Genomic DNA, 56,632 nt, shown 5'->3' with positions numbered 1-56,632 from the left:
ATCGGCGGCGCGCGGATGCTGGAGATGTACCCGGTGTCGCCACTGCTGCGCAATCAGGCGTCGAGCATCGGGATCACGTCCTACGACGGACGTGTCTTCTACGGTCTCAACGCCGACCGCGACGCGATGGCCGATATCGGCGTGCTCGCCACTGCGGTGCGCGATTCCATGGAGGAGATGCTCGGTGCCTGCGTCTGATCAGAAGAAGCTGCGGGTCTACATCCCGGCGACGGTGCCGATGCTGCGTGAGCTGGTCGACAGCCGGGAGCTGGCCCCCGTCGGCGGGACCGCGTTCGCGGTGACGCCCGCGCTGCGCGAGGCCTACGCCTCGGGCGACGACGAGGAGCTCGGCGAGGTCGCCATGAACGAAGCCGCCCGCGCCTCGCTGCGGCTGCTCGCCGCCGAACGCGACGCGATCGGGTCCGCGGAGGACTCCGAGGACGAGGCCGCGCCGGTCGCCGGCGGCAGCCCGGTCTACCGCCGCGCGGTGATCGCCGCCGACGTGACCGGCGCCGAGCTGCGCCCCGACCTCGACGACGCGGTGGTACGGCTGGCGGGCCCGATCCGCTACCAGCAGATCGCCTCGGTGCACGTCGATCTGGCCGACGCCGAACCGCAGGTGGCCAAGGCCGTCGACGTGGTGGACGCGGCCGACCTCGGCGATACCGACGCGGAATTCGTCCTCGGGGACGCCGAAGACCATCAATTGGCCTGGTACGCGGCCCAGGAGCTGCCGTTCCTGCTCGAACTGCTCTGACTCGCGGCGGCGAGCGCGGGCTCGCCCACCGCCGTAACCTACGATGCCGTAACCTTGCTGGCGAGGCATCCGATCGGCCAGACGGCGGCCTGCGCATCCGACAACAGGGAGACCAACGGCAGCGATGGGTTCGAAACTTGGGAGCTTCTCCGTGCGAAGCGTCCGCGCATGGCTGGAGGCGCCGGCCGCGAGTGTCGCCGAGCGCGGCGGGAAGCTGAACGTGCTGCGCGGCGCCGTCGCGCGGGTGACCACGCCGTTGCTGCCCGACGATTACCTGCACCTGGCCAACCCGCTGTGGTCGGCTCGCGAGCTGCGCGGGCGCATCGTGGAGGTGCGCAAGGAGACGGCCGACTCCGCGACGCTGGTGATCCAGCCGGGGTGGGGCTTCGACTTCAAATATCAGCCCGGCCAGTACATCGGCATCGGCCTCCTGGTGGACGGGCGCTGGCATTGGCGCTCGTATTCGCTGACCTGTCCGCCGAATTGGTCGGTGCCCGGTCACGGCGGCAAGCGGTTGATCTCTATCGCCGTGAAGGCGATGCCGGAAGGCTTCCTGTCCAGTCATCTGGTCAGTGGCGTGCCGGTCGGCACCATCGTGCGGCTCGCCGCGCCGCAGGGCGGATTCGTCCTGCCGTATCCGCCGCCGGAGAAGGTGCTGTTCGTCACCGCGGGCAGCGGCATCACGCCGGTGATGTCCATGCTGCGTGCGATGGACCGGCGCGAGCTGTTCACCGATGTGGCGCACCTGCACTCGGCCCGCACCGCCGACGACGTGATGTTCGGCGCGGAACTGCAGGCGTTGAGCGAACGCACTCCGAGCTTCGACACCCGCCTGCATCTCACCGCCGAGCGCGGCAAGTTCGCGCTCGCCGATCTCGACACCCAGTTCCCGGACTGGCGCGAACGCCACACGTGGGCGTGCGGCCCGGCCGGGATGCTCGACGAGATCGAGCACCACTGGCGTGACGCGGGCCTGTCGGACCGGCTGCACGTGGAGCGCTTCGAGATCGAGCGCTCCGCGGTCGGCGCGGGCGGCACGGTCACCTTCGGCAAGACCGGTCGCACCGTCGCGGCGGACGGCGCGACCAGCCTGCTCGAGGCCGGTGAGTCCGCAGGCGTGCAGATGCCGTTCGGCTGCCGGATGGGTATCTGCCAGACCTGCGTGGTCACCTTGAGTTCCGGCCACGCGCGCGACCTGCGCAACGGTGAGGAGCGTCGCGAAGGCGACAAGGTACAGACCTGCATCTCGGCCGCGGCGGGCGACTGCACCCTGGACGTGTAGTCCGGGAGGTACCCTCGTTGGGGATCGAGTAGGGAAAGGACCCCGGTGGCCATCACCGACATCAAGACATTCGCCCACCTCACCGCGGCCGATATCGAGACACTGGGGCAGGAGCTCGATTCCATCCGGCGTTCGGTGGAGCTGTCGCGTGGTGAGCGCGACGCGAAGTACATCCGGCGCGCGATCGCGGCGCAACGCGGTCTCGAGGTAGCGGCCCGAGCCGTGCTGTTCGGCAGCCGCAATCGCTGGGCATGGCTGGCCGGCACCGCGTTGCTCTCGGTGGCCAAGATCATCGAGAACATGGAGCTCGGGCACAACGTCAGCCACGGGCAATGGGACTGGATGAACGATCCGGAGATCCACTCCAGCTCGTGGGAGTGGGACATGACGGGTCCCTCGGCGCAGTGGCGGCGGGCGCACAACTACTCGCACCACACCTACACCAACGTCCTGGGCAAGGACGAGGACCTCGGGTTCGGCATCCTCCGGATGACGCGCGACGAGCAGTGGCGGCCGATCCACCTGCTGCAGCCGCTGGCGAATCTGCTGCTCGCCGCGACTTTCGAGTGGGGCATCGCCCTGCACGACTGGAGCATCGAGAAGGAGCTGTTGGACACGCCGCGCTGGCAAGTCGCCTCGGGGCCCAACAAGGAGTTCGCGCGCAAGATCTGCCGCCAGGTGGCCAAGGACTATCTCATCCACCCCGCGCTCACCGGCCCGGCGTTCAAGCACACGCTGAAGGCCAACGCGACCGCGAACCTGGTGCGCAACCTGTGGGCCTACGCGGTGATCTTCTGCGGCCACTTCCCCGACGGCGCGGAGAAGTTCACCATCGAGCAGCTGGAGGACGAGACCAGCGGCGAGTGGTACCTGCGCCAGATGCTCGGCAGCGCGAACTTCAAGGCCGGGCCCGCCATGGCGTTCATGAGCGGCAACCTCTGCTACCAGATCGAGCACCACCTGTTCCCCGACCTGCCGAGCAACCGCTACCCGGAGATCGCGGTGCGGGTGCGCGAGCTGTGCGACAAGTACGACCTGCCCTACACCACCGGGTCGCTGGGCAAGCAGTATCTGCTCGCCTTCCGCACGATCCACAAGCTGGCGCTGCCGGACCGGTTCCTCAAGGCCACCGCCGACAATGCCCCGGAGACCTCCTCGGAACGCAAGTTCGCCGGTATCACGCTGCCGTCGCTCGGCACGGAGTCCACGCACTGGTTGCGCATCGATCCGGAGACCGGCAAGAGGCGCGGTCTGCGCTCGGCGCTGCACGAGGCGAAGATCGTGCTGCGGGAGAAGGCGCGGCAGGAGAAGGAGATGCTCCGCGAGGCCAAGACAGCCCTGAAGGAGAAGGCCGAGCACGAGCGCCAAGTGCTGCGCGAAGCCAAGCTCGCGCTACAGGAGCGGGCTCGCCACGAACAAGCGGCGTTGCGCGAAAAAGCCATGCGGGACAGGCGTTTCCGCTTCCAGCGAAGGGTGCGCTAATCTACCATTCGATCACCGATATCGCAATAGGGTATTTGACACACCACTGAGCCACACCTCAGAACCTACGCTGTCGTAACTTACGGTAAAGTAACCCGTATGGCGATCTCGGATGTCAAGGAATACGCGCACCTCACCGAGGCCGACGTGGAAGCACTCGGCGCGGAATTCGACGCGATCCGGCGGGAAATCGAAGCCTCGCGCGGCGCGCGCGACGCGAAGTACATCCGCAACGTCATCCGGTTGCAGCGCGCGCTCGAGATCAGCGGCCGCGCGGTGCTCTTCGCGAGCCCGAAGCGCGCCGCATGGCTGGCCGGGGTCGCCCTGCTCGGCACCGCCAAGATCATCGAGAACATGGAGATCGGGCACAACGTCATGCACGGGCAGTGGGACTGGATGAACGATCCGGAGATCCACTCCAGCTCGTGGGAGTGGGATAACACCGGCGCGGCGAAGCACTGGAAGCACACCCACAACTACCTGCACCACAAGTACACCAACGTGCTCGGCATGGACGACGACATCGGCTACGGCCTGCTGCGGGTGACGCGCGACCAGCGCTGGAAGCCGTTCAACCTCGGCAACCCGGTCTACAACCTGGTGCTGCAGCTGTTCTTCGAGTACGGCGTGGCCATCCAGCATCTGGAGCTGGGCAAACTGGTGGCGGGCCGGTACAAGCCGGGCTCTCCCGAGCGGGCCGACTTCGAGCGCAGGCGCGACGAGGCGCTCACCAAGATGGGCAAGCAGATCGTCAAGGATTACGTGATCTTCCCCGCGCTCACCGGTCCCGCGTTCTTCTCGACGCTGACGGCCAACCTGGCCGCCAACGCCATTCGCAACGTCTGGTCCAACGCGGTCATCTTCTGCGGGCACTTCCCCGACGGCGCGGAGAAGTTCACCAAGGCCGACATCGACGGCGAGACGCATGGCGAGTGGTACCTGCGCCAGATGCTCGGCAGCGCCAACATCTCCGGCGGTCCGCTCATGCATTTCATGACCGGCAATCTGAGCCACCAGATCGAACACCACCTCTTCCCCGACCTGCCGAGCAACCGCTACGCCGACATCGCCGTGCGGGTGCGCGAACTGGCCGACAAGTACGACCTGCCCTACACCACCGGCTCGCTGCCGGTGCAGTACTTCAAGGCGTGGCGCACCATCCTCAAGCTGTCGCTGCCGAACAAGTACCTGCGGGCCACCGCCGACGATGCCCCGGAGACCGCCTCGGAGCGCAAGTTCGGGGGCAGCACCACGGCGGCCATCGATCCGGTGACCGGGCGGCGCCGCGGGCTGCGCACCGCGCTTGCCCAGGGGCGTCGGCGGCTCACCCGGCGCGGCGCGTCCGCCGCACGCTGACTTCCGGCGCCACCGGTCTACGGCTCGGTATCCGACGGGCAACACGACGCGCGAGCCCACGCCCTGCGCGGTGGGCTCACCGCGTTTGATTGACTCGGGCCGTGCATCCTGAGGTTTTGAGCGTCTACGAGGCCATCCGGCGACGCCGCGACGTGCGCGCGGAGTTCACCGGCGAACTCGTGGACGATGCGACATTGTGGCGGCTGCTGGACGCCGCGCACCGGGCGCCGAGCGTGGGGAATTCGCAGCCCTGGGATTTCGTGGTGGTCCGCGCACCGGCGACGCTGCGCGAGTTCGCCGATCATGTGGCGCGCAAGCGCATCGAGTTCCGGGACGCGCTGCCGCCCGAGCGCGCCGCCACCTTCGAGCCGATCAAGATCGAGGGCATCGTCGAGAGCGGTACCGGGGTGGTGGTCTGCTATGACCACGATCGTGGCGGACCACAGGTGCTCGGGCGGGCCACCGTGCCCGAAACCGGTATCTACTCGGCGGTTCTCGCCATTCAGAATCTCTGGCTGGCCGCCACCGCCGAAGGCATCGGGGTCGGGTGGGTGTCGTTCTACGATCCCGGCTTCCTGTCCGGCCTGATCGGCCTTCCGGAGGGCGTCCGTACGGTCGCGTGGCTCTGTGTCGGGCCGGTGGGCGAATTCCAGCGCGTTCCCGATCTCGAGCGCTTCGGCTGGCGCGCCGGAAGACCGCTCACGGAGGCGGTGCACCGCGAGACCTACCGCGGCTGACCTCCGGTGGCGCTCGGGGCATCGTTATACAACTGTGCGGATCGTTCAGGGTTCAATCGGATGCCCACTGGGTACGACAAGGGCAAACTGCCTCTTACGCAGTGCGGTTCATCGTTCGCCGGTTCCAGGAGGTTTGTGCAATGGCCAATGTCGATGCTGTTCGGCTGTCGAGCGAGCTGGGCATCGATCTGGCACAGGCGACGTTGCGCCTGCGCCGGGAAGGCGTCCCCGGCGAAACCAAGCACCAGACCTGTCTGCGCATCCTCGCGGACGAGGGACGCAAGCGGCGGGGTATCACGGGCAAGCACTGACGGCGCCGCCCGGCACGAAGCGATCGCCGACCCAGGCGGGAGTCCCGGTCGGTCGGCGACGGGGTCCACACTCGCGTCAGACGCGTTCGAGCACCGCCGACGCGCCGATGCCGCCCGCGGCGCAGATACCCAGCAGCGCAGTGCTCTTCCCGGTGCGGACCAGTTCGTTGGCCATCGTGGTCACCATGCGCGCGCCGGTCGCGCCGAAGGGGTGGCCGAGCGAGATCGAGCCGCCGTGCACGTTCAGCCGGTCGATGTCCACCTCGCCCACGGCGGTGTCGCGATCCAATCGGGTCTTTGCCCACTCGTCGCTGGCCAGCGCGGTCAGCACCGCCAGGGTCTGGGCGGCGAAAGCCTCGTGGATATCGACGAGATCGGCGTCGTCCAGCGACATTCCGGCCTTCTCCAACGCGCGGGGCATGGAGATGGCGGGACCGATCAGCACCTGATCGGTCGGATCGACGCTCACGTAGCTCCACGACCGGAACGCCGCCAGCGGCCGATACCCGAGGGCGTGCGCTTTCTCCTCGCTCATCAGCAGCACCGCGGCGGCCCCGTCGGTGAGCGGGCTGGCATTGCCCGCGGTCACACTGCCGTCGGCGGCGAAAACGGGCTTCAGAGCGGCCAATTTCGCGATGCTGGTATCGCCGCGCACCAGACCGTCGCGCAGGATCTCCACGTCCTCGGGAGTGCGAACCCGCAGCACTTCGTCGTCGAACCGGCCCGACTCGATGGCGGCCGCGGCGCGGTGGTGCGAACGGGCGGCGAACTCGTCCTGGTCCGCGCGGCTCACGCCGTGGATGCGCGCCATCTTCTCGGCCGACTCGCCCATCACCTCTCCGGTGGTGCGCTCGGCGATCTTCGGCCGGCTCGGTAGCAGATCGGTGAACGGGGCGAGGCGCGCGACCGCGGACAGATAGTCCTTCGGCTTCGGCTTGCCCAACGCCAGCGGAGCCGCCGCGTGCACCATTTTCTGCGGCAGCTTGACCTCGGCGTTGGAGGTGGAATCGCTGCCGCCCGCGATCATGATGTCGTACTCGCCGCGCTCGATCGCGGCCACCGCCGAGGTGACCGCCTGCAAGCCGGAGGCACACGCCCTGGTCACGGTGTAGCCCTCGCAGCCCGGGTCCAATGACAGGTCGAGCGCGATCTCGCGGGCGATGTTCGGCGCCGCGCCGGGCAGGATGACACCACCCCAGACGATCGCCTCCACTTGCGCGCCGGGCAGCCCGGTTCGCTCCAGCAGTCCCCGCACCGAAGCGTCGGCCAATGCGATGGAGTCCATCGTGGTGAATCCGGTGAACGCCCGCAGGAACGGCGTGCGCGCACCGGACACGATCACGGCACGGCGAGTAGCTCTGGTGGCCATGCGATTTCCTTTCGAAAGCCTCGGACCACCAAACTTACTCTAAAGTAAGTTCACCGTCGACCCCCTTCGCCGACGGTGAACCCCGACGTAGCGGCACTCCCCTCCGCCGCCGCTGAACCGGCCCGCCGCGCGCCGTTGAGCGGCAGACCGGAGACGTCCGTCCCGGCGAACGCCCCTGCCCGTTCCGGAACCGCCGTAAGCCCTCCCCCGGGGCCATCCGACGCAAAGTACGGTACCAAACTTTCGACCGATTTTCCAAATAGTTTCTATTGGTTTGCCTAAGACCTCTCAGCGCCTTACCATGAACTCACTATGCATAGCCCTTCGGAGCTGTCGCGGCAGAAGAGATTCGGGCGAATCATCAAAGAACGCCGGGACGAGCTCGGTCTCACCCAGCTACAGATCGGCGACCTCGGGGGACCTTCGGCGCCGACCATCCGGAAGATCGAAGACGGCGAGGCGGCCATCAGCATGCAGACGCTGAACAAGCTCGACGCCCCGCTGCGCTGGCTGCCGGGCAGTGCCGCACGCACCTATGCAGGCGGCGTCCCCGCCGCCGACGAACCCGCGAAAGCCGCGCGCGGTGCGGGCGACTCGGTCGTGGCCGGGCCGGACGCGATCCGCTTCGAAATCTCCGATCTCACCGGACTTCTCGCGGCCTCCGGCAGGCTCAACGACGCCGTGGAGAATGGGCGCACCGCCGACCCGCAGGTGGTCGCGGCGGTCGCGGAACTCAACCGGGTGATCTCCAAGCTGTCCGCGCGGTACGCGACCGCCATGCTCGAACGCAACGGCGGCCCCGGCAGGCAATTGCATCCGCTGGTGGAGATGGCCTTCGCGCACCTGCTCGCGGTTCCCGCGGAGGCCAGCGACCCCGGTGAGCTACAGGAACGCCGGTACCGCCGCTGGCTGGCCGGTCGATCGGAGGACATCGATGCAGCGACCGAAGCCCGATTCCGCGCACGCTGGCTGGCGGCCAACGTGGCGACGACAACGGATCGAAACGGCGAGTGACGAGGCAGCCATGACCGACACAGGACCCGAGGGCGCGGCACTCGCGCTGAGCCACAAGATCAATCGACTGTTCGCCGTCGTGCATCCGCGCAACGCGCCGGAACGCAGCACGGAATCGGTGGCCGTACAGATCAGCGAATTCCTCGGCCGACCGGTGCACCCCACCTACCTGAGACGTCTGCGCGACGGCGAATTCGACGACCGCAGCACAGGCCCCGGAGTCGATGCCGAGATCCTCGCCGCGGTGGCGCGCGGCTTCGGCGTGGCCGCCGACTACCTGCTCACCCGCGGTTCCGCGGCCGAGGCGATCGACCGGGAACTGGAATTGCTCGCCACCATGCGGGACGCGAACGTCGCCAGTATCGCGCTGCGCGGTTCGAACATCGATCGGGCCATGCTCGCCAAGATCATCCAGAGCACCGAAGGGTCGGCGCCGCCGAGTCGGTAACATGCTTACCTACATGGGCCACTGAGCTTTTGTAGGAGACCGATCACATGGCCATCCAGGCCCGGTTCCGGAGCTTGACCCGGGACCTCCCGATACCCCACCCATGGAATCTGCGGACCTACGTGGATGACGTCGCGGCCTACCGGGGCCGCAGCATCAGCCTGTTACCCATCGATACCGCGCTGCTCGCGGGCACCGGATGCGGTACGGGCAGCGGCTTGTGGATCGCGAAGCAGGACAGCGACGTCATCGTCTACGGAGCCGACACCACCGAGTGGCACGCCGAGCACATCATCATGCACGAACTCGGCCACATGCTGCTCGGGCACGGCCCGGAGCAATCCGAAGCCGGTGAGCCGCCCGCGAGCACACCGACCCTGGCCGCGGTCGCCGACCTGCTGCCCTCGATCTCGCCCGAGTCGATCGCCCACGTGCTCGGCCGCACCGACTACGGCACACTGCGTGAGCGCGACGCGGAGACCTTCGCCGACATGGTGATGCTGCACGCCATGCGTCCGCCGCGGCGCGATTCGCTACTGCACCGCACGTTCTTTCGCGACCGGCGTCGGTGACCTCGCCGATCCCGGCGCCCATCGCGATACCGCTGATCGGGTTCGTCGCGGTCGTCGTTCTCGGGCGATGGCTCGTGCTGCACCACGCCACGGTCGACCGTCTGCTCAATCGGGCCATGCTGTGGGGCGTCGCGACGCTGATCCTGCTCGAGCGCGGCATCGCGCCGGGGATCGGCAGTCTGCTGCACCAGCTTTCGATGGCCACGCTGCTGATGGAGGTGGCCGGTCTGTACGGTGCGGCTCGACTGTGGTCCGGCGCCGATCCCATGTTCGCAGCGGCTCGGCAGCGGGTCTACGACGTGGCCGGGCTGATGGGAGGCGCGATCATCCTGGCCGTCGGGACGGAGGCGCGCCAAGGGGGCCGGCTGCTGGGGCAAGCACCGGACTGGCCGACGGCGGTGGTGTGGGCGATCCTGTGGGTGCCGCTGATCGCCGCGGGGCGGCTTGCCTGGCGCGCGGCAGTGCGCGAACTGCGCTCGGACGCGTCCACCACCGCCGAGCGCGTCGTCTACGGCGCCCTGCTCACGACGCTGGTCGTCGGATCCGGCGGCTTGGTCGTCTCCGCGGTGCAGTTCGCCGGGCCGGGCGCGACCGCGGACCCGGCCATGGTCCGCTGGGCCGCACCGACTTTCGCGGCCTCGGCACTCGGCGCGGCGCTGCTGGCCGTGCCGCTGATCGCGTGGCTGCGGGCCCGCGCGGGCTGGGACCGGGCCGGACTGGACTGCCGCCGCCTGCGGCCGCTGTGGCGCGATCTCACCGCCGCGGTACCCGAGGTCGTGCTCGCGCCGGACCATCCCGTGACCGAATCCGACGCGCGACTGATCCGTATGACGGTCGAGATCCGCGACGCCCTGATGCACTTGCGGCACTATCTGCCGGGCGAAGCGCGCGATGCCGACCAGGTGGAACAGATCCGGCAGGCCATCGCCGCCAGATCGCGCGGGGCCGCCGTGCGGCCGCGGCGGTCGCACGATCCGGCGGCGCTGCCCGTCGGCGATATCGACTCGGATCTGCGGCTACTGCTCGGGCTGGCGCGCCGGTGGCCCGCGAGCAGCGTCACGACGAAAATCTCCGGGCATCCGGCCGATGAGCCGAATGCCCGGAGAAGTGGGGACGGGTGGTTTCCGTTTCGTCAGGCCAGGCGGATCAAGCCGTAGTCGAAGGCGTGACGGCGGTAGACCACCGAAGGCCGGTCGGTCTCCTTGTCGTGGAACAGGAAGAAGTCATGGCCGACGAGTTCCATCTGGTACAGGGCGTCGTCCACGGACATCGGCGTCGCCGCGTGCACCTTCGTGCGCACGATGTGACCGGGACCCGCCTCGTAGTCCTGCTCCCGCCCTTCCTGCTCGTGTGCATGCGCGGCGCCGGACTCGCCGAGCCGCTCGAACAGCGAGTCGTCCACCAGATCGGCAGTGGCCTGGGCGACCGACAGCGGCGTCTTGTCGCCGTAGTGCACCCGGCGCCGATCCTTGGTGCGGCGCAGCCGGCTCTCCAGCTTCGCGGTCACCGACTCGAAGGCGGCGTAGAAGCTGTCCGCGCAGGCCTCGGCCCGCACGACGGGACCCTTTCCGCGCGCGGTGATTTCGACGCGCTGACAGTTCTTGCGCTGACGCCGGTTGCGCTCGTGGAACAGCTCCACGTCGAAGAGGAAGATCGATGGATCGAAGCGTTCTAATCGGGAGAGTTTTTCCGCGACGTAAATACGAAAGTGATCGGGCACCTCGACGTTGCGGCCCTTCACCACGATGTCGCCGCGCGGCGCCCGTGGTCGTTCCGTTGCGGGTTGCTCGAATGTTTCCTGGGTGCCGGCTTCCAGCACCGAAGGAGCGGGATCTTTCACTGAAGGTCGTGAAGAAGTCGTCACGCGTACCTCCCGGATCTGGCCGCACCGACCGATTCCAGTGCGGCGGGATTGAGCCGTGCCGATCGACATTTACTCGGCACATGTGGTCCGAGGCGCCACCTCCAAACTTGCGGTTCGGGTGTGTGTCCGCGACGCTAGTCCGCCGACGCGCTGATCGCCAGTGTTCACGCAAATTTCCCGGAGTCAAGCAGCACACGTAACCAGAACGGCACGTGTCGGCAATCCGGCGCGCTCCAGCGCACGCACCGACTCCCGGGCGGTCGCACCGGTGGTCAGTACGTCGTCGACCAGCACCACCTCGGCATTCGCCGGAATCCCCCAGTCGGCGGCGGCACCGGGGGCCGTGGTCACCCGCCCATTCAGGTTGCGAGCCCGCTCGGCGGGTGTCAAGCCCACCGAATCGCGCGTCCCCCTCCTCAGCCGCAACAGCGTCATCAGTTGGCTGTCCGGCAGCCATCGCATGGCTACCGCCGCCGATCGCGACACCGGATCGCCGCCCCTACGGCGCGCCGCGATGCTCCGGCTGGGTGCGGGCACCAGCACCAGCGGTAGGCGCGGGGAACGCAACTCGGCGAGCGCTCCCGCCAGCGCCGCTCCCAATGGCGTCGCCAGATCTCGCCGCCCCCGTTCCTTGGCGGCGAGCACCGCCCGGCGCGCGGGCCCGGCGTACGGCCCGAGCGCCCAGCACGGAACGCCCGGATCGGTGCGCGGCCATACCCGCACCGGCGGGCCGGACAGCGTGGCGGCGCAGTCGGCGCACCAATCGGCCCCGGGACGTCCGCAGCCCGCGCAAGCGGCGGGCAGCACCAGATCGAGCAGGGTTCGCATCGACCGAGTGTGCGCCCGCCCTCCGACAAGCCGGCTCGATCGCGTCGACGCTGCCGATGGAGGACGGAACGTTATGCCATTGCGGCAGCGACGTTTACGCTGGCCACCTTGTCTGCCGGCCTACGGTCGGCCTCCGAATGCGCCGAGCCCTGGCGACGGGACCGTCTACCTCCAGCACAGGCGAACACCGGCCCCCAGGTCACGAGGGGCGATGCGACACGGAGTCGATCCGGCGCTACCCGGGCAGCACGGGGATGGCGTTCGCGCCCAGACCCGGCACCTCGCGCCAATAGGGCTGCCCCTGGTCCGGAGCGGAGGTCAGCTCCAGCACCGCGCGCGAGTCGGCGACGTACTGATGATCCGGACTCGCGCTCACCGAGCGCACCGGCGCCGTCAGGTTCTGCGACGTCAGCGGCGTCGGTTCCGAGCCGTCGACCGAGACCGTGCTGACCGGGTCCACATTGCCCTCGCGCGCGATGATGATCGTGTCCGCGTCCAGCCAGTCCACCGACACCGCGGCCGTGCTGAGCCCGACGCCCACGGGAAGCGCCGAGGTCAGCGCCAGCTTTCCGTCGGGTTGGCGCACCACAACGGCGACGTACACCCTGCCGTCGGCGATCATCGCCGCGCGCACCCCGGACCGGGAGATGCGCAATTCCGTGATCGGCAGCCGGGGTGCGGTGGCCGAGGACGCCGCCGACAGCCCGGAGATGTCCACGTTCTGTACCGACACGTTCCCCGTCCCCCGGTCGTTGACCGCCCGGATCACCCGGTCACCGTCGACCACCGCCCACGCCGCGCTGCCATCCGCCGTCCAAGAAGGCCGCGTGATGGTGAAGCCCTCGGCCACCGGAAAGGCGTTGCCGCCGTACGTGCCGACCATCAGGGTGCGTGACGGCACGCCCGGCGGTCGTGCGGCTTCCGCCACCGCGGCCACCAGTTGACCGTCCGGAGACAGCGTCGCCGACTGCAGGTTGTTCACCGCGCCGAAGTAGCCGGGCGCGGGAGTGATACCGCCGTTGTCGGCGATCTGCACCAGCCCGCCGCCACGCAGTGCGTGCAACCCCGTCTGGTTGCGGACGGCGGCGACCGGGTTGAACTGCTGCACGTCCGCCACGCTCCACCCGTTGGCCGCGAATCGCTCGTCCAACGGTTTGCCGTCGGCGAGCAGCATGTACGGACCGAGAATGTCGGCGCTCGACAGCGTGAGCACCACCTGTGCGGCCAAGAGTTCGCGCTCGCGCGGATTCAGCGCCGACGCGCCCGCGAAGTCGATCTTGACACCACCGAGCCCGATCCCGACGCCGTCGGGGTCACCGTTGGCCTTGGTGATCGTCCCGCGCAGCGCGACCGGCGGCGCCAGCTGGTTGCGCAGCACCGACGCCAGCGCCGGTTGCGGCCCCTCGAGCAGCGAGCTGAGCAATCGCTGGGCCAGCTGGGCCTTCGGCACCGACATCCAGCGCAGATCCGGAGCGGCCATGTTGCCGGTGGGATCGATGAAGTACAGCACATAGCGGCGGTAGGACTTGAAGAACGCGGCGGAGTCCATGACGACGCCGTCGGGCAGATCGTCGATCCGCCACTGCCCGTTGATCTTCGTCAGCTCGATCTTGTTCTCGACGAAGGGAATGTCGTCGTTGGGGCGGTACCCGCCGTCGGCGGTCAGCTCACCGACCTTGCGCGCGCGGATCAAGTAGTTGGCTTTGTCTCCGGAGCGCGACTCGCGCAGCGTGTCCGGCTTCTCGACGATGACCGTGCCCGCCGCATCGTCCCACTGGGTGGAGGCCGCGGGCGTCATGTACTGGCGGGCAGCCAGGTGCCGGTTGGTGGGATCGGCGGTGGCCTGGAGGAAGTCGCGCAGCAGGAGATCGGGATCGCGGTCGGCGACCGGTGGCGGCGGGCCTTCGGAGGTGGGCTCCCGGTTGATGGTGCCCAGCGCCTCCGGCGCGGAGGACTCCGGCAGGCTCGCGCAGGCGGTGAGCGGCAGCACGACCGCCAGAACCGCCGCCGCCAGCACGGTCAGTCGCCGCATCCGGACAGATCCGACACGCATTGTCATGACTGTACGTCCCCCGATTCGCGCGACCCGCCGCCACCGGTCTGCGCCGACTCCGACGCGGGCGATCCGTTCGCTCCGGATGCGGGCGTCTCTTCGGTCGAGGCGCTGTCTGCGGGCATCGCCGTGCCGTTGGCAGCTGCGTGCGGTCTACCCGCGCCCGGTTCCGAATCGACGCCTCCCGAGCCGGCGCCGTCGGCATCGCCCGGCTCCGAGCTGTCCGTCCCGGCCGCCTGGTCCGGCAACTCGGACCGCACGTCGTCCTGATCAGAGGTATCGAAGCCGTCGAGATGCGCCCCGACCGGTTCGGAAGTACCGGCCTCCGCGTCGACGCGCAGGGCATTCGTCACCTGCGCGGCACCCGGATCGGCCGGGTCGTGCCGCAGTGCACTCGCACCGCTCGGCTCGGCGGCCGGTTGCGCTGTATCGGCCTCGGCGGGCGGTTCGGGCTCCACGACGCGCATCGATTTGCGCGCCGGCTCCAGCGGAAGCGGGCTGGGGCCCAGCTTCTTGCCGCGTACCAGCGGCAGGGTCAGCCGGAAACTGGCGCCGAGCCCGGCCTCACCCCAGGCTTCGAGCTTGCCTTCGTGCAGGTTCGCGTCCTCCACGCTGATCGACAGGCCGAGGCCGGTGCCGCCGGAGCGGCGCATACGAGACGGATCCGAGCGCCAGAACCGGTTGAAGACCAGCTTCTCCTCGCCCGGCCGCAGGCCGACGCCTTGATCGCGGACCACGACGGCGACGGCATTGGCTTCGACGTCGCCCCGCATGCGGATCAGCACCGGCTTTCCCTCGCTGTGGTCGACCGCGTTGGCGAGCAGGTTGCGCAGCACCCGCTCCACCCGGCGCGGATCCACCTCGGCGACCAGCGGCTCCTCCGGCATGTCGCTGATGATCTCGACACCGGCGTCCTTGGCCAGGTGCCGCACGGTCGAGATCGCGGCCCGCGCGCACATCCGCACGTCCAGCGACTCGACCTGCAGTTCGGCGACGCCCGCGTCGTGTCTGCTGATCTCCAGCAGGTCGTTGAGCAGGCCCTCGAACCGGTCCAGCTCGTTGACCAGCAATTCGGCGCTGCGGGCCAGGGCGGGATCGAGGTCGTCGCTGCTGCCGTGGATGAGGTCGGCGGCCATGCGCACGGTGGTGAGCGGAGTGCGCAGCTCATGGCTGACGTCCGAGGTGAACCGGCGCTGTAGATTGCCGAATTCCTCCAGCTGGGTGATCTGGTTGGACAGGCTCTCGGCCATCTCGTTGAACGCCTGGGCCAGCCGCGCCATGTCGTCCTCGCCGCGCACCAGCATGCGCTCCTTGAGCCTGCCGTCGGCGAACCGGCCCGCGATCCGGGCCGCGGAACGGATCGGCAGTACCACCTGCCTGGTCACCAGCGCGGTGATCGCGGCGAGCAACACCAGCAGCACGATGCCGCCGACCAGCATGGTGCCGCGCATCAGCGACAGGCTGCGCTCCTCGTTGGCGAGCGGGAAGATCAGATAGATCTCCAGGGTCGGGATCTCCGCGCTCGGGCTGCCGATGATCAGCGCGCGACCGCGGTAGCCCTCCGCGTCGTCGACGGTGGCGAACTGGTAGCTGACCTGGTTGCGCTGCACGAACCGGCGCAGCTCGTCGGGCACCTCCTGGATCGGGCCGGACGGGATCTGCTGCGGCGGCATCCCGCCGATGACGCTGAGCGCCGAATCGAAAGTACCTGCCGCGCCGGTGGATCGGCCGGTGCCGCCCCGGTTGGACAGCGCGTTGCGCGCCTCCTCCAGCCGCTGCGGCTGAGCGCCGATATCGTGCACACCGGCGAGCTGGCTCTCCACCGTGTTGCGCGCACGGTCCATCTCCTCGACCGCGGCGTTGATCTTGGCGTCCAGCAGCCGGTCGGTGATCTGACTGGTCAGCACCACGCCGAGGATCGTGATGACGATCAGCGACAGCGTCAGCGTGGACACGATGACACGCAACTGCAGCGAACGCCGCCACAGGTGGCCTAAGGCAATGCCGACCGCTTGGAACCAGGCCACCACCGGAGCCAGCGATCGTTGGAGACGCGAGATCACGCCATGGATCACGGCGGTCCGGCCTTGTAACCGACACCGCGGACGGTCAGCACGATCTCCGGGTTCTCGGGATCCTTCTCGACCTTCGCCCGCAACCGCTGCACGTGGACGTTCACCAAGCGGGTGTCGGCGGCATGCCGGTAGCCCCAGACCTGCTCGAGCAGGACCTCACGGGTGAACACCTGGCGCGGCTTGCGAGCCAAGGCGACGAGCAGGTCGAACTCCAGCGGCGTCAGCGAGATCTGCGCGCCGCCGCGGCTCACCTTGTGCGCGGGCACGTCGATCACGATATCGGCGATCGACAGCAGCTCGGCGGGCTCCTCCTCGGTGCGGCGCAGGCGGGCCCGCACCCGGGCGACGAGCTCCTTCGGCTTGAAGGGCTTGACGATGTAATCGTCGGCGCCCGATTCCAGACCCAGCACGACGTCGACCGTGTCGGTCTTGGCCGTGAGCATCACGATCGGAACCCCGGAATCGGCCCGCAGCACGCGGCACACGTCGATGCCGTTCATGCCGGGCAGCATCAGGTCCAGCAGCACCAAATCGGGGCGGATCTCGCGAACCGCCGCCAGGGCCTGTGTGCCGTCGCCGACCACGTGCGGGTCGAACCCTTCCCCGCGCAAGACGATCGTCAGCATCTCAGCGAGTGCCATATCGTCGTCGACGACCAGAATCTTCGGCTTCATAACTACTATGTTGTCATCTCCCAGGCCAGGATCGGGCCGCCACGCCAACACTGGTGCGAACCCGTGGCACAACCAACCTTATCGACCAACGATTTCGGTGATCCGAGCGGCCAGCGCAGCCGGGCCGTCGTCGGATCGGTATGTCCACCAGGGGCCGCCCCACTCGCGTTCGGCCAGCTCACGGTACACCGCGCCGGTGCGGTGCTGCAGACCGCCGTCGCGCTCGTAGACGTCGAGGGCGCGCTCGGCGTCGAGTTCGCCGCGCTTGCGGGCGCGCTCGGCCGCCAATTCGACGGGCACGTCCAGCAACACTTGCAGCGCGGGCGCGGGCAGGGCGAATCTGCCGAACTCCAATTCGCCCACCCAATCCACGATTTCGCCGTCGGCCGACTGGCCGAGCCGGGCGGCCGAATAGGCGGCGTTGGAGGCGACATAGCGATCGAGAAGCACAACATCGTTGTCGGCCAACAGCTTCGACAGCTCGTCCCGCGCGTCCGCACGGTCCAGCGCGAACAGCAGGGCCATGCCGCTGATCGAGGCGGCGAGGTCGCCGTGCGCGCCGCGCAGCGCCTCGGCGGCCAAGTCGGCGTGCACCGAGACGCGGTAGCGCGGGAATGCCATGGTCGAGACACGCAGCCCGCGACCACGCAGATCGCCGACCACCCGCTCGATCAGCGTCCGCTTGCCCGCGCCGTCGAGGCCCTCGACCGCTATCAGCACTCCCATGACCAGGCAGACTACCCCGCCCGCCGACCGGTGCCCGCACCGGCTGACCAGCGTGGATACGGACACCCGGCCCGGCGCCAGTGAGCCGCTGCCCGACGGGCCGGGTGCCCCGCCGCGGATCGCGGAGGACACCCGGCCGGCGCGCTCAGTAGCGGTAGTGGTCCGGCTTGAACGGGCCCTCGACGTCGACGCCGATGTACTCGGCCTGGTCCTTGGTGAGCTTGGTCAGCTCGCCACCGAGTGCCTCGACGTGGATGCGGGCGACCTTCTCGTCGAGGTGCTTGGGCAGCCGGTAGACCTCGTTGTCGTACTCCTCCGGCTTGGTCCACAGCTCGATCTGGGCGATCACCTGGTTGGAGAAGCTGTTCGACATCACGAACGACGGATGGCCGGTCGCGTTGCCGAGGTTGAGCAGACGCCCCTCCGACAGCACCAGGATCGAGCGGCCGCTCTCCTTGAACGTCCACAGATCGACCTGCGGCTTGATCGTCAATTTCGTTGCGCCGGAACGCTCCAGCCCCGCCATGTCGATCTCGTTGTCGAAGTGACCGATGTTGCCGAGGATGGCCTGGTCCTTCATCGCCTTCATGTGCTCGAGGGTGATGATGTCCTTGTTGCCGGTCGCGGTGATGACGATGTCGGCTTCGCCGATCGCCTTCTCGACGGTCACCACGTCGTATCCGTCCATCAGCGCCTGCAACGCGTTGATCGGGTCGATCTCGGTGACCTGCACCCGGGCGCCCTGTCCGGCAAGCGATTCCGCGCAGCCCTTGCCGACATCGCCGTAGCCGCAGATCAATACCTTCTTGCCGCCGATGAGCACATCGGTGCCGCGGTTGATGCCGTCGATGAGCGAGTGGCGGGTGCCGTACTTGTTGTCGAACTTGCTCTTGGTGACCGAGTCGTTGACGTTGATCGCGGGGAACACCAGCTCGCCCGCCGCCGCGAACTGGTAGAGCCGCAGCACGCCGGTGGTGGTCTCCTCGGTCACGCCGCGGACCGACTCCGCGATCTTGCTCCACTTGCCGCGGTCGGTCTCGAAGCGTTCGCGCAGCAGGTTCAGGAAGACCTTGTACTCGGCCGAGTGGTCCTCGTCCTCCGGCGGCACCACGCCCGCCTTCTCGAACTGCGCGCCGCGCAGCACGAGCATGGTGGCGTCGCCGCCGTCATCGAGGATCATGTTGGCCGGCTCGCCCGGCCAGGTGAGCATCTGCTCGGCTGCCCACCAGTACTCCTCCAGCGTCTCGCCCTTCCAGGCGAACACCGGGGTGCCCTCGGGCTCGTCGACGGTGCCGTTCGGGCCGACGACCACGGCGGCCGCCGCGTGGTCCTGGGTGGAGAAGATGTTGCAGGAAGCCCAGCGGACCTCGGCGCCCAGGCTGGTCAGGGTCTCGATCAGCACCGCGGTCTGCACGGTCATGTGCAGCGAGCCGGAGATGCGCGCGCCCTGCAGCGGCCGCACCTCGGCGTACTCACGGCGCAGCGCCATCAGACCGGGCATCTCGTGTTCGGCGAGGCGGATCTCCTTGCGGCCGAAATCGGCCAGCGACAGATCCGCCACCTTGTAGTCGATGCCGTTGCGGACATCGGCGGTCAACGACGTGCGTGCGGGAAGTTCTGAGGTGGTCATCAGCCTCTCCTGGTTCGGCAAGTACCGAGGCAAGGCTAGTCGCTCACGACAGGGTGCGGACTACGCGGCCGCCCTCTGCGCACCGGCCGGGCCGGGACCGGCGACCGGCGCGCCCGTTACGCCGTCACCCCGCGCGCCGCCAGGATGCGGCGCCGCTTGCGCGGCTGAATGTTCGCCAGGGTGATGTCGCCGCCGTAGTGGGCGAGCACCCGGTCGTCCATCATCCACCGCCACAGTGGCGGAATGGCCGCCAGCACGATCATGGCGGCATAACCGGCCGGCAGTTGCGGGGCCTGCTCGGAGGTGCGCAGGGTCTGGTAGCGACGGCCCGGGTTGGCGTGGTGGTCGCTGTGCCGCTGCAGGTGGAACAGGAAGATGTTGGTGACCAGATGGTCGCTGTTCCAGCTGTCGCGCGGCGAGCAACGGGCGTACATGCCGTTGGGGCGGCGGGCTCGCAGCAAGCCGTAGTGCTCGACGTAGTTCACCGTCTCCAGCAGGCCGAAACCGATCACGGCCTGCAACAGCAGCCACGGCAGCACCTGGACGCCGAACGCCGCGATCAGGGCGCCGAACAGCACCAGCGTCATCGACCAGGCTTGCAGGATGTGGTTGTGCACGCTCCACCAGCCTTTGCCCTTGCGCGCGAGCCGTTCACGCTCGAGCGCGAGCGCGGAGCGGAAACTGCCGGACACACTGCGGGGCAGGAACTCCCACAGCGACTCACCCAGCCGGGCGCTGGCCGGATCCTCCGGAGTCGCCACGCGCACATGGTGGCCGCGATTGTGCTCGACGAAGAAGTGCCCGTAAGCGGACTGGGCGAGCGCGATCTTGGCCAGCCAGCGTTCCAGGTGCTCCACCCGGTGCCCGAGTTCGTGGGCGGCGTTGATGCCGATGCCGCTGACGAATCCGAGAGTGGCGGCCAGACCCAGTTTGTCGACCACGCTCAGTTCGTCACCGGCCCACATGTAGCTCGCGATCACCAGGCCGATCAGCTGGACCGGGAGCATCAGATAGGTGCACCACCGGTAGTACCGGTCGTTGGACAGCAGCTCGTAGTCCTCGTCCTTCGGATTACTGCCGTCCACGCCGATCGACCAGTCCAGCAGCGGGATGACAATCAGCACGATGATCGGGCCGATCCACCAGAACACCGCGAGACCGGTGTGCAGCACCAGTTGTGACGGCAGCAAGGCCGACGATGGCGCGAGCAAGCCGAGAACCCACAGATGGCGTTTGGGATCGGGCGATCCCACCGGTTTGCCAACCGTTTGCACTTTTGCCCCACTCAAAGAAGACCCGAACACCGTCGCCTGAGAATACTTGGTGACTTGCCGTCCGTTACATCTATGCCGTCGGTTGAAACGTGATCGCTATTACAAGCCGCGCAGTCTGTTTTCAATGTGCTGCAAATGCGCCAGTCGTGAGCAGGTTGCCCCGCACAGGCTCAGCGCTGCACGCGCGCGGCGAGGATCGCTTCGACGTAAGGACTCAGCAGCGCACTCAATTCCGCGGGCGCGTCCCGGCCCGGAGCGGGCGGAGTGGGGATGTAACTGAGGGCGATGCGCACGAGCGCGTGCGCGATCACGTCCGATTCGGCCGCCGTCGACGCCACCCAGCTGTGCTGGAAGGCGCGCGACAGCCGTTCGGTCGCGTGCCCGAGCAGCGGTCCCGCGTCGAGCGTGATCAGGCGCAGCAGATCCAGCTTCACCTCACCCGCGACGAGTGACTGCACCAGTGGGTCGGACGCCGCGTCGAAGAAGAAGTTGGCCATCCCGTCACGGAACGCGGCGCGGACGTCGCCGACGTTGCCGTTGATCGCGGCGTCGACGTGATCGACCAGGAAGTCGGCCAGGCGCAGCGCGTAGGCCTGGGTGAGACCGCTGCGCGAGCCGAATTCGTTGTACAGCGTCTGCCTGCTCACCCCGGCTCGCGCCGCGACGTCACCGAGCGTGATCTTGGACCAATCCCGCTCGGTGAGCAGCTCGCGCATCGCATCCAGGACCGACGTCCGCAGCAGGTCCCGCGCGGCCTCCTGGTAGGGAATCCTGGTTCCGTTGCGCGGCATACCCGCGACACTGTCACGGGCGCCTGCCGCAGTCAAAATCTCACGACCGTTCGATTTCGACCATGTAGAAATCCGCCTTGGCGGCGCCGCAGTCCGGACAGGTCCAGTCGTCGGGGATGTCGTCCCAGCGGGTCCCCGGCGCGATGCCGTCCTCCGGCCAGCCCTCGGCTTCGTCGTACTCGAAGCCGCACTGGATGCACTGATAGAGCTTGTACTCGTTCATTGTCGTGGTCCTATGTCGCTATCGGCTCGAAGTCGATCTTCTCCCGCACCCCGCAGTCCGGGCAGCACCAGTCGTCCGGCACCGTCTCCCACCGGGTGCCCGCCGGAAAACCCTCGTGCGGCGCGCCTTTCGCCTCGTCGAAGACGTAGTCGCAGATGGGGCAGCGATACGCGCTCACGCTGTCTCCCTTTCGGCATCGGCGCGGCCGTAGCGCGCCAGCACCTTCTCCCGCTTGCCCGGATCGATATTGGCGCGGGTGATGTCGCCGTCGTAGTGCGCGAGCACCCGCTTGTCCATGACGCGGCGCCACAGCGGCGGGAAGTAGGCGAGCAGGATCATGCTCGCGTAGCCGCTCGGCAGGTTGGGCGCACCGTCCCAGCTGCGCAGCGTCTGGTAGCGCCGGGTGGGGTAGGCGTGGTGATCACTGTGCCGCTGCAGGTGGTACAGGAAGATGTTGGTGACGATGTGGTCGCTGTTCCAGCTGTGCACCGGGGCGGGGCGCTCGTATCGGCCGCTGGCCGTGCGCTGGCGCACCAGTCCGTAGTGCTCCAGGTAGTTGACCGCCTCCAGCAGGCTGAAGCCCACCACCGCCTGCAGGATCAGATACGGCAGCAGCTCGAGGCCGAACACCGCGACCAGGGCCGCGAACAGCACCGCCGACATCAGCCAGGCGCTGAGCACTTCGTTGCGCGGGCTCCACGGCTTCTTGCCGAGCCGTTCCAGCCGGGTCTTCTCCAGGCGCCAGGACGACTTCAGGCTGCCCCATACGGTGCGCGGCCAGAAGGCCCAGAACGTCTCGCCGACACGAGAACTCGCCGGATCCTCGGGCGTCGCGACGCGCACGTGGTGGCCGCGATTGTGCTCGATGTAGAAGTGGCCGTAGCAGGATTGGGCCAGGGCGATCCGGGACAGCCAGCGCTCCAGGTCGACCTTCTTGTGGCCGAGTTCGTGCGCGGTGTTGATGCCGATGCCGCCGATCATGCCGACGGTGATCGCCAGGCCGATCTTGTCCACCACGTGCAGCCCGCCGTCGATGCCGAGCCAGCTCACCCGGTCGGCGGTGATCAGGTAGGCCGCCATCAGCAGCGTGGCGTACTGGAACGGCAGGTACAGGTAGGTGAGGTAGCGGTAGTACTTGTCGTTCTCCAGGTACTCCATCACCTCGTCGGGCGGGTTGTCGCCATCCGGGCCGAAGAAGATGTCCGCGATCGGGATCAGCACGTAGACCAGGATCGGCCCGAGCCAGAACGGCACCTGCGCGAGGCGATGCCAGCCCAGCTCGTTCAAACCCCAGATCAGCGGCAGGCCGATGAGGAACAGGCCGGCCGGGGCGAACAAACCCCACAGCCACATGTAGCGCTTGCGATCCCGCCAGGCCGGTACCTCGACCGGCTGAGCGGACGCGTCGGCGTGCGTCGACATCGTCGTCTCCATTTCCGAAGGGCACGCCACATGTGACGTGCATTACCTCACCTATGGACGATATCGGGATGTTTGTCGCATGTCTAGACAAATACGGCAATTTGTAAACTGCCTTGCGCGGCGCAGAGAGGAGCCCCGGCCGGATAGGGCATCCGATCGGGGCTCGTCGCGTTGGAATTCAGCTGGTTCAGCGCAGCAGGACGTCGGCGTCGTCGGGTAGAGAGTCGACCGGCCACCAGCGCAGATCGGTTGATTCGTGGCTGCGGACGGGGATCGCGCCGGCGGGGGCGGTGATGCGGAACAGGAGATCCAGATGTCTGGTGGGCACGCCGAGGGAGCAGGTGATGGGGTGCGCCTGCACGCCGTAGAGCCCCGGCTCGAGTCGCAGGCCCGGGATGCCGGACTCCTCGGTCGCCTCGCGGAGCGCGGCGCCCGCGACCGTCTCGTCCCGCTCCTCGCAGTGGCCGCCGAGCTGGATCCAGCGTCCGACCCGCGGATGGAGGGTGAGCAGCACCTCGCGGGCGTCGTGGGAGAAGACCACCGCGGAAGCGGTGATGTGCCCCGGCGCGTGCTCGCGCAGGCAACCACGCGGGGCCGAGCCGAGGAAGGCCAGCATCGCCTCGCGCAGCGATCGTTCCGGACCGGTCGCCGGACACCAGGTCTCGAGCAGTGCGGTGGCCGAAGCGTGCAGTGACTCCGCGCTCACCGGCACTTCTCCCGCACTGCGGAACCGAGACGCTTCACAGCTCGACCAGCCCGGAGCCCGCACCCGCCGCCTGCCGCGGGGTCAGGTCCTCGAGCGGATGACCGATGGCGATGGCGCCCAGCGGGCTCCAGTCCTCGGCCAGACCCAGAACCGCACGAGTGACCTCCGGCGCGAAGATCGTCGACCCGATCCAGCAACTGCCGATCCCCTCCGTGGCCAACGCGACCAGCAGGCCCTGCACCGCGGCGCCCACCGCGACGGTGAACATGGTGCGCTCGTTCGCGCGCCTGCGCTCGTCCGGATAGTCGTGCGCGCCGTCCGGCACACAGAACGGGATGATCACCTCGGGCGCGTCGAACAGGATGCGCCCGCGCTCGACCCGGCGCTCGACTCGTTCCGGCGGCAAGCCGTCCGCGGCCAGGTCCGCGCGCCACTTCTCCGCCATCGCCTCGAGCAGCCGGATGCGCAGTTCCGGCGTCCGCAGCCAGACGAATCGCACGGGGCGCGTGTGGTGCGGAGCGGGCGCGGTCAGCGCCACCGACACCGCCGAGCGGATGCGCTCGGGATCGACGGGCGCGTCGGAGAACTGGCGGATCGAGCGACGCAGGAGGATCGCCTCCTTGCGTCCGCGTTCGATCGCCTCCGCGGTGCCGAGCCAGAACAGATCGTCGGTGCCGCCGCGGAGCAGATCGGCGGCGCCCGAGCCGTCGTCGACGATCGGCAAGCCGCGCACCACGGCGACCGGGACGCCGCCGAGCTTGCCCTTGACCAAGTCGGCGGCCGCGGCCAGTTCGTCGGCCACGGCCACCTGGGTGACGAACAGCTCGTTGCCCTGCCCGTCGACCGCGCCCGCGTAGTCGTGCAGCACCCGCAGGCCCGCCGCGCCGATGGCCGCGTCGGTCTGCCCGTTGCGCCAGGCACGGCCCATCGTGTCGGTGACGACCACCGCGACCGTCACGCCCAGCCGGTCGGCGAGCGCGGCGCGCAACGCCTTGGCGCTGGCGTCCGGGTCGATGGGCAGCAGCACGAGTTCGCCCTGTTCGACGTTCGAGCCGTCCACACCGGAGGCCGCCTGCACGATCCCCAGCTTGTTCTCGGTGATCAGGGTGCGGCCCTTGCGGGCGAGCACCCGCACCGCCTCCTGGTCGACGAGCTTGCGCCGGGCGGCGTCGCGCTCCTCGGGGTCCAGCGGCGCCTGCACGATGCGCCCCTCGACCTTGGCGATGATCTTGCTGGTCACTACCAGCACGTCACCGTCGGCCAGCCAGGGCGCGCAGCGGGCGATGTGCTCGGCGAGGTCGTCGCCGGGGCGGAATTCGGGCAGCCCGGTGATGGGCAGGATGCGCAGCTCTCCGGCCGCGTGGTCGGTCGGTGTGCTCACAGGGCGACTCCAGCGAGATCCAATGCCTGACGCACCATTTCGGCAGTCGTGGGCGGGTCGGTCATCAACAAGGGCACGCTGCGCACCTCGACCCCGGGCACCTCGGCGGTGTCGGTGCTGTGAATCAGCCAGCCGTCCAGGATCCCGGTCGCCGAGCGGGCGCCGTAGTACCGGCCGATCGCCTCGGCCGTGGTCTCCACCCCGATCACCGAGAGGCATTCGTCGGCCATCCCGCGCAGCGGCTTGCCGTCGATCACACCGGAAACCCCGATCACCTTCGCCGCGGTGGTGCGCAACGCGCCGCGGATTCCGGGCACCGCGAGGATGGCGCCGATGCTCACGACGGGGTTCGACGGCGCGAGAAGGACCACGTCGGCGGATTCTATGATATTGATCACATTTGGGGCCGGTTTGGCTTCATCGGCGCCAATTGTGGCGAATCCATGGGTGTCGACGTTCGCGCGGTAGCGAACCCACCACTCTTGAAAATGGATCGCGCGCCGTTCGCCAGGCTTGTCCGGATCGGACACGACGACATGCGTTTCGCAGCGATCGTCGGTTGCGGGGATCAGTTTCACGCCGGGCTGCCACCTGTTGCACAGCGCCTCGGTGACCGTGGAGAGCCGGTATCCGGCGCGCAACATTTCGGTACGGATCAGATGCGTGGCGATATCGCGGTCACCCAAGCCGAACCAGTCCGGCTGCGCGTGATATTTCGCGAGCTCCTCCTTGGCGTGCCAGGTCTCGCCGACCCGACCCCAGCCACGCTCGGTATCGATACCTCCGCCCAGGGTATACATGCAGGTATCGAGGTCGGGACAGATCCGGAGCCCGTGCATCCAGACGTCGTCGCCGACGTTCACGATCGCGGAGACGTCCGCGTCGGGCAGTAGTTCCCGGACGCCCTGAAGGAAACGCGCGCCACCGACGCCACCGACCAGCACGGCGATGCGGGGTCCGTTCGCGGGCGTGACGTCCGCTTGTTGTCCACTCACATCCGCACAGCCTATGCGCTGGCGTGGCGGCTCCCATTCGGGGCAAATTTGCTGTTCATTTGCTATGACAGATCACAAGATCGTCTCGGAATGCGGCTGCGGATAGTAACGGAATAGCGACGGCGGCTTGACCATCGACGCGTCCGGCGTGTCTAATCACAGTCATGTCATTCCGGGTTCGCGCGAGAGGTCAACGCGCGAACCGCTTTTCGAACAGATGTTCGCATCGGTATGACAAGCTCGGGGACGTCCGCGGGACAACGTCGCGGGGTATGGCCGTCGGTGCGCGTGTTGGTCCGACGGAAAGAATCATTCTGCGCTAACACACAGTGAGGAGGCGGAGCGATGGCCAACGAGATGGTCTCGCCGACCGATTCCACAGCAGGCGCAGCACGTGGCGTCTGCGCAGATAACGGCGGCTGGAAGGACCAAGAGGGGGGTGACGGAGTCACGACGCCCCGGCTCAGCCTTGTCGTGACCGGCTTCGACGAGATGTTCGAATCCATCGAAGAGCAGTGGCAGGAACGCGCCCTGTGCGCGCAGACCGATCCGGAGGCGTTCTTCCCCGAGAAGGGCGGCTCGACCCGTGAGGCCAAACGGATCTGCATGGGCTGCGAGGTCCGCGACGAGTGCCTGGAGTACGCGCTCGCGCACGATGAGCGCTTCGGTATCTGGGGCGGCCTCTCCGAGCGGGAGCGCCGCCGCCTCAAGCGCGGCATCGGCTGACAGACGTACGCGACGCCCGGAGCCGCCCGTCCATCGGGGCGCTCCGGGCTAACGCGACACGACCGGACAGCCCGCCGACCGCCTCGGTGCGGACGGCACGATCCCGCTGGCCTAGATTTTGTCTCATGGCACGTTCCCGTAAGCGTCGACCGCCGACCGCCCGGTCGGTGATCCGCCGCGGCCGCGGAGTGCGCGGGCCGATGCTGCCACCCACGGTGCCCGCCTGGCGGACCCGCGGCCAGAAGTTCGACCGCCTGGTGCTGGAGGCGTTCGCTCCGCTGGACTCCCGGTGGCACGACCGGCTCACCAAACTCGATATCGCGGTCGACGACGTTCCGAAAATCCGTCCGCTGCACCCCGATTCGGTCACCTGGCCGGACGAGGTGGTCGCCGACGGCCCGGTGCCCCTCTCGCGGCTCATCCCGGCCGGTGTCGACCGGCACGGCGCGGCGACCCGAGCGCGGGTCGTGCTGTTCCGCAAGCCGCTCGAACTGCGGGCGAGCGACCCCGACGACCTGGTGGATCTGCTGCGTGAGGTGCTGGTCCAGCAGGTCGCGACCTACCTCGGCGTCGACCCGGACGTGATCGATCCGGAAGCCGAGTGAGTCGCACCCATCCACGTGACGGCGGCCCTCGAATGTGGTTGCGGGGCAGGCGTCGGCGCAACCACGTGTAGGCGGTCGACCGCTGGGTATTCCGGCACTCTCATCGCGCCCAACCACTCCCGTTACGCATGCGGCACACCGTTGCCCGCGCGTCCGGGGTGCGTCGTCGGACCACCGCAGGACGCGTCGCGGCCCGCGGTACGCCGTGCTGCCCTCGTTTCGTGACGCGCGGACCGAGATTCTTCAAGCGTGTCTGTCCCCATCGACGCGCCAGGGGGGTTACTCTCATCGGCGTGATTCCCATGCGTCGTTGCTGCCGACCAGGCTGCAAGAATCCGGCCGTCGCGACGCTCACCTATGTGTACTCGGACTCGACGGCAGTGGTCGGGCCACTCGCGACGGTCGCCGAACCGCACTCCTGGGATCTCTGTGAAACGCACGGCTCACGCATCACCGCCCCGAAGGGCTGGGAACTGGTTCGCCACGAAGGCGGGTTTTCCTCCAGCACACCGGATGACGACGATCTGACCGCGCTGGCCGAGGCGGTGCGCGAGGCCGGGTTACGCCGCCGCCCGCCGGAGCGCGAACAGCGCGGCTATCGCGACTACGCTCCCCCGCCGCCGCGCACCACGCGCACGGGTCGCCGCGGCCATCTGCGCGTGCTGCCGGACCCGCCGTCCTGATCGGACGAGGACGATGTCGGACCGGTCCGGCGCAACCACTAGGGTGTTGGGCATGACAGTCGCCCGCTCTGCCGAGTTCGTGAACGCGGTGATCAAGGCCTACGACGTTCGCGGCGTGGTCGGTGATCAGATCGACGCGGATTTCGTCAGGGACGTCGGCGCGTCCTTCGCACGGCTGATGCGCGCCGAGGGCGCGAACCGGATCGTCATCGGGCACGACATGCGCGACTCCTCCCCCGAGCTGTCGTCCGCCTTCGCCGACGGTGTGCTCGGCCAGGGCTTGGACGTCGTGCACATCGGCCTGGCCTCGACCGACCAGCTGTACTTCGCCTCCGGCCGGCTGGACTGCCCGGGCGCGATGTTCACCGCCAGTCACAACCCCGCCCGGTACAACGGCATCAAACTGTGCCGCGCCAAAGCCCTTCCGGTCGGACAGGACACCGGTCTGGCCACGATCAAGAGCGAACTGATCGAGGGCGTTTCCGAGTACGCGGGCGAGCGCGGCACCGCCACCGAACAAGACCTGCTCATCGAGTACGCGGACTTCCTGCGCGGTCTCGTCGAGCTCGGCGGCATCCGGCCCCTCGTCATCGCGGTGGACGCGGGCAACGGCATGGGCGGCCACACGGTGCCCGCGGTGCTGGGCGCGCTGCCCCAGGTGAAGATCGTGCCGCTGTACTTCGAGTTGGACGGCAGCTTCCCCAACCACGAGGCCAACCCGCTCGACCCGGCGAACCTGGTGGACCTACAGAAGCTGGTCCGCGAATCCGGCGCCGACATCGGCCTGGCCTTCGACGGCGACGCCGACCGCTGCTTCGTGGTCGACGAGAACGGCGACCCGGTGTCGCCCTCGGCGATCACCGCCCTGGTCGCCGAGCGGGAACTGGCCAAGGAACCCGGCGCGGTGATCATCCACAACCTGATCACCTCCCGCGCGGTGCCGGAGCTGGTGCACGAGCTGGGCGGAACGCCGGTGCGCACGCGGGTCGGTCACTCGTTCATCAAGCAGGAGATGGCCGCCACCGGAGCGGTGTTCGGCGGCGAGCACTCCGCGCACTACTACTTCCGCGACTTCTGGGGCGCCGACTCCGGGATGCTCGCGGCGCTGCACGTGCTGGCCGCGCTCGGGGAGAAGGACCGGCCGGTGTCGGAACTGATGGCCTCCTACGCGACCTACGCGGCCTCCGGCGAGATCAACTCCACCGTGGCCGACGCCGGCGAGCGGACGATGGCCGTGGTGGACGCCTTCGCCGACCGGGCCCACTCGGTGGACCGGCTGGACGGGGTGACCGTGCAACTGGCCGACAACGCGTGGTTCAACCTGCGCGCGTCGAACACCGAGCCCTTGCTCCGGCTGAACGTCGAGGCCCGCTCCGCGGAGGAAGTAGACGCACTCGTGACCGAGATCCTGAGCATCGTGCGCTCCTGACTGGAATAGTGGAATCACAGGCCTTGGATTCGCCCGTCTCGGTCTCGCTGTCGCAGCCGGACCGAGAGGGCGTGGGGGCGGAAAAGACACAGCGCGATGAGGGGAGGTGGGACGCCCGATGATCGCTGGAACACCGGTGCTCGACCTCGACGATGCCGCTTCACTCGAGGCCGCCGACGCAGGCGGCGCCCTTCGCTCGGCCGCCTCCGGCGGCGCCCAGGTACGCGCTACCGCGGCGGCCGTGGGTGAGGAAGCGCTGGCCCGATTGGCCGATCTGCGGCCACGCAGCGTGGTGCTGGTCTCCGGTTCCGGACGTGCCGCGCGTGCCGCGGGACTGCTCGTGGCCGCACTCGGCGACCGTGCCGGCCTACCCGTGGTGCCCGCCGCCGCCCTACCTCCGTGGGTGGGGCCGCTGGACGTCGTCCTCGTTTCCGGCGACGACGCGGGCGATCCTCGCCTGATCGATGCCGTCGACCGGGCGCTGCGCCGCGGCGCCGAGGTGGTCGTCGCCGCGCCGCACGAGGGTCCGCTGCGCGCCGCCGCCGCTGGACGCGCCGCCGTCCTCGAGCCCCGGGTGCAGGTACTCGGGCACAACCGCCTGTTGCGCTTCCTGGCCGCCGGAATCGCGGTGCTGCGCGCGGTCGACCCGCAGCGCACCGGCGCCGTCGTCCCGGAACTCGCGGAGCTGGCCGATGTGCTGGATGCCGAGGCGCTGCGCGACGGCCCGCACAACGAGGTGTTCCGCAACCCGGCCAAGACGCTGGCCGCCCGCATGCAGCAGCGGGGGATCGTCCTCGCCGGTGATTCCCCGGCGGCGGCCGAATTGGCCGAGCACGGCGCCGAGGTGCTGCTGCAGTCCGCGGGCAAAGTCGCCACCGCGGTGGATCTGGCCGAGGCCGTGGCGGCGCGGACCCGGATGACCGAGGCGGCAGGCGAATCCGCGCCCGGGTTCGATCCGCTGTTCCACGACGAGGAACTGGACGGCCCCGCCCCGGTGGAGCGCATCCGGGTATTCGTGCTCAGCGCCGATCGCGATCGCGCGGCCGCCCGCCGCCGCATCGCGGTGTTCGGCGGGGAGGGACCGAACCTGGTGGACGCCGATCTGGTGAACGCCGACGTCGACCTGTTACACACCGAGATGACCGACCCCGCCGCCCCCGCTCAGGCTCGCGCCGACGAGTCCGCGCCTGCGAACGGCACCGAACTCGAACAGCTCGCGGTGCTCGCGCTGCGACTGGAGATGGCCGCCGCCTACCTGCGCTTGATCGGCTCGCGCACCGCCGCCGCCGACGGCCAGGGGCAGTACGGGGGAAGCTACTAGTGCACGAACTCGTTGGTGCGCTGCGCTCGTATGCCTGGGGCTCGCGCACCGCGCTCGCTCAGCTGTGCGGCAGGCCGGTGCCGTCCGCGCATCCGGAGGCCGAACTGTGGTTCGGCGCCCACCCCGCCGACCCGGCGCACGTGCGGGTCGGCGACCGCACCACCTCGCTGCTGGACCTGATCGCCGGTGACCCGGAACGGGAGCTGGGCTCCGCCGCAACCCGATTCGGCGGCAAACTGCCGTTCCTGCTCAAGGTCCTCGCGGCGGAGGAGCCGCTGTCGCTGCAGGCGCATCCGAGCACGCAGCAGGCGCGAGCAGGCTTCGATCGAGAGAATCTGGCCAAGGTGCCGTTCGATTCCCCGCTGCGCAACTATCGCGACGAGAACCACAAACCCGAGCTGGTCGTCGCGCTGGAGCGTTTCGAGGCGCTGGCCGGTTTCCGCGATCCGGACCGCACCGTCGCGTTGCTGCGCGCGCTGGCGGTGGACGGGTTGCGCTCCTATTGCGAACTCCTCGCCGCCCAGCCGGATTCGGCGGGCCTGCGCACCCTGTTCACCACCTGGATCACGCTGCCGCAGCCGGTGCTGGCCACGTTGCTGCCCGAGGTGCTCGACGGCTGTGTGCGGTACCTGTCCGGCAAGGGCTCCCGCGAGTTCACGGCCGAGGCGCGCACGACGCTCGAACTCGCCGAGGCATACCCCGGTGACGCGGGGGTGCTGGCGGCGCTGCTGCTGAACCGCGTGACGTTGGAGCCAGGGCAGGGCTTGTTCCTCGCAGCCGGGAACCTGCATGCCTACTTGCGCGGGGTGGGCGTAGAGATCATGGCCAACTCCGACAATGTGCTGCGTGGCGGCCTCACCCCGAAACACGTCGACGTACCGGAACTGTTGCGTGTGCTGGATTTCGAGCCGATCGGCTTACCGGTGGTGCTGCCCGAACCGGCCGGCGACGGCTCGGTGCGCTATCGCACGCCCGCCCCGGAGTTCGCGCTGCGCCGCTTCGACCTGGTCGCCGGTTCCGCGCGGGTGCCGTTGACCGCGGCCGGGCCGGGCATCGTGCTGTGCACGGCGGGAACGGTGCGGCTGTTCCGGGACGGCTCGTCGTTGGAGCTCACCCGGGGCGGCGCGGCCTGGATCTCCGCCACCGACACCGACATTCGCGCGCAGGCGGTGGACGGCGAGGTCCAGCTGTTCTGCGCCTGCGTCGGTGCGGCCGGCTGACCGATCCGGAACGCCCGGTACCCGGTGCCCTAGTCTGTTCGCGGGTAGCTGGAAAACAGAGAGGACATGCTTCCATGTCGGCTGGCGGTGGCAAGAAGGCGATCATCGCGGCGTTGACCGCGAACGCGGGGATCGCCGCGGCGAAGTTCGTCGGTGCGGCGATCACGGGATCGGGGTCGATGCTCGCCGAGGCCGTGCACTCCGTGGCCGACACGGGCAATCAGGGACTGCTGCTGCTGGGTCAGCAACGCGCCGCGAAGGAAGCCGATGAGCTGCACCCGTTCGGTTACGCGCGCAACCGGTACTTCTACTCGTTCATCGTGGCGCTGGTGTTGTTCACCCTCGGCTCCGGCTACGCCATCTACGAGGGCATCCACAAGATCCAGCATCCGGAGGAACTGAGTTCGCCGATCGTCGCGGTCGTCATCCTGCTGATCGCGATCGCGCTGGAGACCTACAGCTTCACCACAGCGGTGCGCGAGTCCGCTCCGCTCAAGGGCACCGCGAGCTGGTGGCGGTTCATCCGCAACTCGCGCAGCCCGGAGCTTCCGGTGGTGCTGCTGGAGGACACCGGGGCGCTGATCGGTCTGGTCTTCGCGTTCGCGGGCGTCGGCCTGACCATGCTCACCGACGACCCGATCTGGGACGGCATCGGCACGCTGGCGATCGGCGGGCTGCTCGGCGTGATCGCGATCGTGCTGATCGTGGAGATGCAGAGCCTACTGATCGGTGAGGGCGCCACGCCGGAGGAGAACCGGCGGATCCGCGCGAACCTGGTCGACTCGACGCGTATCGACCGGGTGATCCACCTCAAGACCCAGTACCTCGGCCCGGAGGAGCTGCTCGTGGCCGCGAAGGTCGGCGTGGTGCCCGGCCTCGACGTCGCGGCGATCGCCGACGCCATCGACGACGCCGAGTCGCGTGTCCGCGCGGCGGTGCCCGCGGCACGCGTCATCTACCTGGAACCCGACCTCTACCGCACCGAACTCGCCAAGGGATAGCACCACGCGAGGAACGGCGTCCGCTGTCAGCGGTGCTGGAAAGCGGGAGTGCGTAGGAGGTCGAGGGGATCGGTGCGAACCCCGAAGCGGTCGCGCAGGGCGTGGCGCGCGGCATGCAGCCCGCTCATGCCATGCACCCCTGGGCCGGGCGGGGTCGCCGACGAGCACAGATAGACGCCGGGGATCGGTGTGCCGTAGGGGTTCCAGCGCGGGGCGGGGCGAAACGCGAACTGCCGCAGGGTCATCGCCCCGGCGGAGATGTCGCCGCCGATGTAGTTCGCGTTGTGCGAGGGCATTTGCGCGGCGGTGATCACATTCTTCGCGATGATCAGATCACGGAAACCCGGCGCGAACCGCTCGACCTGAGCGATCACGTCGTCGCTGACATCACGGGTGGAGCCGTTGGGCACGTGGGCATAGGTGTAGAAGGTGTGGCCGCCCGCGGGCGCGCGAGTGGGGTCGACCACGCCGGGCTGGATGGACAGCACATAGGGCCGTTCGGCGTGCCGACCCATAGCCACGGCGTGCTCTGCGGCCATGGCCTCGGCACGGGTGCCGATGACGTGCACCGTTCCCGACAGTGCGCAGCCCTCGGCCTGCCACGGCACCGGCCCGGAGAGCGCGAAGTCGATCTTGCACGCCGCGCCGCCGTACCGGAATCGCCGCAGTCGCTTCGCGTACCGCGCGGGCAACCTGTGCTCGGCGATGCGCAGCAGTTCGGCAGGGGCCAGGTCGAGCAGAACGGCGCGGGCATCGGCGAACTCGTCGAGCGAGTCGACCCGGCGCCCGGTGTGCACCCGGCCGCCGAGACGTTCGAGGTCGGCGATGAGCGCGTCGGGAATGGCCTGACTACCGCCGCGTGGAATCACCCAGCCCCCGACATGGGCGAGCGTGCCGAGCAACAGCGCCGCGCCCGCGGCCGTGATGGCGCGCGGGGGGATGATCGCGTGCGTGGCGATGCCGGTGAGCAGGGCGGGCGCGATCTGCTCGCGGAACCTGATGTCCCACAGCGGCGAACCCTGCTCCAGCGTGCGCAGGCCGAAACGTGTCGCGGTCGCGAGCCCGGACGGGACGCGGCGCAGATCCGACATCGCGAGGTCGACCACGTCCGGCCAGTGCCGTATCAGCGGGGCGAACAGCTTGCGCCAGGTGGGACCGTCGGCGCCGAGGTGGTCGACTGTCCGTTCCAGGTCCCGCCAGGCGAGTCCGGCCACGCCGCCATCCAGCGGATGCGCGTAGGAGACCTCCGGCGCGAGCAGTTCCACACCGTGCGCGGTCAGGTCGAATGCCCGGAAGAACGGGGAGGCCGCCGCCATCGGATGCGCGCCTGCGCACACGTCGTGGTGGTAGCCGGGCAGTGTCAGTTCCGCTGTACGGGAACCACCTCCAGCCGTCGCCTCCGCCTCGTACACCTCCACGGCGAGCCCCGCCCGGGCCAGGATCACCGCGGCGGCGAGTCCGTTCGGACCGGAACCGACCACCACCACATCAGCCATACCCCCACGCTACCGGCCGACCGGTCTTCGACGCGCTCGCCGACACCGACCGCGCCCGACTCGGTCACGGACGTGCTGGGTGGCCGAGCACGGCGCGCCGGGCAGCGGCCGGCGCCCGGCACACGTCGAGGACGGCGGACCGCGCGCCCCGCCGCTAGCTCGTGCCCATCGCGGCGAGCCATTCCGCCACCAGGAGGTCGATTCGCTGGTCGCGCAGCTCCGGTCGGATCCGGCCGCCGCCTTCCAGAGTGGCAAGGCCGTGCAGAGTGCAACAAGCGACCTCGATACGAACGCCGAGGTCCAGCTCGCCGGGAAAGGGGCGGAACGTGGCTCCCAGTTCGCTCCACGTCTCGCGCGGCGTCCGGGGCGCTTCGAGGCCGAAGGTGAGATCGGTGCTCATCGAGAACATCGCGTCGTAGAGCGCCGGATTGGCCGCGGCGAATTCCAGGTAGGCGCGGGCGGCCGCACGCAGTCGGCCGGCGTCATCGGAGGCCCTGTCCTGCGCGCGCCGCAGGACCTCGGTCAGTTCGGCGAAGCCCTTCTCCGCGACCGCCGAGACGATCGCCGACTTGCCGGTGAAGTGGCTGTACAGCACGGGTTGGCTGTATTCGATCCGTGCGGCGAGACGACGCACGGTGACCGCCTCCCAGCCCTGTGCTTCGGCGAGTTCGCGTGCGGTGTCGATGATGCGCTGCCTGCGTTCGGCCCGCTCGCGTTCCTTACGCGTGTGAGTGGTCATTCCGAGAATTCTAGCGTCGCTAGACAATCTATCGAAGCTCGTTTAGGCTCAGTATCAGATCTAGCAACGCTAGATATCGAAGGCATAGATTTTGAGTCAGGAGCATCGCCATGACCCTCTCCCGTATCGCCACTGTCCTGTCCTTGATCGGCGCGGCGTTCATCCTCTACATCGGGATCAGCTACCTGTTCACGCCGGACGCCATCGCCCCGGGCTTCGGACTGCCCGCCTGGCCGGAGGGTGACGCGGCGGCGTTCATGAACCTCAAAGGCGTGCGCGACACCGTCTTCGGCGTGTTGATCCTGATCCTGCTCGGCCTGCGACAGCGCTACGCGCTCGGCATCGTGACCTCGGTGGTCGCCCTCGTGCCGGTGGGCGACATGCTCACCGTGCTGAGCTGGAACGGTTCGGCGGCCGCGGCATTCGGCATCCACGGCCTGACCGCCGCCCTGGTGGCGCTGACCGGTGGACTCCTGATCCGGGAACACAGTGTGGCCCAGCGCCGCACGGCAGATGCGGTCGGCGTGCCCGCCTGAGTCGAGGGATTTCGGTCGGTCGTCCGCGGGGTGACTGCATATGACGGAGTACAGCCTTCGGTGATCCCGATCACTTCCCCGGGACCACCGACGACTTTGCGGAGCCCGCTCGGTCCCCACTATCGAACGCACGACGAGCAAGGAGAACGACCATGGCCACCAAGCCGCACGGCCCCGCGTCCTACTTCCCCTCCATCGAGGCCAAGTACGGCCGCGCGATCGAGGAGTGGAAGGCCGCCATGCGGGAATCGGGACTGACCTCGCACAAAGAACTCGTCGAGTGGCTGAAGACAGAGCATGGATTCGGGCACGGCCACGCCACCGCGCTCACCCAGCACCACCTGAATCCGGAGAAGTGGGGGGCCTGATCCCGGACGCGTCGAAGGGCCCGCAGATCAGCGGATCTGCGGGCCCTTCGACATTCACCGTGCGGCCGGGCGGCTGCCACGCTTCACCCGGCCCGGCGCTACGTCCGGGCTCTGTCCACCCTCATGCCTTGACCAGATCTACGGACTCGGCCTCATGCGCGGTCGGCGCCCTCAGCGTGCCGTGGTCGTCGTCGACCATGGTCCGCTCGTCGAAAGGCACCTTGCGATCGAGCACCTCGCGCACCCGGTCCACGTCGACGGTCTTGGTCCAGGTGCCGATCAGCACCGTCGCGACCGCGTTGCCGGAGAAATTGGTCAGTGCTCGCGCCTCCGACATGAAGCGGTCGATCCCCACGATCAAGCCGACACCGTCGAGCAACTCGGGCCGATGACTCTGCAATCCGCCCGCCAGCGTGGCCAGTCCCGCGCCGGTGACGCCGGCCGCGCCCTTGGACGCGACGATCATGAACAGCAGCAGCCCGAGCTGCTCGCCGATGGACAGCGGTTTGCCCATCGCCTCGGCGATGAACAGCGACGCCATGGTCAGGTAGATGGCGGTGCCGTCGAGGTTGAACGAATAGCCGGTCGGCACGACGACGCCTACGGTGGTGCGTTCCACGCCCAGGTGGTCCATCTTCGCGATCAGCCGGGGCAGCGCCGACTCCGACGACGAGGTCGCGAGAATCAACAGGTACTCCCGGGCGAGATAGCGCACCAGCTTGAAGATCGACACCCGCGAGACGCTCCACAGCAGCATGCCGAGCACGCCGAAGACGAACACCACGCAAGTGAGGTAGAACGCGATCATCAGCGTGCCCAGCTTCACCACCGCGTCCAGGCCGGTCTTGCCGACCACGTTCGCGATCGCGCCGAACGCGCCGATCGGCGCCAGCCACAGGATCATCACCAGGATCCGGAACACGAGTTTCTGCAGCAGCGCCACCCCACGCAGGATCGGCTCGCCCGCCGTGCCCATGGCCTGCACCGCGAAGCCGACCAGCAGCGCGACGAACAGCGCCTGCAGGACGTTGCCCGCGGTGAGCGAGGACAACAACGTGGACGGAACGATGTTCTGGATGAATTCCCAGGTGCCGCCCGCGCTGTGCGCGGTGTTGGCCAGGTCGTGCCCGGCCTTGGTCGACTTGGCGATATTCAGTCCCGCGCCGGGTTGCAGCAGATTGCCGACGACGAGACCGATTCCGAGCGCGATGGTCGACATGACGAGGAAGTAGCCGATGGCCAGTCCGCCCACCTTGCCGACGGTGGCCGCCGCGCGCACCGAGCCGATCCCGAGCACGATGGTGCAGAAGATGACGGGAGCGATCATCATCTTGATGAGGTTGACGAAGATGGTCCCCAACGGGGCGAACGACTGCGCGGCGCCGGGCGCCAGCCAGCCGACGAGGACGCCCGCGACCACCGCCACGATGACGGCCAGATACAGCCAATGAGTGCGGTCGCGCCGCGTGCGAGTCGAGTCGCTCATAGCGAGGATTTCCCTTCGAACGGTACCGACGCGAGGTGGCTCACGCCTTCCAGGCAGAATGATGGTCGGCCGGGTGATCCCGGTCACTGTTTGGTGCATTACGTTCAGCGGAGGCAGAGCTTGTGAGACGCGGTCGGCTCTCCCTCGCCGGGCAGGCGTTCGTCTTCCAATTGGTCGTGCTCGCAGTGATGATCGGGATCGGCGTGCTGCTCGCGGTCCTGGACGCCAGGCACGACAGCGACGTCACCACCACCAGGGAGGTCACCGACGTCGCGGTCAGCGTCGCCGACGCGCCGTCCACCGTCGAGGCGCTGCGCAGCGCGGATCCGACGGCGCTGTTGCAGCCGGTGACCGAGGAGATCCGGCACGAGACCGGCATGGACTTCATCGTGGTCATGGCGCCGGACCGGACCCGCTACACGCACACCAATCCCGCGATGATCGGGCTGCCGTTCAGCGGCACTATCGATCGCGCGCTGGCCGGAGAGACCTTCACCGAGACCTTCACCGGCACGCTCGGCCCCTCGATCCGGGCGGTGACGCCGGTGCACGACAACGGCCGGATCGTCGCCTTGGTCTCCGCGGGTGTGACCCGTGCGAAGATCGGCGACCAGGTCGCCACCCAGCTCCCGGTGATCCTCGGCGTCGCCGCAGCGGGCCTGGTGCTGGCCGCGGGCGGATCGTTCCTGCTCAGCCGCAGGCTGCGGCGGCAGACGCACGGCCTGGCACCCGACGAGTTGCGCGCGATGTACGAGCACCACGACGCCGTGCTGCACTCGGTGCACGAGGGGCTGGTGGTCTTCGGGCCGTCCGGCGAGGACGCCGAGGTGGTCAACGACGAGGCGCGCCGCCTGCTCGACCTGCCTCCGGGCGAGGTGCGGCGCAGCGACCTCCCGCTGTCGTTGCAGCGGATGAGCTGGGGCACCGTCCGCGACGAGATGCACGTGACGACCGACCGGATCCTGCTGGTCAACCAGGACACCGTGGAATGGGAAGGCCGGGCGATCGGCACGGTGATCACCATCCGCGACCACACCGAATTGCAAGCGGTGATGGGCGAATTGGATTCCGTGCGCAGCTTCGCGGAGTCGTTGCAGGCGCAGGCGCACGAGTCCGCCAACCGGCTGCACACCGTGGTCACCATGGTCGAGCTGGGCCGCCATCGCGAGGCCGTCGAGTTCGCCACCGCGGAACTCGAGCTATCCCAGGCGCTGATCGATCGGCTGTTCGCCGCGGTGGGGGCGCCCGCCCTGGCCGCGTTGCTGCTCGGCAAGGTGAACCAGGCCGCCGAACGCGGCATCGAGCTGACGATCACCGACGACACCGCGCTCGACTCGGTGGAGCCGCTGTCGGCGCACGAAACCGTCACCCTCGTCGGCAATCTCGTCGACAACGCGATCGACGCCGCGGCGGACAGCACGTCCGGCTGGGTGGAGGTCACCCTGCGTCACAGCGGCGACACCGCGGCGGAGTCCATGCTCTACATCCGGGTCGCCGACAGCGGCCCCGGCATGTCGGCGGAGATGTTCGCGCGCGCGTCCCAGCGCGGGTATTCCACCAAAGCCGCCCATCACGGTCTCGGGCTCGCGCTCGTCCACCGGCTGGTGGCTCGCCACGGGGGAAGCATCCGCACCCAACGGGATCCCGAGAGCGCGGTGACCGTGACGATTCCACGAAAGGAAGCGCGATGATCCGTGTGCTGATCGTCGAAGACGAGCCGCTGATCGCCGAGGCGCACCGCGCCTACGTGGAGCGTATCGCCGGATTCACCCCGGTCGGCGTCGCCCACACCGGACGCGAGGCGATGCGCGCGGCGGCCGACGCCGCGGCGGAGGGCACGCCGATCGATCTGGTGCTGATGGACATCGGTCTGCCCGACGCCAGCGGTCTCGACGTCGCCGCCGCGCTGACCGGTCTGGCGCCGCGCCCGGACGTCATCGCCATCACCTCCGCACGGGACCTGGCCATGGTGCGCACCGCCGTATCACACGGCGTCGTGCTGTATCTGCTGAAACCGTTCACCTTCGCCGCGTTCCGCGACAAGCTCGACCGCTACCGCGAGTTCCGCACCGCGCTTCCGGCCGGTGAGAGCGCCATCTCCCAGCACGACATCGACCGGGCGCTGAGCGCGCTGCGCACGACCGATCAGCGCGCGGCGACACCCAAGGGCGTCGCACCGCAGACCCTCGACGAGATCTCCCGCACGGTGCGCGCGGCCGAGGGCGAGGGCGTGACCGCCGCGGACACCGCGACCTCGGTCGGCGTCTCGCGTATCACCGCCTGGCGTTACCTGGAGAAACTGGCCGACGACGGGCTGGTCGTCCGGCGCTCCGACTACGGCAGGGCCGGGCGTCCGAAAACGCGCTACGTCTGGAAGACCACCGGCTGATCAGACCGGCTCGGGCGCCTGCGCTGGTTGACCGAGACGCACCGGCATCCGCTCGTAGCCGTGCAGGGTGAACAGCGCGCGCCGCTTCGGCGAACCGTCCAAGCGCAGTCCGGGGAACCGCTCGAAGAGGGCTTGCAACGCGTAGACGCCTTCCATCCTGGCCAGGCTGGCCCCGAGGCAGACGTGCACGCCGCTGCTGAACGACAGGTGCTCCTTGGCGTTGTCGCGCCCGACGTCGAACCGCCCCGGGTCGGCGAAGATCGCCGGGTCGCGGTTGGCTCCGGCCAGCGACAGCACCACCGTGTTGCCCTCGCGCACCGTGACCCCGTCGATCTCCACGTCGGTCAGCGCCGTCCGCGCGGTGGTCTGCACCGGCGAGTCGAAGCGCAGGATCTCCTCGACGGCGTTGGGCCACAGCTCCGGTTCCGCGCGCAGCCGCTCCAGCTGGTCGGGATGCGCCAGCAGCTGCGCGACACCGTTGCCGATCAGGTTGACCGTCGTCTCGAAGCCCGCCCCCATGAGCAGGCTCGCGGTGGCCTTGAGCGCGTAGGAGTCCAGCTCGCCCGCGGTGACCAGAGTGGAGAGGATGTCCTCGCCCGGCTCGCGGCGCAATCGTTCGATGTGCCGGTCGAGGTAGTCGTTCATCACCTCCATGGCGCGCAGCGCGTCGCGATGCGCGCGCCACGGGATGCCGACATCGAGCAACGGCGTCATCTGATCGCCCCAGTGCAGGAACAGGGCCTTGTCCTCGTCGGGGAAGCCGAGCATCTCCGAGATGATCGCGATCGGCACCTGGGCGGCGAACGAACGGATCAGGTCCGCCGAACCGTGCGGGGGCAGCGCGTCCAGCAACTCCCCGGTGACCGTCTCGACGCGGTCGCTCAGCCTGCGGATCGCGCGCGGGGTGAACGCCGAGGCGACCGGCTTGCGCATGGCCGTGTGCTGTGGCGGATCGATCACCAGCATCGAGGGGGGCTCGACCGGATTCGGCGGCAGCGGGAAGCGCTCGGCCAGCTTCTGCAGCGGCTTGGGAATGTTGAAGCTCTCCGTGGTGCGCACGCCGAAACGGCTGTCGCGCAGGATGGCACGGCACAGCTCGTGGTCGAAGGTCGCCCACGCGATGGAGGTGCGCAGCAGCCTTCCCTGCCCGCGCAACCGCTCGATCAGCGGATACGGGTCGTCGAAGCCGGCGGGCCCGCCCATCAGTTCGGCGAACGGGTCACCGCGGCGCGCCTGCAGGCGCAGGACGAGGCGGGGCGCGCCCTGGACGGACAACCAGCGAAACCAGTAATGCGGCTGCATACTCCCAACCCCTCCTCGTGCGATGACTCCACCGTACGGAACGCGACCGGGTTGTGGAACGTGCTCAGGTCGGATTCGGTACTTATACCGTGGTAGGAGCCGCGACCCGACCCGTGCTCATCCGCGCTGCGCGGTCACCCGTTCCGACGTCATGCGCCGCTCACGCTGCTCCGGATCCGGGTTGACCACCTGCACCAGCGAGGCGCCCGCGGCGAGTACCGCCAGATACCCATCGATCAGCTCGGCCGCGGTGTCCCACGGCGTGCTCGACAGCACCCGGTCCCCTTCGGCGAAGCCCTGACGCAGAGCGGATTTCCGCGCCTCGGCGAGCACTTCGGCAACCGGCATGCCGTCCAGCGCCACGCCCGCGCCGCGAGGCAGGAACTGGTCGCCGTGCACGCGCACGGAGGTGGCGAAGTCGGTCACACCCACCGGCACATCGCGCACCGGGGAACCCATGGCGTCCAGCGACAGCGCCGCGACCTCGCCCACGCCGTCGGCGTCGTCCAGGCGATCCGGGGTGACCAGGGCGAGATCGGCGTCCGCGTCCGGGTGCAGCACCACCTCGGTACCGGCCCACCAGCAGCCGAGCAGCACGGCGGCGGTCTGCCAGTGCGCGGGAAGCAGGACGGCGACCCTGGCCCCCGGGCTCAGGCCGAACTCGTCGCGAATCAGGTTGGCCGTCTTGGCCGCCCAGTTCGCCAGCGTCGCGCCGGACAGCTCGATACGCGCACCGGTGGCGTCGTCGTAGTAGGTGACGCGCGGGCCCGCGGGATCGCGGGCGAGGATCGGATCGAGTACCGCTTCGGTGAGGGTATGTGCCTGGTCGATGTCACGCATGGTTCAGTTCACGCATTTCGGTCCGTTCTGGCCTGCGTCGATCGGTGGAGCGGGCGGGACTGGTGTGGCCGCGGTCGACGATCCGGACAGGTCGAACATCCGGCTCGCCGACGAGCCCGGACCAGAATAGTCGCTCGCCAGCACGACGCTCACCGAATCCGGGGACAGCGCCGGATCCGCGAGCACCGGCAACCCGCCCAGCGCCTTGGCCACCGCCTGCGCCTTGGGGCTCGCGGTGTCCGCCGCGAGCACCCGGCTGCTGGTGACGCGGCCGCCGCTGTAGTTGGACACCGTGCCCTGGCGGAATCCCTTGGCACTCAGCGTCTGTGCCACCTCGGCCGCGAGTCCGCCGATGCCGCCCGCGTTGTAGACGCTCACCGTCACCTTCGCCGGATCGAAGCCCGGCTCGGCGTTGCGCGGGGCAGGGCCGTCGCCGACCAGCGAAGCGACGTAGGACTTGACCGCCTTCGGCTCGACCTTGACCACGGATTCCCCGGTGCCGGTCTCTCCGTTGAGGTCGGCGACCGGGATGGTCTCGAATTTCACCTGTCCACCGGACAGGTCCTTGAGCCGCTGCAGGAACGCCAGTACGTCCCAGTCCTCGTCCAGCACGATCGTGCGCCCCACCGCGTCGCTGAGTTGCTGGAGTCTGACCGGATTGGCCAGCGTCTTCGCGCTGAGCACCTGCTGCACCAGCTGTGCCATGAACACCTGCTGGCGCACGATGCGGTCGATGTCGCCGCGCGGCAGATCGTGGCGCTGGCGCACGAAACTCAGCGCCCGCGGCCCGTCGAGGCGCTGGCGTCCGGCCGGGAACCGGGCGCCGGACATCCATTCGTCGACCGGGTTCTTCAAGCACACCTCCACACCGCCGACGGCATCGGTGAGCAGCGCGAAGCCGAGCAGGCTCACCTCCGCGTAATGGTCGACGGTGATGCCGGTGAGCCCGGCCACCGTCTTGATCAGCGCCTGCCTGCCCGCCTGGGTGGACTGCCGCTCCGCGTCGGCCTGCGTGGCCCCTTGCTCGGTGAGCTTCTGGAACTGCGCCGCCTTGGTCGCGCCGTAGGCCGAGTTGATCTTGCCCATGCCCAGTCCCGCGATGTTGACGTAGGAGTCGCGCGGGATCGAGATCGCGGTCGCCGAGCGTCCGTCGTTCGGCACGCGCAGCAGCACGATGGTGTCGGTGTTGGTGCCGACCTCGTCGCCCGCGTGCAGCATCGCGCGCTCGGCGTCCGACAGCGGGTTGCCGTGCGCGTCGGTGCGGCTGTCCACCCCGACCAGCAGGATGTCCACCGCGCCGTCGCGGCTGCCGCCGAGGCCGAGATCGCCGAGGCGCTCGATATCGGCGACCAGCGCGTCGACGCTGTGCCAGGCGAAGCCGGTGAGCGCCAGCACGATCACTGCGGCGGCCGCGACGAACGAGCGCAGCGGCCCGAAGGAAGGGTCGCGGGTTCGGTTCCGCCGCGATGCCGCCGATGTGCCCCTCCGCTGCGACAAGTCTCATCCTCTCGCCGAAACTCGGTCTCCTGGCGACGCGTGCGCAACCGATCCGCCACCATGGTTACCGCTCGCCCCGCCCGATTTCGGGATCCCCCGATAGCTCAAGGCTATCGAACGGTTATCGCGAACGGCCGCAACCGAGGGACCGGCGGCGTGCCAGACTTGCGCCCGTGACCGACCCCACCGCCCCCCGATCCACCGCATCCGCCCGCCTCGTCGTCACCGGGGCGCACGGACAGGTGGGCCGGGAACTGCGGCGTCTCGCTCCGGCCGCCGACGGCTACGGGCGCGCCGACCTCGACATCACCGATCCCGTCGCCGTGCGCGCGGTGCTCGCGCCCGGCGACGTGGTGCTCAACTGCGCCGCCTTCACCGCCGTGGACCGGGCCGAAACCGAAGCCGAAGCCGCGTACGCGGGCAACGCCACCGGACCTGCCGTGCTCGCCGAGATCTGCGCCGACCTCGGCGCCCGGCTGATCCATCTGTCCACCGATTACGTCTTCCCAGGTACCCAGGATCGGCCGTATGACACCGCCGATGTGACGGGCCCGACGTCCGTGTACGGGGCGTCCAAGCTCGCGGGCGAAGAGGCGGTACTCAGCCGCTGCCCGGACGCGCACGTGGTACGTACCGCGTGGGTATATACCGGGCGCGACGGCGATTTCGTCGCGACGATGCTGCGACTGGAACGAGAGCGCGACACCGTCGACGTCGTCGACGACGAGGTCGGCTCGCCCACCTACGCCGCGGATCTGGCCGCCGCGCTGCTGGAACTGGCGGGCAGGCCGGAAGCCCCTCGGGTGCTGCACGCCACCAATGCGGGGCGGGCCAGTCGATTCGAACTCGCGCGCGCCGTATTCGCGGGCGTCGGGGCCGATCCCGGTCGCGTGCGCCCGTGCGACTCGTCCGCGTTTCCCAGACCCGCACGGCGCCCGGCGTATTCGGTGCTGTCACCGCGCGCCTGGAACGACGCCGGGCTGACGCCGCTGCGGGATTGGCGCACCGCCCTGACGGACGCGCTGGCGCGGCGGTCCGGCTAGCGCGAGCCGCCACCCGTGCGCGGGCCATCGGCCGACGGCGTCCGTCCGCGCCCATTAGAGTTGGCTGTCGTGAGTGATTCCGATTCCGCCGCGCCCACGGGCCTGGCCGTCGTCACGGTGACCTACTCGCCGGGTGAGCACCTCGAGCACTTCATCAGCACCCTGGCCGCGGCCACCGCGGAGAAACCGCAGGTGATCCTCGCCGACAACGGGTCGGTGGACGGTGTGCCCGAGCTCGTCGCCGAGGCCAATTCGCACGTGCGGCTGCTACGCACCGGCGGCAACATCGGCTACGGCGGCGCGATCAACCGGGCCGTCGCGGAGATCGATCCAGGCGTCGAGTTCATCGTGATCGCCAACCCGGACATCCGCTGGGGCACCGATTCCATCGACAAACTGCTCGCCGCCGCCAAGCGCTGGCCGCGTGCGGGCGCGCTCGGACCGCTGGTGCTCGAGCCGGACGGCAGCGTCTACCCGTCGGCCCGCCGGGTGCCCGGTCTGCTCGACGGCGCCGGTCACGCGATCCTCGGCACGGTGTGGAAGTCCAACCCGTGGACCCGCCGCTACCGGCAGGAGAACGAGGAGATCTCCGAGCGCGCCGTCGGCTGGCTGTCGGGTTCGTGCCTGCTGGTGCGGCGCGCTGCGTTCGACTCGATCGACGGCTTCGACTCCCGCTACTTCATGTACATGGAGGACGTCGACTTCGGCGACCGGATGGGCAAGGCGGGCTGGCACAACGTGTTCGTGCCGGACGCCGAGGTGACCCACGCCAAGGGTCACGCCGCGGGCCGCCATCCCGAGAAGATGCTGCCCGCCCATCACGCCAGCGCCTACCGGTTCCAGGCCGACCGGCATCCGCACTGGTGGCAGGCTCCACTGCGGCTGGCGTTGCGGGCCGGACTTGCGGTCCGCTCACGGATTGCGGTTCGATCTGCCCTGCGCCAGCAGGCGCGCGACGCCGGGTAACCGGCGGCGCAAGCGAGAAACGACCTTGTGAACAGGGGAGCTTGATGGCAGGAAATACAGGCACCGACGCGGTGATCCTGGTCGGCGGGCAGGGCACGCGGCTGCGTCCGCTGACCCTTTCGGCGCCCAAGCCGATGCTGCCGACAGCCGGGCTGCCGTTCCTGACCCACCTGCTCGCCCGCATCGCCGAGGCCGGGATCACCCATGTGGTGCTGGGCACGTCGTTCAAGGCCGAGGTGTTCGAGGAGCACTTCGGCGACGGCTCCGATCTCGGTCTCGAGCTCGAGTACGTCACCGAGACCGAGCCGCTCGGCACCGGCGGCGCGATCCGCAACGTGCTGCCCAAGCTGCGCGCGGACAACGTCATGGTGTTCAACGGCGATGTGCTCGGCGGCACCGACCTCGGCGCGGTGCTCGACACCCACGAGTCGACCCGCGCCGACGTCACGCTGCATCTGGTCCGGGTCAGCGACCCGCGCGCGTTCGGCTGTGTGCCCACCGACGAGGACGGCCGGGTCACCGCATTCCTGGAGAAGACCCAGGACCCGCCGACCGACCAGATCAATGCCGGGTGCTACGTCTTCCGCCGCGAGTACATCGAGAAGATCCCGGCCGGGCGTCCGGTGTCGGTGGAGCGCGAGGTGTTCCCCGCGCTGCTGACCGAGGGCGCCCGCCTCCAGGGGTACGTCGACGCGTCCTACTGGCGCGACATGGGCACCCCCGAGGACTTCGTCCGCGGTTCCGCCGACCTGGTCCGCGGCATCGCGCCCTCCCCCGCCCTGCCCGGTCAGCGGGGCGAGTCGCTGGTCCATCCCGGCGCGGGCGTCGCGCCGGGAGCGCTGCTCATCGGCGGCACGGTCGTCGGCCGCGGCGCCGAGATCGGCGCGGGCGCGCGCCTGGACGGCGCGGTCGTCTTCGACGGCGCGGTGATCGAGGCGGGCGCCACGGTCGAGCGCACGATCATCGGGTTCGGGGCGCGTATCGGCCCGCGCGCGCTCGTCCGCGACGGCGTCATCGGCGACGGCGCGAACATCGGCGCCCGCTGCGAACTGCTGCGCGGAGCCCGCGTGTGGCCCGGCGTGGAGATCCCCGACGGCGGCATCCGCTTCTCCACCGACGTCTGAGGTTCGTTCCGCTCTCCGCTGCCGCACGAAGCGGCGTCCACTCGGGACCGCGCTGACCGGCAACGTGGCGGGAAGTTTCCCCGAGGGACGCCGGTCTGCGGTCGAAACTCGGGTCCGGGCGCGCGGACGCCGCCACCCCGAGGGCGGCGGACAGCGCTAAAGCTAGGAGAACCCGACGGCTTGCTGTCCCCAGGCGGTGTGCAGGTCGCGGTCCGGATCGTCGACCACACGGTCGACGCCGTCGATCAGCAAGGTAGTGCGGGCGGGCAGGCGGTAAGGCGGCCAGTGCTTGGAGCCGTCGAGGGCGGCGGGGACGCCGTGCGCGGCGAAGGCCAGCCAGCGGCGGATCATCCGCCCGGAGACCTCCGTGGCCGCTTTGCGCCCGCCGAGCCAGAACGTGGGGTCGAGGTTGAGCGTGCCGAAATTGCCGAAGACATAAGGCAATTCGGTGGCGTGACCGGCGCCGACCCGGGCCGCGCGCAGCATCGGGGTGGCGTAGTCGAAGCGGTACATCCAGGTGGGCGAATGCTCGGCGTGACCGTCGGCCACCCAGTGCGCGGGCATCCGGAACGCCGCGTCGGTGGACATCGCCAGCGCGCCGCGCGCCTTGTTGAGATCCGGATAGGCCGACGTGATCTCGGCGATCCGCTCCGCGGACAGCTCCGGGTGGCCCGCCGCGACGTCCCGCAGCATCGCGTTCACCGCGTCCGGAGTCACCGGCATGATCGGCGAGCGCAGCAACCGGAACAGCGACGCCTCGTCCTTGTTCGTCCCGATCATCAACGGCACCCGGTGCGATCCTCCGCGCTGGAACCGGTCGATCGGGTAGGTCGGCAGCAGATCGCCGTCGACCACGGGCGCGGCCGCCAGCCTGCCCGGCTCCTTGAGCGGTACCTCGTCGAGCAGGACGCCCGCCGCGGCCACGATCCGCTCGATCGGGCATTCCAGCAGCTCCTTGGCCCGTGTCGCGGGCAGCTCGATCAACTCGAGAAAGCGCTGCGCGACGGTCGCGGCCCGCTCCGGCCCGAAGACCGTGGTGGCGGGAGGGCTCTGCGCGATCGCCTTGTGGAACAGGCCCGCCGCGCGCGGTGCGGTGAGCAGTGCCGTGACGCAGCCGGCGCCGGAGGATTCGCCGAAGAGTGTGACGTTGCCCGCATCGCCGCCGAACGCGGCGATGTTGTCGCGCACCCACTCCAGTGCGGCGATCTGGTCGTGCAGGCCGAGGTTCGGCGCGAAGTCGCCGCCGAGCGAGGAGAGGTCGAGGAAACCCAGCGCGCCGAGGCGGTAGTTCACCCCGACGACCACGACGTCACCGGTCGCGGCCAGCTTGCGTCCGTCGTAGATCTGCTGCGCGGCGGTGCCGAGGCAGTACGCGCCGCCGTGCAGCCAGACCAGCACCGGGCGCGGCGCGGTGTCCGCGACGCGATCGGGGTCGCCGGTCTCCGGCCGCGGTGACCAGACGTTGAGCCACAGGCAGTCCTCGCCCATGGTCAGGCCCGAGTCGATGGGGACCATGGTGCCCATCGTCTGCGGGGCGATCTGCCCGAACGCGGTGCAGTCGCGCACTCCCGCCCAGAGCTGCGGAGGCTGCGGTGGCGCGAACCGGGCCGGTCCGGTGGGGGCGGCGGCATAGGGGATGCTGCGCCAGACGGATACCGAGCCCTCGCGCACGCCGCGGACGTCGCCGTAGGTCGTTCGCGCGATGGGCTCGGCGAAGCCGTCGGGACCGGGCACCGCCTCGGAGAACTGAGCGCGCATCGCGGACCTCCTCATCCTTCTTTTCGAGGGTACGTCGAAGATCAGCACGTCAGCGTCGCGATGCGGTGACAGCGCCGCGACAGCCCGCATTCATCCGCTGTTCAGACCCTCGTCCGGGGCGGTGGTGTCGAATCGATCACGGCGGCGGCCGGCTATCCGATAGCCGGAAGGATGCCTCCGCTCCCCAAGATCGCGCTGCGCGGAGCCGGGCCCAGCTCGAGCAATGCTCGCAGAACCGCTCCCGCGCTGCCGTCCGCCATCGCCGTCACCTCTTCATCGCCGCGCTGCCCAGCACGGTACGGACGCGGCACGCCGCTGCGAAGAGTTCCGCGCACGCCGATCCGAACGCCCCACCGGCGCAGGCCCTACACTGAGCGGATGCCGAGTTACAGCTATCGGTGCCGCAGTTGCGGCGACACGTTCGAGGTGACCCGTCCGATGGCGGAATCGTCGGCGCCGGCGACCTGCCCGATCGGCCACGACGACACGGTCAAACTGCTGACCACCTTCGCCACCGTCTCCCGGGGCGGCGCGAGCGCGCCCGTGCCGGGCCCCGCGGCGCCTCCGGCCGGTGGCGGCTGCTGCGGTGGTGGCTGCTGCGGCTGACTCCCCGTGTCAGTCGCGCCGGTCCACGTGACCGAGGTCGCGCTCGGGTGCCACTCGATCGCGAACCCGCTGCTTCAGCACCGCGATCTCGGGGAAGCCGCCGTCGGTCTTGCGCTCCCAGATCTGCTCGCCGTCGACGGTGATCCGGAAGACACCGCCCGAACCCGGGAGCAGCGCGACCTCGTCCAGGTCGGTAGCGAACGTGCTGAGCAGTTCCTGCGCCATCCAGCTGGCCCGCAGCAGCCAGCGGCATTGGGTGCAGTACTCGATCGCCACGCGTGCCATGCCCGCTGACGCTACCGGTCAGTCGGCGTGCGTGCCGTCCAGGTAGAGCCAGGCGCCATCGGATCGGGCGAACCTGCTGGTCTCGCGCAGGGCTGCGCGCCCGTCCGCGTCGCGGAAGTGCGCGATGAACTCCACCGTGCCGGTCTCGTCGAACAGTCCGCCGCGGTCGGTCCGGGTGATTTCCAGGAACAGCCAGCGCTGGGCGGGATCGAGGGTCAAGGCGGTCGGGCGGGTGCGCGGATGCCAGGAACGCAGCAGGTAGTCGACATCGCCCACGGTGAACGCGGTGTAGCGCGAGCGCATCAGCGCCTCGGCGGTGGGCGCGGGACGCTCGCCGCTCAGCACCGGACCACAGCATTCGTCGAACGTCCCACCACGCCCGCACGGGCACCGTCGGGTTTCGGTCATGCCTTGTCCTTTCCGACCCCAGTGGGACACTGCATGGTCACGCTCTCCAACGCCTGTCCCGATCCACTCATATCGTGCCTCCGTCCGGCCGGGCGACATACTTTCTGCGCAACGCTCAGATCCTGCTCGCGCACACCGTGCACCGCCCGGCCGCAGCGGTGCCCGCCGTAGGCACGCTCGTCGCCGTCTCCGGTCATGATTGCTCACTCCGCGCTCGTCGGCTTGCGCGGGCCTCGCATACGCGAACTCGCCAACCGCCCGCGGTCCGATCCGCTCCGCGGTCGTCTTCCGGCGTGGCGCCCGACAGGCAGACCCGCGGCCGCCGCCAACCCCGATGCGCGCACGCCGTCGCTCCTGCCTGCGCGTTCCGCACCATGGCCGGGTCTCAGCGCGCCTGCACGGCCGCCAGATCCGCGGCCAAGGCCAGGGTCTGCTCCCGCCAGCGCCGCAGATCGGTGACGCTCGGCGCGAGCTCGTAGTCATGGTGGTGGGCCGCGCGCGACAGCGCCGCCCAGAGCACCGCCACGCGCGCCGCCACGTCCGGTCCCGCGAAGGCGCGCAGCGCGATCAGCTGCGCCCGCATCGGGCAACGGACCAGCGGGGGCGCCAGCCGCAGCCACAGTTCGTCCACGGCCTGCTCCAAGGCGATCCGCAGAATCCAGGCCGTCGCCCGGGACCACAGCCCGCCGGCGTCGGTCACCGATCCGGCGAGCAGCAGATCCACGGTCTCCAGCCGCTCGGCCACCGACGGCCGATCGGCGCGCGGCCGGTGCGCTCCGTCGTTCCGCCCACGCCGTCCGGGCCGGGGCCCGCGACCGCCGCCGGCGGGTCCGCGGCGCGCGCCGACCGGCCTGCGCCGTCCGCTCATCGGCGCTTCACCGGGCCAGCCACGCGACGAACTTCTCGGTCTCACCGATCAGCTCGCGCATGTCCCGCCCGATCGGCACGTGCGCGCCCGCCGTGGCGTCGCGCAGCGCGTCCACCACCCACCGTCCTTCCCGCGCGACGAGGTTCTTGTTCAGGTCGTCGACCTTGCTGCCGACTCCGAAGACCGCCAGCGCCACCTTCGCCCTGGTGGAGTGGGCGGCATCGATGTGGCGTTCCACCTCACGGTGATTCATGCCCGCGGCCAGCAGGGTGCGCCGCGCCCTGGCCAGACTGGCCGCCTCCACCGCGGAACGGCAGCAGGTGGCCACCAGTTCGTCGGCGATCGCCGCGGGCAGCTGGGGCGTGCGCACCAGGGCGCGGGCGTCGTCGAGATAACGGCGGATCGGATCGCTGGACACCCGCACCTCGACCACCGAGCGGTCACGGCGCTGCACTTCGAGCACGGTCGCGTCGAGCTGCATCCGCCGCACCGCTTCGGCGAGGCGCTCGTCATGGGTGAAGACCACCACCTGACGGGTCCAGGCCACCGTGGCGAGCACCTGGGCCAGACCATCCACCTTGGCCGGATCCATCGCCTGCACCGGGTCGTCGATCATGACGAAACGGAACGGGCTCTCCTCCACCGTGGCGCGCGGCAGGAACAGCGACAGACCCAGCGCGTGCAACTCGCCCTGGCTCATCACGCCCAGCGCGGCCCCGTCCACCTCGTCGACGGTCACGTCGAGCAGCACGCGGCGCGCGGTGCCCGCGTTGCCCTGCAGGCGAATCGCGCCCAGTTCGACGTTGCTCTGCTGCCGCAGCGTGCGCCACACCCAGCGGGCCGTCGTCTCCAGCGGCGTCATGCGCTCGCCGCGCAGACCCGCGGTGGCCGACTTCAGCCAGTCCTCGGCCTTCTTCACCGTGCGCAGTTCCGCCGCGTGCGCGGCCACCTCACGGGCGCCCTCGAGCCAGGTCACGATCCGCGGCACCAGCGGCGTCCACACCTCGTCGAGGCGGTCCAGTTCCTTGCGGGTGCCTTTCTGCAGCAGGTCGAGTTCGTCCACCAGCCGCGTGTGCGCGCTGCGCAACCGGCCGGGCAGATCCGGGGTGTACTCGGTGGTGGTCAGCGCGGCCCACTCGGCCCAGGCCTCGCGCACCGCCGTGGTGTCGACCGACGGCGGATTTCGCGGATCGAAATCCAATTCGGCGGGAACGAGGTCGGGAAGCGCCTGCGCGGCCCGCACGGCGTCGCCGAGCTCGACACGGGCGGTGGTGAGCGCGTCCACCCGGGCGGCGAGCCGCTCGATGACCCTGTCGGTCTCGCGCGCCCAGGCCTCGTCCAGTGCGCCGCGGCCGCACACCGGGCACGGGCAGGGCCCGGTCGCCGCCTGATGCGCCCGCGCCGTGCGCAGCAGTTCGAGCAGGCGCAGATCGGCTTCGGCGTCCTCGGTGGCGCCCTCGGCGATGGCCGCGCCCCATGCTTCGAGCCGGGTGGCCACCGCCTCGACTTCGGCGTCGTCGGGCAGCGCGAGCCGCACGATCGCCCGCAAGCCGTCCGGGCCTGCCGGGTCGTCCACCGCGCCCAGCACTTCGCGGCCCACCGCGGCGAGATCCGGTTGGGCGGGCCGCAGCAATCCGGCCACCCGCACCGCCCGGTCGTCGGCCACCGAAGCGAGCAGCTCCAGCAGCTCCAACCGCTCCTGACGCGAATCCCGCACCGCGCGTTCCAGTTCCAGGCGGCGCATCCGGATGCGTTCCTGCGCCAGGGTGAGTTCGTCGAGTCCGAGCAGCTGGTGCAGCGCGTCGAACAGGTCGCTCGGCTTCCCGTCCACCAGCGCGCCGAGTTCGCTGTAGGACAGGAACGGACGGTAGAGCTCGAGCTGGGCCGCCCACCGGTCCATGTCGAACGCCGACGGCGGCGCGGGCGGGAACCGCTGGGTCCAGTGCGCGTCCGGCAGGTCGGCTTCGGCCGTCCATTCCTTGGCGATGGTGAGCCGCGGCGCGTCACCGGCGGTGAGCAACTCCAGCTCGATGCGAGCGGCCGCGCCCTCGTGGAGATTGCGCCAGCCTTCCCGCCAGGCCGCCGACCGACCGTCCCACCTGCGGTTTCCGCCGGTCAAGGCCATTTCGGCGGCCTCGGCGAAACTGGATTTGCCGCTGCCGTTGCGGCCGACCACGAGCGTGAGACCTGGTCCGGGCGGCAGCTGGAGCGTCGTCTCGGGACCGATGCCGCGGAAACCGCACACCCGGATGGCGCTCAGGAAGATCCCGGAGTGATCGAAGGCCGTTGCGGCGTCGTCCGATTCGGCGGCCCCGAGGGCGCGCAGCACGGTGCGCGTGACCGAGGGCGTGACCGCTGGATCCTCGGCGAGGCGCCGGGTCACCACCTCCGAGAGCCGGGGCGGCGCGTCCGCGGAACCGACGGCCTGGACAGCGTCGGGATCCAGGCGCATGCGAAAAATCCCCTCCACCATCGAGCCGCACACGTCCTCCGACCCCGTGCGCGGCGCCTTGTCGAAGCTGTGCGAAACGCTACCCGATTGCACCGGGATCGCCCAGCGCACCCAGGCGAATCTGCCCGCGGGGATGGATATGGTCATCGAAACGCCTGCGCCCTGTCTCGATGTCCACCCCTCGCCAACCCCGGCGGGCAGCTCGATGGTGTCTACACCCGTACCGGGTGGCTCGGTCGAGCCGAACAGGACAGAATGCCAGAGCGGCCCAATCGGCGCAAGATTCATCCGAATGACGAATGCGGCACCGACACAAGCGCTTCCGGGCACGGCGCGGCACCGGTCGCGGCACCTGTCGGTGCGCTGCGGTAGAAATCCGGTCAACACGAGCAACGAAGGAAGGCGATGAGCCACCACCGAGCTGGAGCCGCGCGATGACGACGCCGTGGACCGAAGACCAGGTCACGGCGCTGGCACCCGACGCGAGTTCGCTATCGGCGGCCCACAAGCTGGTGCATCGCTGGCGCGAGTGCGGGCAGCACGGCACGGCGCTGTGGGGCCGGTGCCAAGGCAGCGGCGCCACGCCCTATCAGACGATCGTCGACCTGTCCGGCCCCGCGTACCGGTGCTCCTGCCCGAGCCGCAAGTTCCCCTGCAAACACGCGCTGTCGCTGTTGCTGCGCTGGGTCGCGGGCGAGGTCGCCGTCGAGCCGGAGACCGCGGATTACGCGGCGGCGTGGATCGGCGGTCGCGCGGCGCGGGCCGCCACCACGGCCGACCGTCCCCGCACATCGAACCCCGCCACGGTCGAGCAGCGCCGGATGCGGGTGACGGCGGGGTTGGAGGAACTCGACGTCTGGCTCGGTGACCAGGTGCGCACGGGTCTCGCGCAGGCCGACCGCTCGTATCGCGCGTTCGAGTCCGTGGCCGCCCGGATGGTCGACGCGCAGGCTCCCGGCCTAGCCTCCGCCCTGCGCAGGCTTCCGGTCGCCGTGGCCACCAGGACCGACTGGCCCGACGTGGTGCTGCGCGAATACGCGCGCATGCACCTGCTGATCGCCGCGCATCGGCAGCTCGACGCGCTGCCGCCCCCGCTGCGTGCCAGCATCCGGACCCACGTCGGCTATCCCAACCCGGCCGAGGCGGTGCGCGCCGAACCTCCGGTCCGTGATCTATGGATGGTGTTCGGCTCACGGATCACCGAGGACGAGCGCCTCTATACCCGGCGCACCTGGCTGTACGGGCGGGAGAGCAGGCGCTGGGCGCTGGTGGTCGACCATTCCTTCGGTTCCCCCGGCTTCCCCGCCGACGTTCCCGCGCTCGGACAGCTGGCCGACGCGCAGCTGCATTTCTATCCCGGCGCCGCGCCGCTGCGCGCGCTGTGGGGGGAACGGCACGGCGCCGCCGAACCTTTCACCACGCTGCCCGCCGACGCCGGCCGGCCCGCCACGATCGCCGCCGCGCTGGCCGCGCACGCATCGGCGCTCGGCGCCGATCCGTGGTTGCGCTCATGGCCGATGCTGCTGGTCGACGTGGTGCCCACCCGCTGCGAGCAAGGCTGGTTCCTCACCGAATCCGACGGCACGGCGCTGCCGATCCGGCCGGGGGAGCAACCGTGGACACTGCTGGCCGTCTCCGGCGGTCATCCGGTCACGGTGACCGGCGAGTGGAGCGCCGACGGATTGGAGCCGATTTCGGTGTTCGCCGCGGGTGAGGTCGTCGACTTGGCGGCCACCGACACCTTCGGCCCCGAGGCGGACCGCCCGGTTCCCGGCAATGCGGACCTCACCTCCGTCGCATTGCTCGGCACCGCGCGCCGCGCCCCGGATGTCGCCACACTGCCGCCCCCGATCGCACGCGCGGCCGACCGGTTGCCGAGCGATCCCGCGTTGCGTCTGCTCGAAACCGCCGCGCTGCACGACCTTTTCACGCGCGGCGGAGTCGCACCCGTCACCGCGGCGGCACCCGAACCCGCGGCGGACGACCCGCGGCCGTCGCTGCCGCGCCCGGCGGCGGCGCGGCTGGCCCGCATGCTGCGGGAGCGCTCGGCGTTCCTTCCCGAATGGTTCGACGCGGCACGGCCGCACGACTATCGCGCGCCGGACGCCCTCTGCGAGCAGCTCCTCGAGCACGCGAAGATCAATGCCACTCTGCGGGAGCCGCTGCTGCGCCTCGCGGGCGCTCGCGGCAGCTGGCTGGCGGCCAGGCATCCGGCCTGGCGCGACCTCGTGCGGCGGCCGTCGGCCCCGTCCCAGCGCTCCACCGACACGTGGCTGTTCGGCCAACCAGCCGAGCGGCGCGACTGGCTCGCCGAACTCCGGCGCGACGACGCCGCCGCGGCCAGGGCGGAGCTGACCGCGGCGTGGCCGAAGGAATCCGGCCCGCTGAAGGCCGAACTGCTGGCCGTGCTCGCCGAGGGACTCGGCCCCGACGACGAGCACCTGCTCGAGACGGCGCTGGACGATCGGCGCGCGGATGTGCGCCGCACCGCCGCCGGACTGCTCGCGCTGCTGCCGGATTCGGCGTTCACCCGGCGGATGCGCGAGCGCACGAGCGCGTGGATCCGCGCCGAGCACCGGATGCTGCACACCAATGTGATTCTCACGCTGCCCGATACGCTCGACGCCGCCGCGCAGCGCGACGGGATCACCGACCGCACCGTGGAATTCGCCTACCGCTGGAACGGCGCGCCCGACGTGGCCGCGGCCCGGCTCCGGCAGGTGGTCGCCGCCACCCCGCTGACGCACTGGGCCGGTGTGCTCGGCACGCCACAGCAAGCGGTGCGCGCCACGATCGAGGACCGGTTCCGCCAGCCGATCTTCGACGGCTGGGTGGACGCGGCACTGGCACAACGCGATTCGGCTTGGGCGCGGGCGCTGTTCGAGGCGGGCGTGCCCACCGACCTCGCGATGCTGCGCAGGCGGGAGCTGTTCGCGCTGCTGCCCCTGGCGGATCGGACCGCGCACCTGGTGCGGCTGGACGGCTCGTGGCTCTCCGAGATCGAGGCGCTGCTGCCCGCGATGGGCCACCCGTGGCCGGACGCGCTGGCCCAGCACGTGGTCCTGCTGCTGTTCGAGCGGGCGCGGGCGGCGGCGCGGCGCCCCGAGACGCACGGCGCGTCGCCGAACGCGCATCGGTCGCTGCTCACCGCGGCCGCGGTCCACCTCCCGGTGACCGCCGTGGACACGCTGTCCGCGGTGGCCCGCCGGTGCGACGATCCCGCCTGGGCGCGGGCCTTCGACCAGCTCGCCCACGACCTCACCCACCGCTCGATGATGCTCGAGGAGTTGCAGTGACCACCACCGACCCGGCGCCGGACCTGCTGCGCCCCCATGCCGAACAGGCGTACGCCGACGAACTGCGCGTCCTCGCGGCCGCCGACGACCGACCCCGTCCGCCGTCTTGGCGGTTGTCGCCCTGGGCGGTGGTCACCTACCTGCTCGGCGGCACCCTCCCCGACGGCACCGTGATCACCCCGAAGTATGTGGGCCCGCGCAGGCTGATGGAAGTGGCG

Annotated in this window: 55 protein-coding genes (2 of these 55 cut by a window edge); 28 read left to right on the top strand and 27 right to left on the bottom strand. The window is 69.6% G+C overall.

All coding sequences use genetic code 11. The annotated features are described in order from the left end of the window. From NNI01S_RS22580 to NNI01S_RS34700, 7 genes are all read left to right on the top strand, one after another. Nucleotides 1-198: the 3' portion of a WS/DGAT/MGAT family O-acyltransferase gene (locus NNI01S_RS22580; RefSeq protein ID WP_063022120.1), read on the top strand. 1,224 nt of this gene lie to the left of the window's left edge; the window shows 198 of its 1,422 coding nt (coding positions 1,225-1,422); its start codon lies off the left edge, out of view; its stop codon occupies nt 196-198. Nucleotides 199-208: 10 nt separating this feature from the next. Further along, nucleotides 209-757, top strand: coding sequence for a DUF6912 family protein (locus NNI01S_RS22575; protein ID WP_063022169.1), 549 nt, complete (start codon nt 209-211; stop codon nt 755-757). Between the two features lie 124 nt (nt 758-881). Continuing rightward, nucleotides 882-2,039: a ferredoxin reductase gene (locus NNI01S_RS22570; RefSeq protein WP_063022119.1), complete on the top strand. Its 1,158-nt coding sequence runs from the start codon at nt 882-884 to the stop codon at nt 2,037-2,039. A 45-nt stretch (nt 2,040-2,084) separates the two neighbouring features. Next, a complete protein-coding gene (locus tag NNI01S_RS22565) occupies nt 2,085-3,521 on the top strand; it encodes a fatty acid desaturase (RefSeq protein WP_063022118.1) in 1,437 nt (478 codons plus the stop codon). 99 nt (nt 3,522-3,620) lie between these two features. Then, entirely contained in the window at nt 3,621-4,877 is a 1,257-nt protein-coding gene (locus tag NNI01S_RS22560; RefSeq protein WP_063022117.1) for a fatty acid desaturase family protein, read from the top strand. A 116-nt stretch (nt 4,878-4,993) separates the two neighbouring features. Continuing rightward, nucleotides 4,994-5,614: a 5,6-dimethylbenzimidazole synthase gene (gene bluB, locus NNI01S_RS22555; RefSeq protein ID WP_063022116.1), complete on the top strand. Its 621-nt coding sequence runs from the start codon at nt 4,994-4,996 to the stop codon at nt 5,612-5,614. Nucleotides 5,615-5,754: 140 nt separating this feature from the next. Then, a complete protein-coding gene (locus NNI01S_RS34700) occupies nt 5,755-5,925 on the top strand; it encodes a hypothetical protein (protein WP_157114922.1) in 171 nt (56 codons plus the stop codon). A 76-nt stretch (nt 5,926-6,001) separates the two neighbouring features. On the opposite strand, the gene NNI01S_RS22550 is transcribed toward NNI01S_RS34700, so the two are convergent. Next, a complete protein-coding gene (locus NNI01S_RS22550; protein WP_063022115.1) occupies nt 6,002-7,294 on the bottom strand; it encodes an acetyl-CoA C-acyltransferase in 1,293 nt (430 codons plus the stop codon). 312 nt (nt 7,295-7,606) lie between these two features. Between NNI01S_RS22550 and NNI01S_RS22545 the strand changes: the two genes are divergently transcribed. The 4 genes from NNI01S_RS22545 to NNI01S_RS22530 are packed head-to-tail and all read left to right on the top strand — an operon-like array spanning nt 7,607 to nt 10,485. Further along, nucleotides 7,607-8,308, top strand: a complete 702-nt coding sequence (locus NNI01S_RS22545; RefSeq protein ID WP_063022114.1) for a helix-turn-helix domain-containing protein — start codon at nt 7,607-7,609, stop codon at nt 8,306-8,308. A gap of 10 nt (nt 8,309-8,318) precedes the next feature. Continuing rightward, the gene (locus NNI01S_RS22540) at nt 8,319-8,756 is read left to right on the top strand and encodes a hypothetical protein (protein WP_063022113.1); all 438 of its coding nucleotides are present in this window, start codon (nt 8,319-8,321) and stop codon (nt 8,754-8,756) included. Nucleotides 8,757-8,803: 47 nt separating this feature from the next. Continuing rightward, nucleotides 8,804-9,328, top strand: coding sequence for a hypothetical protein (locus NNI01S_RS22535; RefSeq protein WP_063022112.1), 525 nt, complete (start codon nt 8,804-8,806; stop codon nt 9,326-9,328). After that, nucleotides 9,325-10,485: an MAB_1171c family putative transporter gene (locus NNI01S_RS22530; RefSeq protein ID WP_063022111.1), complete on the top strand. Its 1,161-nt coding sequence runs from the start codon at nt 9,325-9,327 to the stop codon at nt 10,483-10,485. Before NNI01S_RS22535 ends, NNI01S_RS22530 begins: the two co-directional genes overlap by 4 nt. Here the strand turns inward: NNI01S_RS22530 and hpf are convergent. The 15 genes from hpf to cofD all read right to left on the bottom strand — a co-directional run bounded on the left by hpf (nt 10,461) and on the right by cofD (nt 25,970). After that, nucleotides 10,461-11,168, bottom strand: coding sequence for a ribosome hibernation-promoting factor, HPF/YfiA family (gene hpf / locus NNI01S_RS22525; protein ID WP_245676329.1), 708 nt, complete (start codon nt 11,166-11,168; stop codon nt 10,461-10,463). The two genes, NNI01S_RS22530 and hpf, sit on opposite strands and share 25 nt — an antisense overlap. Nucleotides 11,169-11,375: 207 nt before the next feature. Continuing rightward, nucleotides 11,376-12,020: a ComF family protein gene (locus NNI01S_RS22520; protein ID WP_063022110.1), complete on the bottom strand. Its 645-nt coding sequence runs from the start codon at nt 12,018-12,020 to the stop codon at nt 11,376-11,378. A 235-nt stretch (nt 12,021-12,255) separates the two neighbouring features. After that, nucleotides 12,256-14,079 carry an MtrAB system accessory lipoprotein LpqB gene (gene lpqB, locus NNI01S_RS22515; protein WP_063022109.1) on the bottom strand — a complete coding sequence of 608 codons (1,824 nt, stop codon included), beginning with the start codon at nt 14,077-14,079 and terminating at the stop codon, nt 12,256-12,258. Continuing rightward, entirely contained in the window at nt 14,076-16,100 is a 2,025-nt protein-coding gene (gene mtrB / locus NNI01S_RS22510; RefSeq protein ID WP_439956140.1) for an MtrAB system histidine kinase MtrB, read from the bottom strand. Before mtrB ends, lpqB begins: the two co-directional genes overlap by 4 nt. Nucleotides 16,101-16,144: 44 nt before the next feature. Then, on the bottom strand, nt 16,145-16,822 hold the full coding sequence (gene mtrA / locus NNI01S_RS22505) for an MtrAB system response regulator MtrA (RefSeq protein WP_039800350.1): 678 nt from the start codon (nt 16,820-16,822) through the stop codon (nt 16,145-16,147). A 78-nt stretch (nt 16,823-16,900) separates the two neighbouring features. Further along, nucleotides 16,901-17,548 carry a dTMP kinase gene (locus NNI01S_RS22500; protein ID WP_063022108.1) on the bottom strand — a complete coding sequence of 216 codons (648 nt, stop codon included), beginning with the start codon at nt 17,546-17,548 and terminating at the stop codon, nt 16,901-16,903. A 145-nt stretch (nt 17,549-17,693) separates the two neighbouring features. Then, nucleotides 17,694-19,178 carry an adenosylhomocysteinase gene (gene ahcY, locus NNI01S_RS22495; RefSeq protein ID WP_063022107.1) on the bottom strand — a complete coding sequence of 495 codons (1,485 nt, stop codon included), beginning with the start codon at nt 19,176-19,178 and terminating at the stop codon, nt 17,694-17,696. 116 nt (nt 19,179-19,294) lie between these two features. Further along, entirely contained in the window at nt 19,295-20,431 is a 1,137-nt protein-coding gene (locus NNI01S_RS22490; protein WP_245676327.1) for an alkane 1-monooxygenase, read from the bottom strand. A 191-nt stretch (nt 20,432-20,622) separates the two neighbouring features. Continuing rightward, the gene (locus NNI01S_RS22485) at nt 20,623-21,243 is read right to left on the bottom strand and encodes a TetR/AcrR family transcriptional regulator (protein ID WP_063022105.1); all 621 of its coding nucleotides are present in this window, start codon (nt 21,241-21,243) and stop codon (nt 20,623-20,625) included. A 40-nt stretch (nt 21,244-21,283) separates the two neighbouring features. Beyond that, on the bottom strand, nt 21,284-21,466 hold the full coding sequence (locus NNI01S_RS22480) for a rubredoxin (protein WP_043696873.1): 183 nt from the start codon (nt 21,464-21,466) through the stop codon (nt 21,284-21,286). 10 nt (nt 21,467-21,476) lie between these two features. Continuing rightward, nucleotides 21,477-21,644 carry a rubredoxin gene (locus NNI01S_RS22475; protein ID WP_063022104.1) on the bottom strand — a complete coding sequence of 56 codons (168 nt, stop codon included), beginning with the start codon at nt 21,642-21,644 and terminating at the stop codon, nt 21,477-21,479. After that, nucleotides 21,641-22,888, bottom strand: a complete 1,248-nt coding sequence (locus NNI01S_RS22470) for an alkane 1-monooxygenase (protein WP_063022167.1) — start codon at nt 22,886-22,888, stop codon at nt 21,641-21,643. The genes NNI01S_RS22475 and NNI01S_RS22470 overlap by 4 nt, the downstream gene beginning before the upstream one ends. A 187-nt stretch (nt 22,889-23,075) precedes the next feature. Next, entirely contained in the window at nt 23,076-23,594 is a 519-nt protein-coding gene (locus NNI01S_RS22465; RefSeq protein ID WP_063022166.1) for an NUDIX hydrolase, read from the bottom strand. A 34-nt stretch (nt 23,595-23,628) separates the two neighbouring features. Further along, on the bottom strand, nt 23,629-24,975 hold the full coding sequence (locus NNI01S_RS22460; RefSeq protein ID WP_084489177.1) for a coenzyme F420-0:L-glutamate ligase: 1,347 nt from the start codon (nt 24,973-24,975) through the stop codon (nt 23,629-23,631). Beyond that, on the bottom strand, nt 24,972-25,970 hold the full coding sequence (gene cofD, locus NNI01S_RS22455; protein WP_063022103.1) for a 2-phospho-L-lactate transferase: 999 nt from the start codon (nt 25,968-25,970) through the stop codon (nt 24,972-24,974). Before cofD ends, NNI01S_RS22460 begins: the two co-directional genes overlap by 4 nt. Before the next feature lie 492 nt (nt 25,971-26,462). Between cofD and NNI01S_RS22450 the strand changes: the two genes are divergently transcribed. From NNI01S_RS22450 to NNI01S_RS22420, 7 genes are all read left to right on the top strand, one after another. Then, nucleotides 26,463-26,696 carry a WhiB family transcriptional regulator gene (locus NNI01S_RS22450; RefSeq protein WP_029901515.1) on the top strand — a complete coding sequence of 78 codons (234 nt, stop codon included), beginning with the start codon at nt 26,463-26,465 and terminating at the stop codon, nt 26,694-26,696. Nucleotides 26,697-26,821: 125 nt separating this feature from the next. Then, nucleotides 26,822-27,301 carry a metallopeptidase family protein gene (locus NNI01S_RS22445; protein ID WP_168434228.1) on the top strand — a complete coding sequence of 160 codons (480 nt, stop codon included), beginning with the start codon at nt 26,822-26,824 and terminating at the stop codon, nt 27,299-27,301. Between the two features lie 302 nt (nt 27,302-27,603). Further along, the gene (locus NNI01S_RS22440) at nt 27,604-27,984 is read left to right on the top strand and encodes a DUF3499 domain-containing protein (RefSeq protein WP_039800382.1); all 381 of its coding nucleotides are present in this window, start codon (nt 27,604-27,606) and stop codon (nt 27,982-27,984) included. 52 nt (nt 27,985-28,036) lie between these two features. Next, complete coding sequence (locus NNI01S_RS22435; protein WP_063022101.1) at nt 28,037-29,413, top strand: phosphomannomutase/phosphoglucomutase; 1,377 nt, start codon at nt 28,037-28,039, stop codon at nt 29,411-29,413. A gap of 118 nt (nt 29,414-29,531) precedes the next feature. Next, nucleotides 29,532-30,734: a serine/threonine-protein kinase gene (locus tag NNI01S_RS22430; protein ID WP_063022100.1), complete on the top strand. Its 1,203-nt coding sequence runs from the start codon at nt 29,532-29,534 to the stop codon at nt 30,732-30,734. Further along, nucleotides 30,734-31,954, top strand: coding sequence for a mannose-6-phosphate isomerase, class I (gene manA, locus NNI01S_RS22425; RefSeq protein WP_063022099.1), 1,221 nt, complete (start codon nt 30,734-30,736; stop codon nt 31,952-31,954). The genes NNI01S_RS22430 and manA overlap by 1 nt, the downstream gene beginning before the upstream one ends. Before the next feature lie 74 nt (nt 31,955-32,028). Further along, on the top strand, nt 32,029-32,955 hold the full coding sequence (locus NNI01S_RS22420; RefSeq protein ID WP_063022098.1) for a cation diffusion facilitator family transporter: 927 nt from the start codon (nt 32,029-32,031) through the stop codon (nt 32,953-32,955). 26 nt (nt 32,956-32,981) lie between these two features. On the opposite strand, the gene NNI01S_RS22415 is transcribed toward NNI01S_RS22420, so the two are convergent. Next, a complete protein-coding gene (locus NNI01S_RS22415) occupies nt 32,982-34,451 on the bottom strand; it encodes a phytoene desaturase family protein (RefSeq protein WP_063022097.1) in 1,470 nt (489 codons plus the stop codon). Nucleotides 34,452-34,605: 154 nt separating this feature from the next. After that, entirely contained in the window at nt 34,606-35,190 is a 585-nt protein-coding gene (locus NNI01S_RS22410) for a TetR/AcrR family transcriptional regulator (protein ID WP_063022096.1), read from the bottom strand. A 110-nt stretch (nt 35,191-35,300) separates the two neighbouring features. On the opposite strand from NNI01S_RS22410, the gene NNI01S_RS22405 reads away from it, so the two are divergent. After that, nucleotides 35,301-35,726 carry a DUF4267 domain-containing protein gene (locus tag NNI01S_RS22405; RefSeq protein WP_063022095.1) on the top strand — a complete coding sequence of 142 codons (426 nt, stop codon included), beginning with the start codon at nt 35,301-35,303 and terminating at the stop codon, nt 35,724-35,726. Between the two features lie 152 nt (nt 35,727-35,878). After that, nucleotides 35,879-36,094 carry a DUF4287 domain-containing protein gene (locus NNI01S_RS22400; protein WP_063022094.1) on the top strand — a complete coding sequence of 72 codons (216 nt, stop codon included), beginning with the start codon at nt 35,879-35,881 and terminating at the stop codon, nt 36,092-36,094. A gap of 121 nt (nt 36,095-36,215) precedes the next feature. On the opposite strand, the gene NNI01S_RS22395 is transcribed toward NNI01S_RS22400, so the two are convergent. Next, a complete protein-coding gene (locus tag NNI01S_RS22395; RefSeq protein ID WP_063022093.1) occupies nt 36,216-37,580 on the bottom strand; it encodes a cation:dicarboxylate symporter family transporter in 1,365 nt (454 codons plus the stop codon). Between the two features lie 188 nt (nt 37,581-37,768). Here NNI01S_RS22395 and NNI01S_RS22390 point away from each other — a divergent pair, with 188 nt between their 5' ends. Further along, entirely contained in the window at nt 37,769-39,271 is a 1,503-nt protein-coding gene (locus tag NNI01S_RS22390; protein ID WP_063022164.1) for a sensor histidine kinase, read from the top strand. Further along, on the top strand, nt 39,268-39,969 hold the full coding sequence (locus tag NNI01S_RS22385; RefSeq protein ID WP_063022092.1) for a response regulator: 702 nt from the start codon (nt 39,268-39,270) through the stop codon (nt 39,967-39,969). Before NNI01S_RS22390 ends, NNI01S_RS22385 begins: the two co-directional genes overlap by 4 nt. On the opposite strand, the gene NNI01S_RS22380 is transcribed toward NNI01S_RS22385, so the two are convergent. The 3 genes from NNI01S_RS22380 to NNI01S_RS22370 form a co-directional block, all read right to left on the bottom strand. Continuing rightward, nucleotides 39,970-41,271: a cytochrome P450 gene (locus NNI01S_RS22380; protein ID WP_063022091.1), complete on the bottom strand. Its 1,302-nt coding sequence runs from the start codon at nt 41,269-41,271 to the stop codon at nt 39,970-39,972. It lies immediately after the preceding gene. Between the two features lie 117 nt (nt 41,272-41,388). Further along, nucleotides 41,389-42,111 carry a TIGR03089 family protein gene (locus NNI01S_RS22375; protein WP_063022090.1) on the bottom strand — a complete coding sequence of 241 codons (723 nt, stop codon included), beginning with the start codon at nt 42,109-42,111 and terminating at the stop codon, nt 41,389-41,391. A gap of 3 nt (nt 42,112-42,114) precedes the next feature. Next, a complete protein-coding gene (locus NNI01S_RS22370) occupies nt 42,115-43,539 on the bottom strand; it encodes an LCP family protein (protein WP_063022163.1) in 1,425 nt (474 codons plus the stop codon). 242 nt (nt 43,540-43,781) lie between these two features. Here NNI01S_RS22370 and rfbD point away from each other — a divergent pair, with 242 nt between their 5' ends. The 3 genes from rfbD to manB all read left to right on the top strand — a co-directional run bounded on the left by rfbD (nt 43,782) and on the right by manB (nt 46,741). Next, nucleotides 43,782-44,651 carry a dTDP-4-dehydrorhamnose reductase gene (gene rfbD / locus NNI01S_RS22365; RefSeq protein WP_063022089.1) on the top strand — a complete coding sequence of 290 codons (870 nt, stop codon included), beginning with the start codon at nt 43,782-43,784 and terminating at the stop codon, nt 44,649-44,651. 69 nt (nt 44,652-44,720) lie between these two features. Continuing rightward, nucleotides 44,721-45,617, top strand: coding sequence for a glycosyltransferase family 2 protein (locus tag NNI01S_RS22360; protein ID WP_063022088.1), 897 nt, complete (start codon nt 44,721-44,723; stop codon nt 45,615-45,617). Nucleotides 45,618-45,661: 44 nt separating this feature from the next. Beyond that, a complete protein-coding gene (gene manB / locus NNI01S_RS22355; RefSeq protein ID WP_063022087.1) occupies nt 45,662-46,741 on the top strand; it encodes a mannose-1-phosphate guanylyltransferase in 1,080 nt (359 codons plus the stop codon). 162 nt (nt 46,742-46,903) lie between these two features. Here manB and NNI01S_RS22350 read toward each other — a convergent pair whose 3' ends face one another. After that, complete coding sequence (locus NNI01S_RS22350; protein WP_084489176.1) at nt 46,904-48,499, bottom strand: carboxylesterase/lipase family protein; 1,596 nt, start codon at nt 48,497-48,499, stop codon at nt 46,904-46,906. A 378-nt stretch (nt 48,500-48,877) separates the two neighbouring features. On the opposite strand from NNI01S_RS22350, the gene NNI01S_RS22345 reads away from it, so the two are divergent. Beyond that, on the top strand, nt 48,878-49,105 hold the full coding sequence (locus NNI01S_RS22345) for an FmdB family zinc ribbon protein (protein ID WP_063022086.1): 228 nt from the start codon (nt 48,878-48,880) through the stop codon (nt 49,103-49,105). 9 nt (nt 49,106-49,114) lie between these two features. On the opposite strand, the gene NNI01S_RS22340 is transcribed toward NNI01S_RS22345, so the two are convergent. The 4 genes from NNI01S_RS22340 to NNI01S_RS22325 all read right to left on the bottom strand — a co-directional run bounded on the left by NNI01S_RS22340 (nt 49,115) and on the right by NNI01S_RS22325 (nt 53,265). Next, a complete protein-coding gene (locus tag NNI01S_RS22340; RefSeq protein WP_063022085.1) occupies nt 49,115-49,390 on the bottom strand; it encodes an Rdx family protein in 276 nt (91 codons plus the stop codon). Between the two features lie 18 nt (nt 49,391-49,408). Beyond that, entirely contained in the window at nt 49,409-49,798 is a 390-nt protein-coding gene (locus tag NNI01S_RS22335) for a YchJ family protein (RefSeq protein WP_063022084.1), read from the bottom strand. 385 nt (nt 49,799-50,183) lie between these two features. Next, nucleotides 50,184-50,543, bottom strand: coding sequence for a hypothetical protein (locus NNI01S_RS22330; protein ID WP_063022160.1), 360 nt, complete (start codon nt 50,541-50,543; stop codon nt 50,184-50,186). Between the two features lie 130 nt (nt 50,544-50,673). Next, nucleotides 50,674-53,265, bottom strand: a complete 2,592-nt coding sequence (locus NNI01S_RS22325; protein ID WP_245676326.1) for an AAA family ATPase — start codon at nt 53,263-53,265, stop codon at nt 50,674-50,676. A gap of 287 nt (nt 53,266-53,552) precedes the next feature. Here NNI01S_RS22325 and NNI01S_RS22320 point away from each other — a divergent pair, with 287 nt between their 5' ends. Beyond that, entirely contained in the window at nt 53,553-56,414 is a 2,862-nt protein-coding gene (locus NNI01S_RS22320) for an SWIM zinc finger family protein (protein WP_063022083.1), read from the top strand. Beyond that, nucleotides 56,411-56,632 carry the 5' portion of an ATP-binding protein gene (locus NNI01S_RS22315; protein WP_063022082.1) on the top strand. 879 nt of this gene lie beyond the right edge of the window, so the window shows 222 of its 1,101 coding nt (coding positions 1-222); the start codon lies at nt 56,411-56,413; the stop codon falls past the right edge of the window. Before NNI01S_RS22320 ends, NNI01S_RS22315 begins: the two co-directional genes overlap by 4 nt.

The organism is Nocardia niwae NBRC 108934 = DSM 45340 (assembly GCF_001613465.1).
Lineage (GTDB): Bacteria > Actinomycetota > Actinomycetes > Mycobacteriales > Mycobacteriaceae > Nocardia > Nocardia niwae.
Note: the sequence above shows the minus strand (reverse complement) of the source record. Positions and strands in the feature narration are given on the sequence as shown.

What these genes read in the sequence shown, in the direction of transcription:
- NNI01S_RS22570 (WP_063022119.1), top strand. Translation starts at nt 882, where the DNA reads ATGGGTTCGAAACTTGGGAGCTTCTCCGTGCGAAGCGTCCGCGCATGG.
- NNI01S_RS22560 (WP_063022117.1), top strand. Translation starts at nt 3,621, where the DNA reads ATGGCGATCTCGGATGTCAAGGAATACGCGCACCTCACCGAGGCCGAC.
- NNI01S_RS34700 (WP_157114922.1), top strand. Translation starts at nt 5,755, where the DNA reads ATGGCCAATGTCGATGCTGTTCGGCTGTCGAGCGAGCTGGGCATCGAT.
- NNI01S_RS22550 (WP_063022115.1), bottom strand. Translation starts at nt 7,294, where the DNA reads ATGGCCACCAGAGCTACTCGCCGTGCCGTGATCGTGTCCGGTGCGCGC.
- NNI01S_RS22545 (WP_063022114.1), top strand. Translation starts at nt 7,607, where the DNA reads ATGCATAGCCCTTCGGAGCTGTCGCGGCAGAAGAGATTCGGGCGAATC.
- NNI01S_RS22540 (WP_063022113.1), top strand. Translation starts at nt 8,319, where the DNA reads ATGACCGACACAGGACCCGAGGGCGCGGCACTCGCGCTGAGCCACAAG.
- NNI01S_RS22535 (WP_063022112.1), top strand. Translation starts at nt 8,804, where the DNA reads ATGGCCATCCAGGCCCGGTTCCGGAGCTTGACCCGGGACCTCCCGATA.
- NNI01S_RS22520 (WP_063022110.1), bottom strand. Translation starts at nt 12,020, where the DNA reads ATGCGAACCCTGCTCGATCTGGTGCTGCCCGCCGCTTGCGCGGGCTGC.
- lpqB (WP_063022109.1), bottom strand. Translation starts at nt 14,079, where the DNA reads ATGACAATGCGTGTCGGATCTGTCCGGATGCGGCGACTGACCGTGCTG.
- mtrA (WP_039800350.1), bottom strand. Translation starts at nt 16,822, where the DNA reads ATGAAGCCGAAGATTCTGGTCGTCGACGACGATATGGCACTCGCTGAG.
- NNI01S_RS22500 (WP_063022108.1), bottom strand. Translation starts at nt 17,548, where the DNA reads ATGGGAGTGCTGATAGCGGTCGAGGGCCTCGACGGCGCGGGCAAGCGG.
- ahcY (WP_063022107.1), bottom strand. Translation starts at nt 19,178, where the DNA reads ATGACCACCTCAGAACTTCCCGCACGCACGTCGTTGACCGCCGATGTC.
- NNI01S_RS22485 (WP_063022105.1), bottom strand. Translation starts at nt 21,243, where the DNA reads ATGCCGCGCAACGGAACCAGGATTCCCTACCAGGAGGCCGCGCGGGAC.
- NNI01S_RS22480 (WP_043696873.1), bottom strand. Translation starts at nt 21,466, where the DNA reads ATGAACGAGTACAAGCTCTATCAGTGCATCCAGTGCGGCTTCGAGTAC.
- NNI01S_RS22470 (WP_063022167.1), bottom strand. Translation starts at nt 22,888, where the DNA reads ATGTCGACGCACGCCGACGCGTCCGCTCAGCCGGTCGAGGTACCGGCC.
- NNI01S_RS22450 (WP_029901515.1), top strand. Translation starts at nt 26,463, where the DNA reads ATGTTCGAATCCATCGAAGAGCAGTGGCAGGAACGCGCCCTGTGCGCG.
- NNI01S_RS22445 (WP_168434228.1), top strand. Translation starts at nt 26,822, where the DNA reads ATGGCACGTTCCCGTAAGCGTCGACCGCCGACCGCCCGGTCGGTGATC.
- NNI01S_RS22440 (WP_039800382.1), top strand. Translation starts at nt 27,604, where the DNA reads ATGCGTCGTTGCTGCCGACCAGGCTGCAAGAATCCGGCCGTCGCGACG.
- NNI01S_RS22435 (WP_063022101.1), top strand. Translation starts at nt 28,037, where the DNA reads ATGACAGTCGCCCGCTCTGCCGAGTTCGTGAACGCGGTGATCAAGGCC.
- NNI01S_RS22430 (WP_063022100.1), top strand. Translation starts at nt 29,532, where the DNA reads ATGATCGCTGGAACACCGGTGCTCGACCTCGACGATGCCGCTTCACTC.
- NNI01S_RS22420 (WP_063022098.1), top strand. Translation starts at nt 32,029, where the DNA reads ATGTCGGCTGGCGGTGGCAAGAAGGCGATCATCGCGGCGTTGACCGCG.
- NNI01S_RS22415 (WP_063022097.1), bottom strand. Translation starts at nt 34,451, where the DNA reads ATGGCTGATGTGGTGGTGGTCGGTTCCGGTCCGAACGGACTCGCCGCC.
- NNI01S_RS22410 (WP_063022096.1), bottom strand. Translation starts at nt 35,190, where the DNA reads ATGACCACTCACACGCGTAAGGAACGCGAGCGGGCCGAACGCAGGCAG.
- NNI01S_RS22405 (WP_063022095.1), top strand. Translation starts at nt 35,301, where the DNA reads ATGACCCTCTCCCGTATCGCCACTGTCCTGTCCTTGATCGGCGCGGCG.
- NNI01S_RS22400 (WP_063022094.1), top strand. Translation starts at nt 35,879, where the DNA reads ATGGCCACCAAGCCGCACGGCCCCGCGTCCTACTTCCCCTCCATCGAG.
- NNI01S_RS22395 (WP_063022093.1), bottom strand. Translation starts at nt 37,580, where the DNA reads ATGAGCGACTCGACTCGCACGCGGCGCGACCGCACTCATTGGCTGTAT.
- NNI01S_RS22390 (WP_063022164.1), top strand. Translation starts at nt 37,769, where the DNA reads ATGATCGGGATCGGCGTGCTGCTCGCGGTCCTGGACGCCAGGCACGAC.
- NNI01S_RS22385 (WP_063022092.1), top strand. Translation starts at nt 39,268, where the DNA reads ATGATCCGTGTGCTGATCGTCGAAGACGAGCCGCTGATCGCCGAGGCG.
- NNI01S_RS22380 (WP_063022091.1), bottom strand. Translation starts at nt 41,271, where the DNA reads ATGCAGCCGCATTACTGGTTTCGCTGGTTGTCCGTCCAGGGCGCGCCC.
- NNI01S_RS22375 (WP_063022090.1), bottom strand. Translation starts at nt 42,111, where the DNA reads ATGCGTGACATCGACCAGGCACATACCCTCACCGAAGCGGTACTCGAT.
- manB (WP_063022087.1), top strand. Translation starts at nt 45,662, where the DNA reads ATGGCAGGAAATACAGGCACCGACGCGGTGATCCTGGTCGGCGGGCAG.
- NNI01S_RS22350 (WP_084489176.1), bottom strand. Translation starts at nt 48,499, where the DNA reads ATGCGCGCTCAGTTCTCCGAGGCGGTGCCCGGTCCCGACGGCTTCGCC.
- NNI01S_RS22345 (WP_063022086.1), top strand. Translation starts at nt 48,878, where the DNA reads ATGCCGAGTTACAGCTATCGGTGCCGCAGTTGCGGCGACACGTTCGAG.
- NNI01S_RS22340 (WP_063022085.1), bottom strand. Translation starts at nt 49,390, where the DNA reads ATGGCACGCGTGGCGATCGAGTACTGCACCCAATGCCGCTGGCTGCTG.
- NNI01S_RS22335 (WP_063022084.1), bottom strand. Translation starts at nt 49,798, where the DNA reads ATGACCGAAACCCGACGGTGCCCGTGCGGGCGTGGTGGGACGTTCGAC.
- NNI01S_RS22325 (WP_245676326.1), bottom strand. Translation starts at nt 53,265, where the DNA reads ATGACCATATCCATCCCCGCGGGCAGATTCGCCTGGGTGCGCTGGGCG.
- NNI01S_RS22320 (WP_063022083.1), top strand. Translation starts at nt 53,553, where the DNA reads ATGACGACGCCGTGGACCGAAGACCAGGTCACGGCGCTGGCACCCGAC.